The organism is Stenotrophomonas sp. K-6, from assembly GCF_056861555.1.
In genome coordinates this window covers 631706-689130 of record NZ_JBSPUC010000002.1, presented here as the reverse complement: position 1 = coordinate 689130, position 57425 = coordinate 631706, and the positions used below count along the sequence as shown (strand labels likewise).

The following is a 57425-nucleotide window of genomic DNA, read 5'->3' as shown; positions in this document are numbered from 1 at the left end:
GCAGCACGGTCAGCGCGTGCGGGTAGCCGCATTCGGGGGCAACCACGGTGGTCTCGCCACCTGCCGGCAGCTCGCGGCGGATCACGTGGTCGTTGCACACCCAGGCCGCTTCCAGCCCCTTGGCCGTACGGAACACGTAGGGCCCATCCGCATCCACATGCTCGGCCGGCGCAGCCACCTCGCGCGCAGTGGCCAACAGCGGCGTCATCAGCAACGCCGACAGGAACAGCAGCAGGGCAGAGCGGGTCAGGGCGCAGCGGGTCGACATCGGGTGTTCCTGTGACGGACGGCGGTGCCGCGATGCTACGCTGCGGAAACCGCACCGGACATGCGCCATTGGTCAGTCATGCGTGCCGCAACGGGCGTTTCGCGCCCCGGCGTGTCCGCCGGGGGCTGCCATCAGCCGCGTTGCACGGCTTGCCGACCAGGCGGCTCAGGCAGATCGTCGCTGGCCAGGACGACTTGATTTCGACCTCGCTTTTTGGCCTGGTACATCGCCGCATCCGCGCGCGCCATCAGGCGCTCGTAATCGGGATGCCCGTCGTGTGCGGCCACACCGATGCTGGTGGTCAGCGCCAGGCGTTGGCCATTGGCCAGGTGCACCGGGCTCTGTGCGATGTGCTTGCGCAGGTTCTCGGCGATCACCTCGGCCTGGGCGGCGGTGGCCGCAACCAACACCACCACGAATTCCTCTCCACCGTAGCGGAACAGATAGTCACTGCCACGGGTGAGCTGGCCGAGCAGGGCGGCGACGTGCTGCAGGGCGCGGTCGCCGCCGTCGTGACCGTGCGCATCGTTGATCGCCTTGAAATGGTCCAGGTCCAACAGCAGCAACGAGAACGGCGTCTGGGTGGAATTGGCCAGTTCGATTTCCCGACGCAGTACGGTGGGCAGGAAGCGGCGGTTGAGCAGGTTGGTCAGCGCGTCGCTGCCGGCATCAAGTTCGCCGATCCGCTCGAACAACATGCCCATCAAGGTGCGGATCTGTGCCAGCCGCTCGCGGATGCCCTGCAGTGCGCTGAAGCGGGCAGCGAAATCGGCATGCGCCAAGGCCTCCCGCAAGTGTGTGTCCACGGCCGACACCAGTGCGCCGACCTGGCCGGTCTCGCTGCTTTCGCCGAAACTGGGGATGCCCTTGTGGGTGAACCACAGGCCGAACTCGGACTGCGCCAGGCCCGTGAGCTGGGCGTCGGCGTTCTGGCTGGCCATCGCGTAGAGCAGCGCGTTTTCCCAATCCAACAGCAAAGCCCGCTGCCTTTCGCGCTCGGTGCTGACGTTCTGCACCAGCGAGAACAGGCGATACGCGGCATCGGTGCGCGAGGAGCGCTCGCGGGCGTGGGTGTACGCCAGTGTCATCCCTTCCAGCGCGATATCCATCGAGGCACTGAGGCAGTGGATCGCCGCGTACGCGGTGGCACTGTCGTCGGCCTGCGCGATGATGCGATCGAACAAGCGGTGCTTGAGCACTCGCGCACCGCGGGCCACCAGGTCCACCGGAATCCCCACGCGGGCATGCACGTCGCCGATCACGCGCTGTGCGGCGACCAGCGCGTTGATGCTGTCCGGCGTGGCGGTGAGGATCTGCTGGAGCCAGCGCTGCATCGCCGGCTTCAGGCGCAGCCGCACCTGGTCGTGCGAGAGGAAGCGGCTCGCGCGCGGGTCTTCGAGCAGCACGTCGTAGAAGTGGTGGGCCAGTTCGGGCGGGCTGGCCGCCGACAGACCGGCCAGCAGCGCCGCTGCGTCCGCTGGCGTCTGCGCCAGCGTCTGGCCCCAGGCCATCGCCAGCGGCTGGCTGGCCTCATCAAGGTTTGGAACGTTATGCACGATTGTCTTCCCGCCACACAGGCCGTCGACAGGTAGCGGCCGGGCACGGGTGTTATTGAGTTGCAAACTGAACGCTGCGGTAAGTGTAATAGTCTCCGCGCGAGGCGCTGCTTACCCTGCCGCCATTGTCCAGGAGAGCTTTCATGGGTCACGACCACGACCATCTGCCGAGCGAGATCCGCCACGAGAAACCGCTGTGGTGGGCGCTGGGCCTGACCACGACCTTCCTGCTGGTGGAGGTCATCGGCGCGTTCTGGACCAACAGCCTGGCGCTGCTGTCCGACGCCGCGCACATGGCCACCGACACGCTCGCGCTGATGATCGCGCTGGTCGCGGTCCGGCTCAGCCGGCGCCCGCCCGATGCCAAGCGCACCTACGGCTACGCGCGGCTGGAAGCGCTCGGCGCGATGATCAATGGCGGCATGCTGTTCGTGGTGGCCGGCTACATCCTGTGGGAGGCGGTGCAGCGTTTCCGCGCACCACAGGAGATCGCCTCCACCGGCATGCTGGCCATCGCGGTGTTCGGGCTGGTGATCAATCTGATCTCGATGCGGCTGCTGCGCGCCGGCAGCGGCGAGAGCCTCAACGTCAAAGGTGCGTATCTGGAAGTCTGGGCGGACATGCTCGGCTCGGTCGCGGTGATCCTCGGCGCGCTGCTGATCCGCTGGACCGGCTGGAAGCCGATCGATCCGATCCTGGCCGTGTTGATCGGCCTGTGGGTGCTGCCGCGCACGTGGGTACTGATGCGCGAGGCGATCAACGTGCTGTTGGAGGGCGTGCCCAAGGGCATGGATGTCGCTGCGGTACGCGGCACCCTGTGCGCCCACGATGGGGTGGTGGATGTGCACGACCTGCACGTGTGGGCGCTGGCCTCCAGTACGCCGGCACTGACCGCGCACGTGGTGATGGGCACCGGCGTGGATGCGGACCGCCTGCGCCGCGAGCTGGGCACCCGCTTGCACGAGCAGTACGGCATCGACCACGTGACCCTGCAGATCGAGGCGGACCATTGCGGTGATCCCTGCAGTGTTGGCAGCCCGCGCGACCGGCATGACGATGACCATGCCGGGCACGACCACGCCGCCCATGATCATGCCGCCCATGCGCATGGCCGCCACGCGCACGACAGCAGGGACGACCGCCGGGCTGCACCTGACGCGCAGGGCCATCACGGGCATCCGCATCCCTGAGGTCCACCGGCGGCCCCACGGCGGACGGGCAGGGGAGGGTTGCCGCTACAATGCGGGTCTGCCTTGCCATCTGTCGGAGATACTGCAGTGACCCGGAAACTCGTACTGTTGCGCCACGGCCAGAGCCAGTGGAACCTGGACAACCGCTTCACCGGCTGGGTGGACGTGGAACTGACCGAACAAGGCCGCCGCGAGGCCGCCGCCGCCGGCCGCCTGATGCGTGAAGAGGGCCTGCAGTTCGATGTCGCGCATACCTCGGTGCTCAAGCGCGCCATCCACACCCTGCAGGGTGCCCTGGCCGAGCTGGACCAGGACTGGCTGCCGGTCAGCAAGAGCTGGCGCTTGAACGAGCGCCATTACGGCGGCCTGCAGGGCCTGGACAAGGCCGAGACCGCCGCCAAGCACGGCGAGGACCAGGTCAAGATCTGGCGCCGCTCCTACGACATCCCGCCGCCGGCGATGGACATCGAGGACCCGGGCCACCCGATCCACGACCGCCGCTACGCCGGCCTGGACCGCAACGCGCTGCCGGGCACCGAATCGCTGGCCACCACGCTGGACCGCGTGCTGCCGTACTGGTTCGATTCGATCGCCCCGCAGCTCAAGGACGGCAAGACCGTGCTGGTCACCGCTCACGGCAATTCGCTGCGCGCGCTGTACAAGTACCTCAACAACGTCTCGCAGGAAGCCATCCTGGAGCTCAACATCCCGACCGGCATCCCGCTCCTGTTTGAACTCAATGACGACCTGACGGTGCAGTCGTTCCGCTACCTGGGCGACCCGGAAGCGGCACGCAAGGCCGCTGAGGCCGTGGCGAACCAGGGCAAGGCGAAATAACAACGAAAGGCCGGCGCAAGCCGGCCTTTTCTTTACCCGCGCGGGTAGGGCCACCCATGGGGTGGCTACCGCTGCGCGATGGTGTGACCTTTGGCCGGTCCGTCCCGGCCCCTCCCGCGCTACGCTGAGCGATTGCCCGTGATCCGGGTGATGCATCCATCTGTAGCCGGAGAGTCGAATGAAGTTTTCCAAGCTGGTCCCGCTGGGTCTGACCGCCGCCATCGCCGTGTCGCTGGCCTCCTGCGGCAAGACCGATACCGCGCCTGCCGCCACCGCCGATGCCAAGCCGGCGTTTGATCAGTCGCAGATCAAGACCGCGCTGATCTCGCTCAACAACGCCGATCTGGACACCGCCATCGCCGCCTGCACCGACCTCAACGGGTTCGTGAACAGCAAGTGGCTCAAGGCCAACCCGGTCCCGAACGACCAGACCACCTGGGGCAGCTTCGAAATCCTGCGCGAGCGCTCGCTGGAAGTGCAGCACGCGCTGGTCCAGCAGGCCGCCGCCAGCCAGGCCAAGGCCGGCACGGTGGAAGCCAAGATCGGTGACATCTGGAAGACCGGTTCGGACGAGGCAAAGATCGAAGCCGCCGGCATCACCCCGCTGCAGCCGCAGCTGGACAAGATCGCTGCGCTGACCGATACCGCCGCCATCACCCAGTACCTGCGCGACAGCCAGGCGGTGGGCCAGGGCGTGCTGTTCTCGCTGTTCGCCAATGCCGACTACAAGGATTCGGCCAACGTCATCGCCTATGTCGGCCAGGGCGGCCTCGGCCTGCCGGAGAAGGGCTACTACTTCGACGCGTCGCAGGCCAAGATCCGCGATGCGTACGTGGCCTACATCGCCCAGGTGCTGACCCTGTCCGGCGTCGATGCCGAGCAGGCCAAGACCCAGGCCAAGGCGGTGATGGAGTTCGAAACGCGTCTGGCCAAGGCCTCGATGTCGCGCATCGAAATGCGTGACCCGGCCAAGCGTTACAACCCGGTCAGCGCGGCCGACGCGGACAAGCTGACCCCGAACTTCAGCTGGACCGCGCTGTTCGACACCCTGAAGGTGCCGGCCGCGCAGAAGTTCTCGATGGCCCAGCCGGGCTTCTTCGGCGAAGTGGACAAGATGCTGGCCGACGTGCCGGCCGCGACCTGGCAGGCCTACCTGCGCTTCCACACCATCGACGATGCCTCGCCGTACCTGAGCAGCGCCTTCGAAAAGGCCAACTTCGATTTCTACAGCACCACCCTGCGTGGCCAGAAGGAAATGCAGCCGCGCTGGAAGCGCGTGCTGGAGTCGGTCAACGGCGCCATCGGCGAAGGCCTGGGCCAGATGTATGTCGACGCCGTGTTCCCGGCCGACTCCAAGGTGCAGATGCAGCACCTGGTGGAGAACCTCTCGGTGGCGCTGAAGGCGCGCCTGGAGAAGCTGGAATGGATGAGCGAAGACACCCGCAAGAAGGCACTGGAAAAGTGGGCCAGCTTCACCCCGAAGATCGGCTATCCGGACAAGTGGCGTGACTGGTCGGGCCTGGAAACCAACGGCGACAGCTACCTGGGCAACATGCAGGCCGCGCGCACGTTCAACTACCGCTTCATGCTCAACAAGATCGGCAAGCCGGTCGACAAGACCGAGTGGGGCATGACCCCGCAGACCGTCAACGCCTATTACAACGCCACCAAGAACGAGATCGTGTTCCCGGCGGCGATCCTGCAGGCGCCGTTCTTCGACGCCAAGGCCGATCCGGCGCTGAACTACGGCGGCATCGGTGCGGTCATCGGCCACGAAATGATGCACGGCTACGACGACTCGGGCAGCCAGTTCGCGGCCAACGGCAACTTCGACAACTGGTGGACCGACAGCGATCGTGCCGCCTTCACCCAGCGGACCGACCAGCTGGTCGCGCAGTTCGACGGCTATGAGTCGCTGCCGGGCGTGAACGTGAAGGGCAAGCTGACCCTGGGCGAGAACATCGGCGATCTGGGCGGCCTGACCGTGGCGTATGACGCGCTGCAGATGGCGCTGAAGGAAGACCCGAAGGCCAACGTCGAGGTGGACGGCTATACGCAGGATCAGCGCTTCTTCATGAACTGGGCCACCGTGTGGCGCCGCAACTTCAATGAAGGTGAGCTGCGCGTGCGTCTGAACACCGACCCGCACGCCCCGGCCAACTTCCGTGCCAACGGCGCACCGTCGAACATGCCGGCGTACGCGCAGGCGTTCGAGTGCAAGGCGGGCGACGCGATGGTGCGGGCCGATGACAAGCGCGTTGTGATCTGGTGATCGCACGCGGTTGAGTGAGACAAAAAACCCGGCGAACGCCGGGTTTTTTCATGCCCCACCTGGCGTGGGGCTAGCCGGCGGAGGCCATCATCCTAGTGAACAGGCCGAACACCTCCGGATCCACCAGGCCACCCTGCTGCCCGGCAAGGATGCCCATCGCTTTGGCATGCGGCATCGGGCCGCGGTAGGGGCGGGTGGTGGTCATGGCGTCGTAACCATCAACGATGGTGAGCACGCGTGCGCCCAGCGGAATGTCGCTGCCTTTCAGGCCGTCCGGATAACCACTGCCATCGAACGCCTCGTGATGGCTGCGGATCAGCCGCGCCACCTCGGCCGCGTCGCTGCGCCCGGTGGTGGCGAAGATGCGCTCACCGCGCTCGGGGTGGGTACGCATGATCGCGCGCTGCGCGTCATCCAGGCGCGCGGGATACAACAGCACGTTGTCCGGAATGCCGATCTTGCCGATGTCATGGAAGCGGGCGGCCAGCGCCAGATGCGCGCGCTGCGTGTCGTCCAGATCGCACAGGCGCCCCAGCTGATCGCCGAGCAGGCCGACCCGGTCGCAGTGGAAACGGGTGTACTGGTCGCGCATCTGCAGGGACATCGACAGCGCATCGATGGAGCAGACCTGCGAAGGGGCGTCGTCGAACATGGGGCGGTCACGTGGGGTCGGATGGCCGGCCGTCAGTGCCGGGGTCGGGCAGGCCGCCACGTGGCGCCTGCCCATCGAACGATAGCGCCTGGCGGCTTGCGCCAGGCGTGAAATCAGCGCGGGGACAGGGTCAGCAACAAGGCCTTGGCGGCGCTGAAGCGGTCTTCCGGCAGCGGCAACGGGTGCTTGATGCGCAGCTTGTCCGACCCATCCATCGTATACAGCTTGGGCTGCTTCTGGATCAGCTGGATGACCGCCATCGGGTCGATCTCGGGCTTGGCGTTGAACACGATGCGCCCGCCGTTCTCGCCCAGTTCCAGCTTGCGCACGCCCAGCACGTTGGCCTGCAGCTTCAGCTCGGCGATCGCGAACAGGTGCTTGGCCGCATCCGGCAGCAGGCCGAAGCGGTCGATCATCTCCACCTGCAGTTCGCGCAGCTCACCACTGTCACGCGCACTGCTGATGCGCTTGTACAGGGTCAGGCGCGTGTGCACGTCGGGCAGGTAGGCGTCGGGGATCAGGGCGGGCACATGCAACTCGACCTCGGCACCGCGTGCTTCTTCGCCCGCATCCAGATCGGGCAGCTTGCCCAGGCGGATACTGCGCACCGCACGTTCGAGCAGCTCGGTGTACAGGCTGAAGCCGACCTCGGCCATCTGGCCGCTCTGGTCTTCGCCGAGCAGCTCGCCGGCACCGCGGATCTCCAGATCGTGGGTGGCCAGGGTAAAGCCGGCACCGAGTTCGTCCATCGAGGCGATCGCCTCCAGACGCTTCTCGGCATCGGGCGTCATCGCGCGCTTGTCCGGGACCACCAGGTAGGCGTACGCCCGGTGGTGCGAGCGACCCACGCGGCCACGCAGCTGGTGCAGCTGGGCCAGGCCGAAGCGGTCGGCGCGGTTGATGATGATGGTATTGGCGTTGGGGATGTCGATGCCCGATTCGATGATCGTGGTCGACAGCAGCACGTTGAAGCGCTGCTTCTGGAAGTCCAGCATCACGCGCTCCAGCTCGCGCTCGGGCATCTGCCCATGGGCGATACCGACACGGGCTTCGGGCACCAGCTCGGCCAGCTCGCGCTGCATGCGGCCGATGCTTTCCACGTCGTTGTGCAGGAAGTACAGCTGGCCACCACGGGCCAGTTCGCGCTGGAAGGCTTCGCGGAGCAGGGCGTTGTCCCAGGCGGTGATGAACGTCTTGACCGCCAGCCGGTTCGGCGGCGGCGTGGCGATGATCGACAGATCGCGCAGCCCGGCCATGGCCATGTTGAGGGTGCGGGGAATCGGCGTGGCGGTCAGGGTGAGCAGATGCACGTTGGCGCGCATCGCTTTGAGTGCCTCCTTCTGGCGCACACCGAAGCGCTGCTCCTCATCGACCACCACCAACCCCAGGTCCTTGAACTTCACATCCGGCTGCAGCAGGCGATGGGTGCCGATGATGACGTCGATGGTGCCGGCGGCGACCTTCTCCAGTTCGGCCTTGATCTCCTTGGTGGATTTGAAGCGCGACAGCACCTCCACCTTGAGCGGCCAATCGGCGAAGCGATCGCGGAAGTTGCGGTAGTGCTGTTCGGCCAGCAGCGTGGTCGGCACCAGTACGGCGACCTGCTTGCCGGCACTGGCAGCAGCAAAGGCGGCGCGCACGGCGACCTCGGTCTTGCCGAAGCCGACATCACCGCACACCACGCGGTCCATCGGCTGGCTGCTGGCCAGATCGCGCAGGGTCGCGTCGATCGCGGCCAACTGGTCGGGCGTTTCTTCGAACGGGAACCCGGCTGCGAACGGCTCGTACATCGCGCGGTCCACGTGCAGCGCCAAGCCGGCACGGGCACGGCGACGCGCCTGGATTTCCAGCAGTTCGGCGGCGACATCGCGGACCTTTTCGGCCGCCTTGCGCTTGGCTTTGGTCCACTGCTCGCCACCGAGCGAATGCAGTGGCGCGGTTTCCGGCGAGGCGCCCGAGTAGCGGCTGATCAGGTGCAGCTGGGCGACCGGCACATACAGGCGGTCACCCTTGGCGTATTCGATTTCCAGAAACTCGCCGGGCATGCCGCCGGCATCGAGCACGATCAGGCCGCGGTAGCGGCCGACACCGTGGTCTTCGTGCACGATCGGCGAGCCTTCGCTGAGCTCGCCGAGATCGCGGATGATCGCTTCCGGCTCACGCCCGGCCCGGCGGCTGCGGCGCTGTTGACCCGCGCGTTCGGGGAATAGCTGGCGCTCGGTCAGCACGGCGATCGGCGGGCTTTCCAGCGCGAAACCGTCTTCCAGCGGCGCCACGGTGATGCCGAAGCGCACGCTGTCGTCGGCCAGGAAGCCGGGCAGATCGGCGACCACCGGCGGCTTCAGCTCGGCGGCGAGCAGCACTTCAAGCAGGGCTTCGCGGCGGCCGGCAGAATCGGCGGCGATCAACACCCGGCCCGGGTAATGACCGATGAAGGATTTCAGTGCCTCGGCGGCTGGCGCATCGCGCGCGGCCACCGGCAACGGCGGCAGTGGCTGGTCGCCCAGCGGCTGTGCATCGCCGATGCGGTCGTGATCCGGCGGCCAGACTTCAACGCGGGCCAGGCCGTTGAGCGTGCCGCGCAGCTGTTCGGGGCTGGCGTACAGCTCTTCCGGGGCCAGCAGCGGGCGCTCCACATCGTGGCGGCGCTGCTCGTAGCGGTTCTGCGTCTGCGCCCAGAACGCGGCGGCGGCGTCGAACACGTTCGGCGCCAGCACCGGCAAAACGTTCGGCTGCAGATAGTCGAGCAGGGTCGCGGTCTTGTCGAAGAACAGCGGCAGGTAGTACTCGATGCCGGCCGGCGCGATACCGGCCTTGAGATCCTGGTACAGCGCGCTGCGCCGGGTATCCACGTCGAAGCGTTCGCGCAACGTGTTGAGCACGCGCGAAACGCTGAGATCATCCAGCGGCACTTCACGGCCGGGCAGCATGTGCACCGCCTCGACCTTGTCCAGCGAGCGCTGCGATTCCGGATCGAAGGCGCGGATCGAATCGATGTCTTCGTCGAGCAGTTCCACCCGCAGCGGCGTCTCGGCGCCCATCGGGTAGACATCGAGCAGACCGCCACGCACCGCGAAATCACCCGGGTCCATGACCTGCGGCACGTTGCGGTAACCGGCCGATTCCAGGCGGCGTTTTTCCGCATCCAGATCCAGACGCTGGCCGACGGTCAGGTCGAAGCTGCCGCCGATGACGTACTTGAGCGGGGCCAGCTGTTGCAGCAGCGTCTGCACGGGCACTACCACGATGCCGCGCTTCAGCGCGGGCAGGGCGTGCAGCGCGGCCAGGCGCTGGGAAATGATGTCCGGGTGCGGGCTGAAGGCGTCATAGGGCAGGGTTTCCCAATCCGGGAAGGCCACGATCGGCACGTCGCCGGCACTGCCCAGCAGGGTGTGCAGATCCGCTTCGATCTGGTTCGCGCCATGGTTGTCGCGCGCGACCACCAGCAACGGCCCGTCGTGCGACTGTGCCGCGCGGGCGATGTACCACGCCAGCGCTGTCGCCGAAGCGGGAGCGCGCCACCAGGCGCGGAGCTGTCCAGGACGTGGCAGCGGCGGAACGGGATAGGAGGTGCGTGACATGAACCGCCGATTTTAGCAGACCGCAACGTGGCGGCCGCGTCAGCTGGCGGTGTCCGGATGCAGGCTTCCGCCATCTTCGACGGTAGTGCCGGCCGGCACTACCTATTACGGGCAGCCGGCCAGCGGCCGGCGCTACCGATCAGGGCGCGGACAGGCGCCCGGCGTCAGCTGTCGAGTTCGAGCACCATGCGCACCAGGCCCGGCGTACCGTTCGGGTGCGGGATCGGCTGGAAGCCCAGCGAGGCGGCCAGCTGCTTCATCGGCTCGTTTTCTTCGGCGACATCGCCGTACAGACGATCCAGGTACTTGCCGCGCGCCCACTTGACCAGCTTGCGCATCAACTGCCTGCCCAGCCCCTGGCCGACCAGGAAGCGGCTGACCAGGATCGCGTACTCGGCTTCGCGGGTGCCGGGGATGATCGAAGCGCGTGCGACCGCACCCACCACGGCTTCACCGGCGGGCAGCGACTCGGCAGCGACCAGGGTGATTTCGCTCTTGGGATTGGGGTGGGTCAGGCGCTGCGTGGTTTCCGGCGACAGCTCGGTCACCGACTGGAGGAAACGATCGCGGATTTCCTCCGGCCCGAACAGGCTGAAGGCGGCATGCAGCGGCGGGCCGTCTTCGGGCCGAATGGGGCGGATCAGCAGCTCGTGGCCACTGGGTGCCTTGAAGATTTCGTGCCAGGGCGGCATGCGGTTACGGGTAGCCATACCGGTGATTCCTTGGTGGTCTCAGGATTCTCGCATCCCGGGTGCAGCGTTCCGTGAACGGATCACTCACGCCGATCCGGCCCCGGGAGGAGCCGGCCAGGCCGGGGTTCCGGTCTGGCCTGAAGGGGGTCATTCGGCCTGCTTGAGCCACTGCAGGCGGGTCGAGGCGCCTGCCTCACCCAGGTGCTGCTTGAGCGCCGGCATGGCCGGGGCCAGGACCTGGTCGAACTGCCACGGCGGGTTCAACAGCAGCATGCCGCTGCCATTGAGCCGCAGCGGGGAGTCGTCCGGGCGGATCAGCAGCTCGGCGGTCAGCACCGATTTCACCGGCAGGGCACAGGCCTTGCGCAGGAAGTGCAGGATGGTCCGGCGCTGCTTGATCGGGAACCAGATCGCAAAGCTGGCCTGCGGCCAGCGGCCCAGGATCTCCGTCACCGAGGCCAGGATCGCTTGGTATTCGGCGTCCTGCCCCTCGTAGGGCGGGTCGATCAGCACCAGCCCACGGCCGATCTTCACGCCGTTGGCCTTGGGCGGCAGCAGCTTCTTGTTCTGGGCATAGCCATCAGCGTGATACACGGCCACCCGGCTGTCATGGGCGAACAGCGCCTTCAGCGCGGCGGCCTCGGCATCCTGCACCTCGCAGACGGCCATGCGGTCCTGCTCGCGCAGGGTCTGGGCGGTCAGCAGCGGCGAGCCGGGGTAGCTGATCATCGCCCCGACCGGGTTGTCGGCCTGGACCGCCTTGAGATAGCGCTCCACCACCGCGGGCAGCTGCGGCTGGGCCATCAGGCGCATCACGCCGTCTTCGGCCTCCAGCGTCTTGCGGCTTTCCTCGCTGGCCAGCAGGTAGCGGCCGGCGCCGCCGTGGGTGTCCAGCACGAAGAACGGGCTGTCCTTGCGCTTGAAGGTGTCGAGCAGGGCAAGCTGCACGATGTGCTTGAGCACATCGGCATGGTTGCCGGCATGGAAGGCGTGGCGGTAATTCATCGGCGCAGTGTACGGGGCGGCGGGCCCAGCGGCTATGCTGCGCGCATGAGCCACCCCCTGCACAACGTCCTGGTGGTCGAGGACGAAGCCGCCATCGCCGACACCGTTCTGTATGCACTGCGCAGCGAAGGCTATGGCGCCGAGCATTGCCTGCTCGGCGGTGAAGCACTGGCCCGCCTGCGCCTGCACCCCGTCGATGTGGTGGTGCTGGATGTCGGCCTGCCGGACATGAGCGGCTTCGAGGTCTGCCGAACGCTGCGGACCTTCAGTGAGGTGCCGGTGATCTTCCTGACCGCGCGCAATGACGAATTCGACCGCGTACTCGGCCTGGAACTCGGCGCGGATGACTACATGGCCAAGCCGTTCTCGCCGCGCGAGCTGGTGGCGCGGGTACGGGCACGCCTGCGCCGGTCCGCGGCCCCTGCCGACACCGCGGGCTGGCAGCAGTTCGGACGCTTCTCGATCGACCGCGAGGGCAGCCGGATCCGCTTCGGTGACCAGCCGTTGGATCTGACCCGCTACGAATACGCGCTGATGGCGGCCCTGCTGCAGCGCCCCGGTGCGATCCTCAGCCGCGCCCAGTTGATGGACCGCGGCTGGGACAGCGACGCCGACAGCGCCGACCGCACCGTCGATACCCACGTCAAAACCCTGCGCGCCAAGCTGCGTGCCGCCGGTGCCGAGACCGATCCGATCCGCACCCACCGTGGCCTGGGCTACGCACTGGAGGTGTAGGCATGCGGCTGGGCCTGAAAATGTTCCTGGGCTTCTTCCTGATCGTGGGCATTGCCGCGTTCTTCGTGATGCGTATCTTCGTCAACGAAGTGAAGCCGGGGGTGCGCCAGGCGATGGAGTCCACTCTGGTCGATGCGGCCAATGTGCTGGCGGAAATGGCCGCGGCCGATCTCAAGGCCGGGCAGATCCGCGAGGGCCGCTTCGTCGCCGATCTGGCGCGCGCCAAACGCCGCGACCCGAAGGCGATGGTGTGGCGCTTTCCCAAGCGCACGCTGGACTACCAGGTCACCATCACCGATGCCAAGGGCATCGTGGTGTACGACTCGACCGGCCGCGACGTCGGCCGCGACAATTCGCGCTGGAACGATGTCTACCGGACCCTGCGCGGCGAGTACGGCGCGCGCTCCAGCCCGGAGACCCCGGGCGACGACACCCATTCGGTGATGCACGTGGCCGCACCGATCTTCGACCCGGCCGACGGGCGCACGCTGATCGGCGTGCTCAGTCTGGCTCAGCCCAACCGCAGCATCGATCCGTTCATCGCGGCCAGCCAGCGCGCCATCATCAAGCGCGGTGCGTGGCTGATCGGTCTGTCGGCGCTGATCGGCCTGCTGATGACCGCGTGGCTGATGCACGGCGTGAACCGTCTCAACCGCTATGCCAAGGCGGTCAGCGCCGGTGAACCGGTGCCGCCGCCGAAGCCGCGCCGCGATGAAATCGGTGACCTGGGCCAGGCGCTGGAAACCATGCGCCGCAAGCTGGAAGGCAAGGCGTATGTGGAGCAGTACGTACAGTCGCTGACGCATGAAATGAAGAGCCCGCTGGCCGCGATCCGCGGCGCGGCCGAGCTGCTGCAGGAGCCGTTGCCCGATGCCGACCGCGCGCATTTTGCCCGCAGTATCGAAGGCCAGGCGCAGCGCCTCACCGAGACCATCGACAAGCTGCTGGCGCTGGCCGAGGTGGAGCAGTACGGCTGGCTGCAGAAGCATGAGCGGATTGCCTTGATGCCCTTGCTGCAGTCCGCCGCCGACGCGGTGGCCGTGCGTGCGCAGGCCGCCGGGGTCACGATCGCAGTGGAGGCACGGGCCGAGAGCGTGCAGGGCGATGGCTATCTGCTGCGCCAGGCCCTCAACAATCTGCTGGAGAATGCCGTGGCCTTCTCCCCGGCGGGCAGCAGCATCACGCTCGGTGCTGGTGCCGGTGCGGAAGGCGAGGGCATCGCCTTGACCGTGGCCGACCGCGGCAGCGGCGTGCCGGACTACGCGCTCGATCGCGTGTTCGAACGCTTCTATTCCCTGGCACGTCCGGCCACCGGCCAGCGCAGCTCCGGCCTGGGCCTGTCGTTCGTGCAGGAAGTGGCCCGCCTGCATGGCGGCCGTGTGAGCCTGAGCAACCGTGATGACGGCGGTGCGCAGGCGGTGTTGTGGCTGCCGTCGCGGCTGCCCTCGCGGCTGCCCTCGGTACTGCCGCGGCGCTGATCGCCGCCGCACTTCACACTGACTTCAAACTCGGCACAAACTTCGCACACCGGCGCGCGGGAAGCTGGCCCCCTCCCAACCGAGGACGGGTCATGAAATCCCTGAAGATGCTGTTGCGGTTCGCCATTGTGGGCGGGCTGATCCTGTTGCTGCTGATTCCGCTGAGCCTGATCAAGGGCGTGATCCGCGAGCGTGAGGCGTACCGCGACGAGGCCTACCAGCGCGTTGCACAGAGCCGCGCCGGCGCGCAGATACTGACCGGCCCGATCCGCGTGGTGCCGTGGACCGAGACCCGCGAGGTCGAGGTGGTGGATGCGGCCGGCAACAAAAAGAAGGAGAAGCAGGTCGAGCAGGGCCAGTGGCTGCAGATGCCGGCCACGCTCAAGGTAGACGGCGTGATGCAGCCGGACGAGCGCCGCGTCGGTCTGTTCCGTGTGCCGGTCTACAGCTGGAAGGCCACGATCACGGCCGAATTCGCCGATGACGACTACCCGGTGAAGACGGGGCGTACGTATGGCACGCCCTTTCTGACGGTCGGCATCGCCGATGTGCGTGGCCTGGTCGGTTCGCCGAACCTGCGCGTGGATGGCAACGCCGTGACGCTGTTACCCGATGCCGGCGGTGTCAGTGGCATCGGCACGGGCCTGCATGTCGGCTTGCCGGGCCTGGCGGATGAACGGGGTGGCGTGCTCAAGGGCAGCAAGGTCGAGCTGGAGCTGGTGCTGGATGGCACCCGGTCGCTGTCGGTGGTGCCGGTGGGCGATGACAGCCGCATCGCGCTGCGCTCGCCGTGGCCGCATCCGCTGTTCGGCGGCAGCTTCCTGCCCAATGAGCGCAAAGTGGACGCGCAGGGCTTCGACGCCCAGTGGGCGGTGTCCTCGCTGGCCTCGCGTGCCCAGCACCAGCTGCGCAACCGCCCGGACATCGACGCTGAAGCGGTGAGCGTGGAGCTGGTCAATCCGGTCGATGTCTATACCCAGGCCGACCGCGCCAGCAAGTACGGCATCCTCTTCATCCTGCTCACCTTCGTCGGCTTCATCCTGTTCGAGCTGATCAAGCAGCTGCGCATCCACCCGCTGCAGTACCTGATGGTCGGCTTGGCGCTGGCGATCTTCTTCCTGCTGCTGCTCAGCCTCTCCGAGCACATCGCGTTCTGGCAGGCGTATGCACTCTCGGCGCTCGCCTGTATCGGCATCCAGACCGTGTATCTGTCCGGCGTATTGAAGAGCTGGAAACGCGGTCTGGGCTTTGCGCTGATGCTCAGCGCCCTGTATGGCGCGCTGTACGGGCTGCTGATCTCGGAGAACAACGCGTTGCTGATGGGCTCGCTGCTGCTGTTCGGCGTGCTGGCCGCGGTGATGTGGGTGACCCGCCGGGTCGATTGGTACGAACTCGGCGCAAGCCTGAAGTAAGGAGCGACCATGAGCTGGCGTCGTTGTCTTCATGAACGTGTGCGCCGGGCGTTGCCCGCCCGGCTGGAGGTGGCTTCGCTGCTGGACGGCGAGGCGTCGGGATGGCCTTCACCGTTGACCGCACTACCCGGCGTGCAGTCCACCCCGGGATTGGTCCGCTTCGGCCTGGCGCCGGTCACCCGCGATGCGATCACAGCCCACGGGCTGCGCTTTCTGGAACAGGCACGGCAGGCGCGAGGGCGCCTGCCACTGCCGCGATGGTGTGGCGCGTATCGGCCTTGGCGCGAAGGCGCCCAGGCCCTGCGCGAGATCGGTATCGGCGGGCTGCCGCTGGACTGGCCCGTGCATGCCCCGGTCTATGCCAGCGCCTCGGAGGATCGCAGCCGCTGGCTGCTGGTGCTGCCGTCCCGTGGCCAGCTCTGGTACGGCTGGTTGGAATGACCATGACTCTTGGCCCGGGGGCGCGCGGGCCGCCCTCGATAGACTCGGGGATTGTTCGTGGTCTGGCCGCAAGGCGGGGGTAATCGTGTTCAAGTGGGGCATGTTGAGCGTGGCATTGGCATTGAGCGGCGTCGCCGAAGCACAGACGAAGGAAACGGTGGACCTGGACATGGTCAGCCGCATCCGCCAGGAAGCCTTCCACCGGTCGCAGGTGATGGCGACCTTCAGCCATCTGACCGAGCAGATCGGTCCGCGCCTGACCAATTCCCCCGCGATGGGCGAGGCCAACACCTGGACCCGCAGCAAGTTCAACGAGTGGGGCCTGGTCAACGTGCATGACGAGGCCTTCGATGCATTCGGTCGCGGCTGGGAGTTCAGCAACGCCAGCGTGGAACTGCTGAGCCCGCGCGTGGCGCCCCTGTATGCGCTGCCCAAGGCCTGGACCCCGGGCACCAACGGCCCGGTCGAGGGTGAGGTGATCAAGGTCGAGATCAAGAAGCTCGCCGACCTGGATCAGTACAAGGGCAAGCTCGCCGGCAGGATCCTGCTGCTCAACGATGCGCGCGATTACGAACGGGCCACCAAGTCCGATTCGCACCGCCACGATGACGCCGGCCTGGCCGAGCTGCAGGTGTTCGCGGTGCCCAAGGACGTTGCCGATGCCAAGGCCGACCGTGCCAAGAAGGCCAAGGAATACCTGGAGAAACAGGAGCTGACCCGCGCCACCAACGCCTTCTTCTCCGAGCAGGGCGTGCTGGCCACGATCAGCATCAGCGGCTGGGACAACGGCATCATCCGTGTGGGTGGCGGTGGCTCGCGCAAGGCCGGTGAACCGGTCGGCGTGCCCGAGCTGGCGATGATGGCCGAGCACTACAACCAGCTGGTGCGTGCAGTGGACCAGAAACAGGTGGTCAAGCTGCGGGTGAATGTCGAGGCCCGCTTCACCGATACCCAGGACCAGCCCGGCTACAACACGCTGGCCGAGATCCGCGGCAGCGGCAAGGCTGATGAGATCGTGATGCTTGGCGCGCACATGGATTCCTGGCATACCGGCACCGGCGCGGCCGACAACGCGGCCGGCGTGGCGGTGATGATGGAAGCCATGCGCATCCTCAAGGCGGTGGGTGCCAAGCCCAAGCGTACCATCCGCGTGGCGCTGTGGAGTGGCGAGGAGCAGGGGCTGATCGGCTCCCAGGACTACGTGTCCAAGCACTTCGCGCGCTACCCCGAGCCGACCGACCCGACGCAGCTCAAGTTGCCGGCCTCGATGCGTGAACCCACCGGCGCCCTGCAGCGCCAGCGCGATTACGACAAGTTCTCGGCGTACTTCAACATGGACAACGGCTCGGGCCGCTTCCGCGGCATCTACGCGCAGGAGAACCTGGCCGCGGTGCCGATCTTCGAAGCGTGGCTGGCCCCGTTCCACGATGTGGGCGCCACCACCGTGGCCACGCGCAACACCGGCAGCACCGATCACATCGCGTTCGATCGTGTCGGCCTGCCCGGGTTCCAGTTCATCCAGGATCGCCTGGATTACTTCACCAACGTCCACCACAGCAACCTGGACACCTGGGACCACGCCGAGCCGGAGGACCTGAAGCAGGCCGCTGCGATCGTGGCCTCGTTCGTCTACAACGCGGCCATGCGCGAGGAGAAGCTGCCGCGCAAACCGTTGCTGACGCCCTGAGGGACACCGCGTGGCCGCCCGGAAAAGGGCGGTCCGCGCCATGCCGGGCAAGGAGTGCCCGGATTGCGGCCGGGCCGGGGTAAAATTGCCGGGATTCCGTTTCCCGCCCTGAGCCCTCCATGACCTGCCGCACCCGTTTTGCCCCCAGTCCCACCGGCTACCTGCACATTGGTGGCGCCCGCACGGCGCTGTACTGCTGGCTGGAGGCCCGTCACCGTGGCGGCGAATTCGTGCTGCGCATCGAAGACACCGACCGTGAGCGCAGCACCCAGGGCGCGATCGACGCGATCCTGGAGGCGATGGAGTGGCTGGGCCTGGGCTATGACGAAGGTCCGATCTACCAGACCCAGCGCGTGGCCCGCTATCTGGAAGTGGCCGAGCAGCTGGTCGCCGATGGCAAGGCGTACTACGCCTACGAGACCAGGGAAGAACTGGACGCGATGCGCGAGGCCGCCATGGCCAAGCAGGAAAAGCCGCGTTACAACGGCGCCGCGCGTGACCTGGGCCTGCCCTACAAGGACGACCCGAACCGCGTGATCCGTTTCAAGAATCCGCTCGAGGGCACGGTCGTGTTCGACGACCTGATCAAGGGCCGCATCGAGATCGCCAACAGCGAGCTGGACGACATGGTGATCTTCCGCCCGGATGGTTTCCCCACCTACAACTTCGCGGTGGTGGTGGACGATTGGGACATGCGCATCAGCGAGGTCATCCGCGGCGACGACCACATCAACAACACCCCGCGCCAGATCAATCTGTACGAGGGCATCGGCGCCCCCGTGCCGAAGTTCGGCCATATGCCGATGATCCTGGACGAGCAGGGCGCCAAGCTGTCCAAGCGCACCGGTGCGGCCGATGTGATGCAGTACAAGGACGCCGGGTACCTGCCCGACGCGCTGCTGAGCTACCTGGCCCGCCTGGGCTGGTCGCACGGTGACCAGGAACTGTTCAGCCGCCAGGAGCTGATCGATCTGTTCGATGTAACCAACTGCAATTCCAAGGCCGCGCGCCTGGACATGGCCAAGCTGGGTTGGGTCAACCAGCACTTCCTGAAGACCGAACAGCCGGACGACATCGCGCCGCACCTGGTCTACCAGCTGAACAAGCTGGGCCTGGATCTGAACGCTGGTCCGGCGCCGGCGGACGTGGTGGTGGCGCTGCGCGACCGGGTCCAGACGCTGAAGGAAATGGCCGAGAAGGCGGTGGTCTGGTACCAGCCGTTGACCGAATACGACGAGGCCGCGGTGGCCAAGCACTTCAAGCCGGGCGCGGAACTGGCGCTGGGCAAGGCCCGCGAGCTGTTGGGCGCGGCCGGTGAATGGACGGTGGAGAGCGTTTCGGCGGCACTGCATGACGTGGCCACGGCGCTTGAGATCGGCATGGGCAAGGTGGCGCAGCCGCTGCGCGTGGCCATCACCGGCACCCAGGTCAGCCCGGACATCTCGCAGACGGTCTTCCTGGCCGGGCGTGAAGAGGCCTTGAAACGCATCGAGGTCGCACTCACTAAAGTACCGACGGCCTGACCACAGGAGACCGCGCATGTCCGCAAAGACCGCTTGTACCGCTCCGCACCATCACGTTCACGACGCCTCCGACTTCGTGAAGGTGGTCGAACGCGTGTGCTCGGAACGCGGGCTGCGGCTGACGCCGATCCGCGCGAACGTGCTGCGCCTGATCGCCGAGGCCGGCAAGCCGGTCAAGGCCTATGAGTTGCTCGAGTGGGTGCGCAATGGCAAGGGCGTCGGTGCCGACGCCCCGCCGACCGTCTACCGCGCGCTGGATTTCCTGATGGCCAATGGTTTCGTGCACAAGCTGGAGTCGGTGAACGCGTTTGTGGCGTGCCACCACCCGAGCAGTGCGCAGCATTCGGTGCCGTTCCTGATCTGCAACAGCTGCCACAGTGCGGTGGAGCTGGAGGACAAGGAGATTGTCAGCCAGTTGGAGAAGCGGGCGAAGGAACTGGGGTTCCAGCCGCAGGCGCAGACGCTGGAAGTGCATGGCCTGTGCGCGCGCTGTGCGGGGTAGGTACCGACCGTTGGTCGGTACGCTGTTGATGTTGAAAAGCCGCGCATCTGCGCGGCTTTTTCGTTTCTGCCGCGAAAGCAGCCACTCTGTTCCCGACGGTTTCGCACTGGGGTGGGGAAAGGCGTTGGCGTTCTGCGCGCGGGCGCGTTACGGCTTCGCAGCGGCCGGCTCGTGCCCCTCGGCGGCGGTATTCACCTTGACGATCACCGACATGCCGGGGCGCAGGCGCGGGGCCAGCGGCTGATCGGGGTCGATGGAAATGCGGATCGGCAGGCGCTGGACGACCTTGGTGAAGTTGCCGCTGGCGTTGTCCGGGCGCAGGACACTGAACTCGGAGCCGGTCGCCGGGGCGATCTGCTCGATGTGGCCATGCAGCTTCTGGCCATCGAAGGCGTCCACGGAGAAGGTGGCCGGTTGCCCGATGCGCATCTTCCAGGTCTGGCCTTCCTTGAAATTGGCAACCACCCAGAGGGTATCGGGCACCAGGAACAGCAGCTGCGAACCGGCGGTGACGTACTGACCCAGACGGACGGACGCTTCGCTGACCTGACCGTCGCGCGGCGCCTGGATCACGGTGTTGGCGAGATCGATCTTCGCCAGTTCCAGCTGCGCCTGGGCGGTCTCGACGCGGGCTTCCAGGCCTTTGCGCGCGACCTGGGTGGAGGTCAGGGTTTCCTCGGCGATGCGGATCTGGGCCTGCGACTGCAGCACGCTGGCCTGCGCCGATTGCGTGGTCGTGCGGAACTTATCGCGGTCGTTGAGGGCGACCAGTTGCTGGTCGGCGAGTTCTTCGTAGCGCTTGAGTTCGGTACGCGAGCGCGAGAGTTCGGCCTGGCCGGCAGACAGGTTGGCTTGGGCGGCCTGGATCTGCGCGCGGTTCTGCGCCTGGGATTGATCGGAGTTGGCCAGCGCGGCCTTGGCGCTGTCCAGGTCGGCTTCGGCCTGGACGACTTTCTCGCGGTAGATGCGGTCGTCGATGCGCAGTAGTGGATCGCCTTGTTTGACGTGCTGGAAGTCCTTGACCAGGACCTCGGTGACATAACCGTTGACCTGCGGGGCGAGCACGGTGATCTGGCCGCGCACATACGCGTTGTCGGTGGTGACGCGAGAGGTTTCGAACGGCCACAGCGACCACGCGCGCAGGATCAGCGCGATGCCGATCAGGGCGATCACGATCATGATGATCACGGCCCGCAGGCTCGGCTTGAGGTACTTGGGCGCGCCAGACGGAGCGGCCGGTGCCGGTGCAGGGGCGGGCGCAGCGTCGGTCGGCGGTGGTGGGTTGACGTTTTCCGGTGCGGCGTCGTCGTGCGGGGGTTGGGTCGACATGGGCGGGCTCATCGGGGTGCGACGCTGTCAGGCGTCGGCGCGGAAAGGGGAGGTGTCGGTGCGTGGCGTTTGCGCCATTGCTTGAGCACGGCAGTGCGGACCGCCAGCAGCAGCAACCAGCCAAGGAAGATCAGCGCGACGCGGCCACTGAGCGCGAACACGTCGTTGAACGCGCGCACATTGGCTTCGCGACGGGTGATCTGCGCCAGTTGCGCGGTGCCCTGCGCGCTACGCTGCACCGGGTCGGTGATCAGCCTGGCGTAGAGCTGCTGTTGCTGTTTCAGGCGTTGGGCGACCACGTTGTCCGCCGGATCCAGCTGGCTCACCAGCGCGCCGGAGTAGACCTGCTCGCGGTGCAGTTGATAGGTGCCCAGCACGGCCGAGCCAGCCAGGCCGCCCAGGGTCTGGGTGATGGAGAGCGTGACCAGGAAGGTGATCATGTGGTCCACGCCCTGCTTCAAGGCCTGGGTGATGCCGAGCATGATCAGCGGCCCCATGAACATGCCGGCGCCGACGGACGCCAGGAACTGGCTGGCGAAGAAGTCGTGCGGACGATCCAGGCTGGTACGGCTCTGGTCGAGCAGGGCCGCGCTGCCCAGCAGCAGGATGGCCATCAACAACTGCGGAATCAGCCGCTTCGGGCCGAAGGTGAGCGAGCTGGCGGCCATGCCGGTGATCACCCCGGCCAGGATCACGGCGAACAACGGCCGCATCTGGTCCGGGCCCATCCCCAGCGTGCGCATCAGGCCGACTACGCCGTAGGACTGCTCGGTGGTCAGGAAGCGGATCAGGAACGCACCGATGATGAAATGGATCACCGGCAGGCTGGCCAGCCACCGCGTCTGCAGCAACGGGTTGCGGCGGTAATGCTCGATGATGAAGGCGGTGGTGGCCAGTGCGATGGAGGCGACCAGCGCCCAGCCCAGCCACGGCGTGTCCAGCCACCAGCGCGTGTAGCCCTGCGCAAGCACGACCACCAGCAGGCCGACGGCCGGGGCCAGCAGCACGAAGGTGAGGAAGTCGAGCGGTTCGAACGCCTTGATCTGCGCACCGGGCGGCAGCTTGAGCACCACCACGGCAGCGAACGCACACAGCGCCAGGCCGGCTTCGAACAGATACAGGTTGTGCCACTTGCCGGTGTCGACAAGACCGGGTGAGACCAGCCAGGCGATCGGTACCGCAAGCTGTGAGATGCCCACGCCGATCACCAGCAGGTTGCCGGTGTATTTGCGCGGCAGCGACTGCAGCATGTACAGCGTGCCCAGCGTGGTGCAGGCCGCACCGGCGAAGCCGCTGGCCGCACGCATCAGCACGGTCGTTTCATAGGTGCCCACGAACAGATGCAACACCGCCAGTGCGGCATACAGGCCCAGGCCGATCTCGGCGAACAGGCGGATGCCGTATTGCTGGCGGAACTTGAAGGCGAGCAGATTGGCGGTGACGTTGACCATGGCATACGCGGCCACCAGCCAGCTGCCCTGCGCAGGGGTGAGCCCGAGCTGGCCCTGCAGGAACGGCAGGTTGGCGCTGACCAGGGCATTGCCCAGGCCGCCAGTGATCCCGACCAGCAGCGCCACCAGTGCATACGCAATGCGGCGGTGCGGCGGATGCCACGGCATCGAAGCCGAGCCCGGGAGGGTCGGTTTTTCGTGCTCCTCCCAGTCCGGAACCGGCTTGAGGTACTGCGGCATCATCCCTCCCCGTCGGCAGGCCCCCGCAATCCGCCACGCAGCAATTGCAGGGCGCGCGTGGCCAACCGGGCGCGTTCGTCACGCGTCTTGCCACGCAGCGCGGCTCCCAGCATGCCTGAGATGAGTGAAATGTCCGTCGTTTCCAGATCGGGGCGGCACAGACCGGCGGCGACCGCGCGGGCGATTGGTTCGCGCAGCAGTTCGAAGATCGTTTCGCGCGCGGCCCGGATCGGGATCTGATCCGGATCCACCGCGCGCCAGTAGTCCGACAGCGCGGGCGACTGGACGATGCGGTTGGCCATGCCTTCGAGCACTTCGAACAGTGCGTCGTCCCGGTCACCCAGCGTCTGCACCTGCCGCGCGATGCGGTTGACGGTGCGCTGGAGCAGCGCCTCGACCAGTGCGGTGCGGTCAGGGAAGTTGCGGTACAGCGTGGCACGGCCCACCTGTGCGCGCTCGACCACCAGGTCCAGCGGGGCGGTAACACCGTGCTGGCCGAAGACCGCATCGGCAGCGTCGAGAATCTGGGCGCGGCGGGCGGCCGCGTCGGCACGTTGGGTAGGCATGCGCCATCATCGGACAGAACTGTCCGGGGCGGAAGAGGGTATGTCGCCTGTCACGCGCGTAGGTTGGCGCGCGCTTGGCAATGTGGACGGCAGGTGAGGTAACCGCGGGGCGACGTCGCCGCGCACGCGGGTGACCAGGAACGCGATGTGCGGGCCGCAGGTGAAAAAAGACCAGGTGCAGGTACCAGTCGCTGCGGTCGCGCAGGGCGATGCGCAGTTGTGCAAAGACGCAAAAAAAGGGGGGCCTTTCGGCCCCCCTCGGGTAATGCAACCACCCCGTCAATCGATCAGAAGTAGGCGCGGATGCCAAAGGCGACGCCACGGCCCGGCAGCGGGGAGTAATCCCGCAGCAGGGAGGTGTGCGGGCGGACTTCACGGTTGGTCAGATTGTTGCCGTCCAGGAAGACCTCATAGCTGTTGCTGTCGGTACGGTCCCAGCGGTAAGCAAAGTGGGCATCCACCAGGGTGTAGCCGTTGCTCGGCGCCTCGTTCTGGGCGACGTCCTTCTGGCTGCTGTAGCGCACGGCACCCACCGAGGCGCGCCAGCCATCCCTGGACCAGCGCAGGTCCGCGCCGACACGGCCCGGGGCGATGCGCGGGAGGTAGCCGGTGTTGGCCAGATCCACGGTGTAGTTGTGGTTGTGATCACCGTGCGGGACGGCGATGTCGACGCTGCGGCTGCCACTGCCATCCAGTTCGGCTTTGACGTAATCGCCGAACACACGCAGATCCCAATCGCCGGCGTTGCCTTCGAAGAGATGGAACAGGGCTTCGGCTTCGGCACCCTTGAACGTGGCGTCCTGCTGGGTCCACAGGCGGACCGGCAGCGATTCGACCACGCCGGTGTCGGCCAGGTAGATGAAGTCCTTGAACTTGGTCTGGTAGATCGAGGCGGAGAAGTCGACGCGGTCGCTGTGGGTGTGGATGCCCAGTTCAACGCGCTGGCCACGCTCGGTCTTCAGGTTGGCATCACCGATTTCCAGCGAGCGCGTGGCGATGTGCGCACCGGCGGCGTAAAGCTCTTCGTTGGTCGGTGCGCGCTCGGAACTGTCGATGCCGAAGCGCAGGTCGACGGCGTCGTTGAGCGTCCAGATGCCGGCGGCGGAGAGGTTGGTGGCGTCGAACCTGCGGGCGCGGTAATCGCCGGTCGGGTCCAGCTTGACCTGGTCATGGCGGCCACCGAGTTCCAGCTTGAACGGACCGAACTGTTTTTCCTGCAGCACGAACAGGCCGATGTTCTTCGTCGCGGTATCCGGCACGAACGCTTCCTCGCCCTTGGCACCGAAGTCGCTGTTGCCGAACTGCAGGCCGAAGGCGCCGTCCCAGCCGCCGATCTGCTCCTGCACGGCTTCCAGGCGGCCTTCGATGCCACGGTTGGTGAAGCGCGTGGCCGGCGTGCCGGCTTCGAGTTCGGTGTGCTCGTAATCGGTGTAGGCGGTACGCAGGCTGATGTTCTTCAGGAACGAGGTCGGCTGGTAGATGCCGCCCTTGGCTTCGAAGCGGTTCTGCACCATGTCGATGCGGACGTCGTGCTCGTCGCCCTCTTCCTCGTCGCCATGGTCGTGATCGTGGTCATGATCATGGTCGTCGTCGGCATGCACGTGCGCGCCGTTGGGAATGCCGTAGTTGGTGCGGTAGGTGCTGGCGGACACACCGAAGTAGCCGTCATCGCCCAGCCAGGTGGCACCGACGCCGCCGGCGCGGGTGCGGACCGAACTGTTGTCCAGACGGCCGCGGCGCGGTTCGTCGGTGTCGCCTTCCTCATGGTCGTGGCCGCTGTGATCTTCCAGGCCATCGATCACCGCGTAGCCGGGAATGCGGTAGTCATCGCCGTTGCGGACCAGGCCGTCCACATGCAGCACGACGTTGCCGCTGACACCGTCCAGGCGGAACATGCCGCTGCGCTCGTCATTGACCGAATTGCCACGCAGTTCGGCGCGGCCGCTGAGCGGACGGTCCGGCAGTTCGCGGGCGATGCGGCCGTCGACCACGTTGACCGCGCCGCCGATCGCGCCGCTGCCGAACAGCAGGGTGGCCGGGCCCTTCAGGACCTCGATCTGGTCGGCCAGGAACGGCTCGATGCTGGTGGCATGGTCGGCGCTGACGGTAGAGGCATCCATGTTGCCCATGCCGTTGGACAGCACTGCCACGCGCGGGCCTTCCTGGCCGCGGATGATCGGGCGGCCGACGCCGGGGCCGAAGAAGGTGCTCTGCACGCCGGGCAGCTTGGCCACCGTGTCGCCGAGGGTGCCGGCCTTCTGCTCGTCCAGGCGCTCACCGGCCAGCACATCCACCGGGCGCGCCAGCGATTCAGCATCGCCCTGCAGCGGCGAGGCGGTGACCTTCACGGTGGACAGTTCGGTCAGGTGACCATCACGGTGGCTGCTTGGGGCGTCCGCCGCCATGGCCAGGGAGGGCAGCATCGCGGCGGCAAGGGCCAGTGACAGGGCGTGGGGTTTGAGCAGGAGGGAGCTGGAGCGCATAGGGCAAGGGCCTTCGGTCAATTGTTACAATATATCAATGGTAGGGCGCGCGAATCCCGTAGCGGAACGGGGGAGGGCAAGTCAGGGGGAGGCAGGGGAGCGCGTCAGGATTGATGTTATATTATTCCATAACGCTTCGCCGACCCTGCTGGAAGTCATGCCCCTGTTCGCTCGTGTTCGCCATCTGCTGGATCGTTTCGGTGCCACCGGCTCGCTGCTGTGTGCCGTGCACTGCGCTGTGCTCCCGGTGCTGCTGGCCGCCGCCCCATCGCTGGGCCTGTCGGTCTGGATGAGTGATGGCGTGGAGCTTGCGCTGGTGAGCTTCGTCACTCTGCTGGGGCTGTTCAGCCTGGTCTGGGGCTGGCGCCGTCATGGCGCCCTGCGCGCGCTGGGCTTCCTGATTCCGGGCCTGACCGCGTTGTGGGCGGGGCTGTTGTACGGCCCGCTGCACCACTCGGCGGTCCCGCATGCAGTGGTGATGACCTTGGGCGGTGTGCTGGTGGGCGTGGCCCATCTGGTGAATCTGCGGCTGAACCACGGCCACGTCCATGACGCCAGCTGTGCTCATTGAGAGCGCGCATGGTAGGCTTTCCGATCGTGCGCGGGGGCGCCTGAGAGGGCGGCCCCGCCGAACCCGTGTCAGTACGGGGTAATCAGATTTCGCAGCATTCAGACTAAGGAGTTACGACATGGGTAAGGGTGACCGCAAGACCGCCAAGGGCAAGCGCTTCAATGCCAGCTACGGCAATTCGCGTTCGCACGTCGTGAGCAAGGCGGCCGTGGGCGCAGCTGCGCCGGTTGCCAAGAAGACCGTGACGAAGGCGCCGGCCAAGAAGGCCGTTGCCAAGAAAGCGGTGGCCAAGGCCGGCTGATCCAGCCAGGCGGGTCATGAAAAACGCGGCGCTTGCGCCGCGTTTTTTTTCGTCCGCGTTCCGGCCGAAACCGCTGCGCGCTCAGCGCAGCGCAGGGAGCAGTCGCTCGGCGTCGCCATCGTTGGGCGCAGTTGGAATCCCCAGCAGGCGGGTCAGCAGCGGGTAGACATCCACGTTGTCGAACGCAGGAACGGTCTGCCCCTGTTTGAACGCCGGGCCACGTGCCACGAACACCGCGCGCATGGACGGCAGCGCATTGTCATACCCGTGGGAGCCGCGATCGCCCGGCCCGCGTTTGGCGATGCGCTCGCGGGTCAGGGCATCCCAGCCTTCGTGCATCTGGCAGACGATCGGCGGAATGCGCGGGTTGCTGCCGTACTTCCAGCGCGCCGGCAGGGTCTGGCGGGTCCAGCAGTCGTACTGGGCATGCGCGCCCAGCAGTATCTGCTCGGCCTGCGCCTGCTTGCCCGGCAACGGGGCGAACCCGATCGACTGGCCGACCGAGATCTCCTCGGCAATGGCGGGATCGATCATGTCTTCGGTCGCCACCACCTGGCCGGCCGACACGCCGGCCATGCCGTGGTCGGAGACCAGGATCACGTTGGTGGCCTCGGCCAGGCCACGTGCCTGCAGACCGTCCAGCAGACGACCGACCGCGCCGTCGGCCAGTGTCACCGCGGCGGCGTACTCGTGCGATTCCGGGCCGTGATTGTGGCCGGCCTTGTCGACCTGCTCCATGTACAGCGTCACCAGTCGCGGCGCCTGCGGGCCGTGCTGGTCCAGCCAGCCCAGTACCTGATCCACGCGATCGGGCAGGGTCACGGTCTCATCGTAGCCATGGATCTGGCTGGGGCGGATGCCCTGGATCGCCGCCTCACTGCCCGGCCAGGACCACACGGCCGTGCGCACGCCAGCCTTTTCCGCACCCACCCAGATCGGCTCACCGCCCCACCAGCGTGAATCGGCCACCGATTCGCGCACATGCAACTGGAATCTGCCCAGTGCGTCCTCGTGCATGCTGTTGTGGATGATGCCGTGGTGGTCCGGCCGCAGGCCGGTCACGATCGTGTAGTGGTTGGGGAACGTCAGCGAGGGATAGGACGGCGTCATCCATTGCGCCCGCACCCCCTCGTCAATGAGCCGGCGGATGTTCGGTGTGATGCCGCGGTCGAGCATGTCCGCCCGCAGGCCGTCGATGGAAATCAGCAGCAGCTTCTGCTGCTGCGCCGGGACGCTCCGGGCTACGGTCGCAGCAGACGCGACAGGCGGGGAAGACGGTGCGGTGGCGCAGGCGGCCAGCGAAAGAGCGGCGGCAAGCGCCAGCGGAAGGCGGACGGAAATCATCGCGACATGATAGTGCGTGGCGGTGACGCGTCGAAGACAACCCATGGCATACGCCCCTCGACACCGCCCGGGCCCTGCGCATGACCGACTAGGCGAACAGCGAATCTCGCCGTGCTTCCAGCTGCAGCAGGGCCGCCTTGGTCTGCAGTCCGCCGCCGAAGCCGGTGAGCGCACCACTGCTGCCGATCACGCGGTGGCAGGGCAGCACGATCGGCAACGGATTGCGGCCATTGGCGGCACCGACCGCCCGGCTGGCCGTCGGATGGTCGATATGCCGCGCCAGCTCGACATAGCTCCAGGTCTGGCCGAACGGAATGTCGGCCAAGGCCTTCCACACGCGCAGCTGGAATGGCGTGCCGTGCGGCGCGAGTGGGAGATCGAAGCGCACGCGCTCACCGTGCAGGTACTCCAGCAGTTGCGCGCGTGCTCCGCGCAACGCATGTGCATCGCGCTGCCAGTGCTCGCGCCCCTTCGCGTCGTAACGGTTGGTCTCGAACAGGATGTGGTGGATGCCCTGGCTGTCACCGGCCACGGTGAGCGCGCCGATCGGGCTGTCGAAGGTGTCGTAGAGCAGGGTCATGAGGTTACTCCCGAAGACGGTGTGGCCAGATGCCACAGATGCAGGACGGCGTACGCCCGCCAGGGGCGCCACGGCTGTGAGCGGGCCTCGGTGGCGCGTTCGCTCAGTCGCGTATCACCACCGAGCACCTGCTGCAGCACCAGATCGCCGGCCGGGAACGCATCGGGCAGCGCCAGTGCACGCAGTGCCATGTAATGCGCGGTCCATGGGCCGATACCGGGCAAAGCGACGCAGCGCGCCACGAAACCAGCCAGCGACTGGCCGGCACGGAAATCGAGCCGGCCATCCACCACGGCCTGCGCGACGGCACGCACGGTGGCCGCGCGGGTGCGCGGCAGCCCGATGGTTTCCAGCGGTGCCTCGGCCAGTACCTCCGGGGAGGGGAACTGGCGGTCCAGTCCTGCCGGCATGCCCTTGAGGGTGGCGCCAAAGCGGTCCACCACCCGGCGCGCCAGCGTGGCGGCGGCCGCCACGCTGACCTGTTGGCCCAGCACGGCGCGCACGGCCACTTCAAATCCGTCCCAGCCGCCGGGCACGCGCAGCCCTGGGCGTTGCGCGATGCCCGCAGCGAGCAGCGACTCCTGCGCCAGCGTCGCGTGCACCATGCGCAGGTCCGCATCGAGATCGAAGATGCGCCGCACGCGGCGCACGATGCCGGGAATCGCGCGCGGATCGACCTGGCCCAGCTGCAGCAGCAGCTCCGGGCGCCGTGGATCGGCGGTCACGCGTAGCAGCGAGGGGCGCTCGGCCGGCCCGATCACGCGCTGGTAGCTGTCCGCGTCGATCTGTTCGATGCCGGGAATCGCACGGCGGCGCAGGAAGCCGAGCATCGCGGTGAAATCCAGCGGCGGCCGGTAGCCCAGGCGCAGGGTCAGCGTGCCCTCGGTCAGCGCGCCGCGCTGGCGGCGGATCGCGGTCGGAGGCATGCCACAGCCGTCCAGAAAGGCCGCGTTGAAACGGCGCAGGCTGTTGTAGCCGGAGGCCATGGCGACATCGGTGACGGGCAAAGCGGTTTCGGTGAGCAGTTGCTTGGCCAACAACAGCCGGCGGGTGGCGTGGATCTGCGCCGGTGCCGCACCGAGCCGGGCCACGAACAGGCGCTGCAGTTGGCGGGCGCTCAGGCCGACATGCGTGGCCAGATCAGCCACCGGCTGGTCCTGCAGATAGCCATCGTGGATCAGGGCGAGCGCGCGCTGCAGCGTTTCATTATTGAGTGCGTCCTGCGCCTCGGGGGCCAACTCGGGGCGGCAGCGCAGACAGGGACGAAAACCCGCGGCCGCGGCGGCGGCTGCGGTGGGGTAGTAGGTCACGTTGGAGGGTTTCGGTGCCGGTGCCGGGCAGACCGGTCGGCAGTAGATGCCGGTACTGCGCACGGCAGTGAAGAAGACCCCGTCAAAGCGCGCGTCGCGGGCGAGGCGGGCGCTTTCGCAGGCGGCGTGGTCCAAGGGCAGGGCGGTCTCCATGGGGGCCAGTCTATGCCCGGCAAGCGGGCCTGGCTCGCCATTTTCGGACGCCAATGCCAACCCTGGGTCGCCCGGTTCAGGACAGGTTGCCGCGCCGCGCCGGTCGCGCACTAGACTGTGCATCTGCGCTGCTTTTGCCGCGTATTCCCCCTCGCAAGGATTCCGGGTTGTCCATGTTGCTCAAGTCGTGGTGGTTGCCGTTGTTGTGTCTGGGTCTGGCCGGTTGCAGCCAGCTGGAAAACCCGGGCAATGTCACTGCCGCCGACAAGGCCGTGCGGGCACAGACCGCCGATGGCGACCACATGGTCTCGATCAACGCCGCCGATGCGCCGCCACCGCCGCCGCCTGCGCCCAAGCGCGGTGATATGAACTGGCCCGAAGCAGCCCTGGAAAACGGCAAGGCATGGATCAGCTGCGATACCGACTATGCCGGTGATGCAGGTGATGGCGCACCGTTGGCGGCGCTGGATCGGACCAGCATCGATGCCGCGCTGCAGCCCTGTGCCGAACGTGGCCTGCTGCGCGTGCGTTATGTAGGCAAGATCAATCCGGGGTTCTCCGAACTGGTCGCGCGGCTGGCCGTGGTCGCCGATGCGCAGCGCATTTCGCGCCGCATCCTGGATCTGGATTCCAGTGGTGGCCAGGTCGAAGCCGCCATCGTGGCGGGGGATCGCATCGGCGAATCCAACTGGACGATCTGGGTACGCGAAGGCTCGGTCTGCCACAGCGCCTGCGTGTTCGTGCTCGCTGCCGGCGACAACCGCTTGGTGTCGGGCAAGGTCGGCATCCACCGCATGATGCGGATCAGCTCCAAGGCGACCTCGCGCGCCGAGCTCAACCGCGAGCTCCACGAGGTCTACGACAACGTCAAGGATTACCTGCAGCGCAACGGCGTGGCGGTGGGCGTGGCGGATCTGATGATGACGGTGCCCAACCGCAGCCTGCGCCTGCTCACGGCCGAGGAGCTGCGTCAGTTTGGGCTGGATGGCACCAACGCGGTGCAGGACGATCTGGAGCGGATCAAGCAGATGCGTAAATGTGGCGATGCGTTCGTGCGCCGCAAGGATGCCTTCCTGGTCGCATTCGATCAGGAGTGCAAGCGCGAAGGCAGTGAACTGGAGGCCGTCAACAGCTGTGGCCAGGCGCTGAAGCAACGCTTCGGTTTTCCGGATGAAACCTGCCCGGACGAAAGCCCGCTGTCGGAGATCGATGTCTCCACGCTGCTGCCGGACACGACGGCACCGGGTCGGCCGGAGACGGTGGAGCAGACCCTCGGCGATGCCCATCCCGCACCGGTCGAGGCGGCCGAGCGCAACTGACGGAGGACTCACGCCCTTCCCGTAGACTGGAGCGCAGTTCCTTCCAGCCAACGGTGTCCTGATGCGTGTTCCGCTGCTGCTGTTGTCCGCTCTGCTGCCATTCGCCGCGCTGGCCCAGACGCCTCCGCCGCCGGCCACGCCTGCGCCGGCCCCGGCGCGCCCCGCGCCTGCGGCGGCGCCCGCCACCGCTCCTGCGGCACGCCCGGCACTGAGCCCGGCGCAGCAGGCGCAGGTACAGAAGCAGGATGCGGAGATGAGCGCTGCCGCACTGCAGGTCGCCCATCTGATCGATGCCAACCGCGCGGGCGAGGCCTGGAGAGGCGCCTCCGCCGTGGCGAAGAAATCGGTGACCGAACAGGCCTTCGTCAGTCAGCTCACGGCCGATCGCCAGCGCCTCGGTGCATTGGCGTCGCGTGGCCAGCCGGTGGTGACCCGGGTGAAGTACGCCGCCGGCGCAACCGTGCCCGAGGGCCTGTACATCAACGTCAGCTTCCCCACGCGCTTTGCCAACAGTGCCCAGCCGGTGCGCGAACTGGTCTCCTTCCGGTTTGATGAAGACCGCATCTGGCGACTGGCCGGTTACAGCGTGCGTGCCGCCACCCCCTGATTGCCGGAGTCTTCGCTGATGAGTATCGAAATCCAGATGCTGGTGTGGTCGATGTTGCTGGGCCTCGTGCATGTGTTCGCGCCATCCACCCTGATCACCCGCGAACGCGGGGTGGGCTGGAATGCGTCGGCGCGCGATCAGCCGATGCCGCCGCCGGGCCCGTTGGCCGGGCGCCTGCAGCGTGCGCAGAGCAACTTCATGGAAACCTTCCCGTTCTTCGCCGCGGCGGTGCTGGCGGTGGTGCTGACCCAGCGCCAGGACGGGATGACCGCGTTGGCCGTGCAGCTGTACTTCTGGGCACGTCTGATCTATCTGCCGCTGTACGCCGCGGGCGTGCCTTACGTGCGCAGCCTGGTCTGGCTGGTCTCCCTGCTCGGGATCGTCATGCTGCTGTGGGCATTGCTGTGAACCGGCGCTGGCGCGCCTGATCCAGATCAAGGACGGTGCCGGCGCTGCGGCGTTAAGCTGCAGCGGACACGCAACGGCAGGATGGAATCATGCAGTCAGTGGATGTGGTGGTGGTAGGTGCCGGCCCAACCGGGCTGTGCTTCGCACGCGCGCTGGCCGATACCGGCCTGAGCGTCGCCCTGATCGAGCAGCAGCCGCGTGCGGCACTGGCCGAGGCGGCGTTTGACGGTCGAGAGATCGCGCTCACCCATGCCTCCCGCCAGATCCTGGAATCGCTGGGCCTGTGGGCGCAGCTGGATCCGGCCGAGATTTCCCCGCTGCGCGATGCCAAGGTGATGGACGGCGGCTCGCCGTTCGCGCTGACCTTCGCCGCGCACCAGCGCACCGGTGACGACCTGGGCTGGCTGGTGCCCAACCATCTTATCCGACGCGCTGCCTGGCAGAGCGTGCAGGGCCAGGCCGGGCTGGAAATCCTGGACCAGGCCAGCGTGACCGCCGTGGCCCCCGGTCCCACCCACAGCACCGTTACCCTGGCCGATGGCCGCCAGTTGGGTGCGCGCCTGGTGGTCGCGGCCGACAGCCGCTTCTCCTCCACCCGCCGCCTGCTCGGGATCGGCGCGCAGCTGCGCGACTTCGGCAAATCCATGCTGGTCTGCCGGATGCAGATCGAAGTGCCGCATCAGCACACCGCCTGGGAGTGGTTCGGCTACGGCCGCACCATGGCCCTGTTACCGCTCAATGGCGACCAGGCTTCGGCGGTGATCACCCTGCCGCCGCGGCAGATCGCGGCCTTGATGGCCCAGGACGACACGGACTTCGGCCGCAGCATCAGCGCCTTCTTCGAGCATCGGCTGGGCGCCATGCGGCCGGTGGCCACCCCGGTGGCGTACCCCTTGGTGGGGGTGTATGCCGACGCGTTCGCTGGCGATCGCTGCGCGTTGATCGGCGATGCGGCCGTCGGCATGCATCCCGTCACCGCACACGGCTTCAATCTGGGGCTGCAGAGCCAGCATCGACTGGCCGGGATGCTGCGCCAGGCGGCGGGGCAGGGGCGGGATATCGCCGCACCGGCCGACCTGGCCGCTTACCAGCGCGGGCACCGGTTGGCCTCGCGCCCGCTTTACGAGGCCACCAATGCGATCGCCTCGCTGTACACCGATGACCGCCTGCCGGCGCGGCTGCTGCGCCGGGCCGGCCTGCGGTTGGCGCACGGGGTGGCCCCGTTCCGCCAGTTGATCACGGCCCATCTGACCCAGCGCGATACACTGCGCTGAGCACTGCCGGAGCGGTCAGGGCGCGTCGCTGTCGGCGATCACGTGGATGATCGTATCGGCGAACTGCACCTGCTGCCCCGCGCGGATCTTGCAGGCTTTGCGCAGCTCGACCTCGCCGTCGACCAGGACCTGGCCGTCGCCGATCACGGTCTTGGCTTCGCCCCCGCTGGTGACCAGGTCGGCCAGCTTGAGCAGCTGCTTGAGCTCGACGTAGTCGCGGTCCAGTTCAAATTCGAGGGTCTGCATGGAGCGGGGTATCCTGGGAAGAGGCGCAGCGGTTGGGCCGGGCCGGAAAAGGGCGCGTATTGTGCGCCAGCAGGCGGCGTAACGGGATCCATCCTGGAATCTGTATACGTTGTTCAGGAACGATGCGGTATCATCGCCCCCTGAGTGAGTGAATTCTCCTCCGACCGAGCAGCGCCAGGGCACGCGATAAGAAAGGGCGCCCAAAGCGCGGACCATCCCCCTTTTTTATCTCACTGCCGCGTAAAACGGCGGTGTTTCGGAGTTCCCCATGTCCCAAGATTCCACCACGCCGCTGCTGTTCGCAGATCTCGGCCTGTCCGACGCTGTCATGCAGGCCGTCGCGACCGTCGGTTATGAAACGCCGTCGCCCATCCAGGCCGCCACCATTCCGGCCATGCTGGAAGGCCGTGACGTGCTGGGCCAGGCCCAGACCGGTACCGGCAAGACCGCCGCCTTCGCACTGCCGGTGCTGTCCAACCTCGATTTCAACCAGACCAAGCCGCAGGTGCTGGTGCTGGCGCCGACCCGCGAGCTGGCCATCCAGGTCGCCGAGGCGTTCCAGACCTATTCCTCCGGCATTCCCGGCTTCCGCGTGCTGCCGGTGTACGGCGGCCAGCCGTACGGCCAGCAGCTGCAGGCCCTGCGCCGTGGCGTGCACGTCATCGTCGGCACCCCGGGCCGCGTGATCGATCACCTCGAGCGCGGCACCCTGGACCTGTCCGAGCTGAAGACCCTGGTGCTCGACGAAGCCGATGAAATGCTCCGCATGGGCTTCATCGACGACGTCGAAGCCGTGCTGAAGAAGCTGCCGGAGACCCGTCAGGTCGCCCTGTTCTCGGCCACCATGCCGTCGCAGATCCGCCGCATCGCGCAGACCTACCTGAAGAACCCGGCCGAAGTCACCATCGTCAGCAAGACGACGACCTCGGCCAACATCCGCCAGCGTTACTGGTGGGTGAGCGGCATGCACAAGCTGGACGCGCTGACCCGCATCCTGGAAGTGGAACCGTTCGATGCGATGATCATCTTCTCGCGCACCAAGGCCGCCACTGAAGAGCTGGCCGAGAAGCTGCAGGCACGCGGCCTGGCCGCGGCCGCCATCAACGGTGACATGCAGCAGGCCCAGCGCGAGCGCACCATCGGCATGCTCAAGGAAGGCAAGCTGGACATCCTCGTCGCGACCGACGTGGCTGCCCGTGGTCTGGACGTGGAGCGCATCAGCCACGTGCTGAACTACGACATCCCGTACGACACCGAAAGCTACGTGCACCGCATCGGCCGTACCGGCCGTGCCGGCCGCACCGGTGACGCGATCCTGTTCGCCACCCCGCGCGAGAAGGGCATGCTGCGGGCGATCGAGCGCGCCACCCGCCAGCCGATCGAAGAAATGCAGCTGCCGAGCGTGGACGCGGTCAACGACACCCGCATCACCAAGTTCATGACCCGCATCAGCGACGCCCTCGATGCCGGTGGCACAGAGTTCTACCGCGACCTGCTGCAGAAGCTGGAAGGCGAGAAGAACGTGCCGGCGATCGAGATCGCCGCCGCGCTGGCCAAGCTCCTGCAGGGCGATTCGCCGTTCCTGCTCACCCCGCCGGTCCGTGGTGCCCGTGAAGAGCGTGCCCCGCATCAGCGCAATGAGCGCAGCAACGACCGTGGCGAGCGCCCGGCCCGTTTCGAGCCGCGCTTCGAGCGTGGCCCGCGCCGTGAAGACGACCGCGGCCCGCGTCCGCCGCGTCCGGAAGGCGACTTCGGCAACAGCGAGGGCGGCTTCGAGCGTGCCCCGCGCCGCGACATCGCCCCGCGCGGTGCCGCTGAGCCCGGCATGGAAACCTTCCGCATTGAAGTGGGCCATGTCCATGGGGTGAAGCCGGGCAACATCGTCGGCGCGATCGCCAACGAAGCCGGCCTGGAAAGCCGTTTCATCGGCCGCATCGATATCCATGACGACTTCTCGGTGCTGGACCTGCCTGCCGAAATGCCGCAGGACCTGCTGACCCACCTCAAGAAGGTGTGGGTGTCCGGCCAGCAGCTTCAGATGCGCAAGGTCGAGCCGGGTGAAGACCTGACCCCGTCGCCGCGTCCGGCGTTCAAGCCGAAGTTTGGCGGCAAGCCGCGTGGTCCGGGCGGCCCGCGCAGCGGCCCGGGCGGCAACGACCGTCCGCCGCGTCGTGACGGCTTCAAGCCGCGCGGCCCGCGCAACTTCTGATCGCCCCCGGGTGATTGCCTCAACGCCAGCCTTCGGGCTGGCGTTGTCGTTTCTGGCAGGGCATCCTGCCACCGGGGCGGCTTCGCGCCGTCTCAACATGGCGCGTTCTAGCCTGTGGATTGGACCGGGTCCACATGGAATGAGTTTCCACATACGCAGCCCCAGGGGGGATCGGCGATGGTTGGAAGTCGCAGGGATGTAGGCGTCACCGCAGTTCCGTATTCCACGCGGGGCCTGACCCTGCGGTTCGTGTTGTTGACCGGCATGGCAATCAGCCTGGTCGGCATTTCCGCGCTGATCCAGGAACTGCAGGCCGCGTCCACGGCCTGGATCATGGGCCAGAGCCACTGGTCACGCGGCCAACAACAGGCCACGCACGCGCTCTCGCGTTACATCACCTCCGGCGAGTCCGACGATCTGGCCGCCACACGGCAGGCGCTGCGGGTGCCCTTGGGTGATCTTTCCGCGCGACGCGCCCTTGAGCAGGCCGACCCGGACATCGCCGCGGCGCGCCAGGGCTTCATCGAGGGCGGCAACGCACGCGGTGATATCAACCGGCTGATCCTGTCCTATCGCTATCTGCGTGATCAGCCGTATTTCCGAGACGCGGTCCGCCTGTGGCGCGGTACCGATGACGATCTGCTGGCGTTGGTGGCCATCGCCGATCGTGTGCAGGCCGGGCATCTCGCCGGCAGCCTGACGCCCGATGTCCAGCAGGCACTGCAGCGCCGGGTGCAGGCACTGGATGTCGACATGCAGAACCAGGCCCGCGCGTTCTCGGGTGCGTTGCTGCATACTGCGGCGATGGTCCGGATGACGACGTTCATCGTCGGCGGCTTGTCGGTGCTGGCCATCACCCTGATCGCCGTGCTGCTGGCGCGGCGCGTGCGCAACGACCTCACGGAAAAAGAAGGACGGTTCCGCGCAGCGTTCTACCAGGCCACGGTAGGCATGCTCAAACTGGACGAGGAAGGCGGGATCGTCGAGGCCAACCAGGCGATGGCCGATATCCTCGACCATCGCCGTGAGGCGCTGCTCAGTCTGTCGCTGGCCGATATCCTGGTGGACGGCGAACTGGTGCTGGACGAGCACGGCCGGATCGACTGGCCGCGGCAGCTGCGCCCCGGTGAGCTGCGCTTCCTGCGTGCCGACGGCAGCCTGATGTGGGGGCGCTGGAGCGGTACAGTGGTGCGCACGCGGGCACGGGCGCCGGCGGTGTTCGCGCTGGTCGAGGATGTGTCGCAGAACCATGCGCTGGCGCGCGAGGTGGAACACCACGCCAGCCACGATCCGCTCACCGGGCTGATCAACCGCCGTGAAATCGAGCGGCTGCTGGAACAGGCGCTGGTGACGGTGCGGGCAGAGGGAGGCACGCACTCGCTGTGCTACATCGACCTGGATTACTTCAAGCTGGTCAACGATGGTCTCGGCCACGCGGCGGGTGACCAGTTGCTGCGCAGCTTCGCCGACTACCTGGTGGGCGCGGTGCGCGATGGCGACTGGGTCGGGCGCCTGGGTGGGGACGAGTTCGCTCTGTTCCTGGCCAATGCCACCCAGGACGAGGCCAAGCAGGTGCTGCAGCGGGTGGTCCGCACCCTCGGCCAGGTCGCCTTCCAGCACGGCGAGGGGGCACCCAAGGTGAGCTGCAGCATCGGCGTGGTCGAGGTTACCGCGGAAGCGCCGGATGTGAACTGGCTCATGAGTGCCGCCGACAGCGCCTGCTATGCCGCCAAGGAGGCCGGCCGCAATCGCGTGCATTGCTACAACGAGAGCCGCATGGCGCTGGACGAGCGCCGGCGTGAGGCGGAGCGGTTGGCCAATGTCTCCAGCGCGATCGCCGAGAACCGCATGCTGCTGTACGCCCAGCGCATCGAACGGGTCGGCGATCCGGACTTCCTGCATTACGAAGTGCTGGTGCGCATGCGCAGCCCGGAAGGCGTACTGCAGGGGCCTGGGGAATTCATGGGCGCGGTCGAGCGCTACGGCATGGGCATGTCCTTGGACCGGCACGTGCTGTCGCTGTTGTTCCGGCATCTGCAGGTGTGCCCTGCGCACGTGCAGCAGCTGGGCCTGTGCAACGTCAACGTGTCCGCGCAGTCGATCGCCGAGCCCAGTTTCCTGGCCTTCGTCACCGATCTGCTGGAGCGCAACCGTGGCCTGGCCCGCAAGCTGTGCTTTGAGATCACCGAGACCGCAGCGGTCAGCAACATCGAGCAGGCGCGCACCTTCATCGATGCGGTGAAGGCGCGCGGCTGCCGGATGGCGCTGGACGATTTCGGGTCGGGGCTGTCTTCGTTCGGCTACCTTCGCCAGTTGCCGGCCGACATGCTCAAGATCGATGGCGTGTTCGTTCGCGATATGAACCTGGATCCGGTCAACCGCGCCGCGGTGCGCGCGATCACCGAGGTCGGGCGCGAACTGCACATGATGGTGGTCGCCGAGTGGGTGGAATCGGCGGTGGTGGCCGATCAACTGGCGCAGATGGGGGTGGAAGGTCTGCAAGGGTACGCGATCGAGCGGCCGATTCCGTTGGAACGCATGACCCAGCCCGCTCTGCGGGCGGCCCGTGCCGGTGTGTCATCGGATGCATGGCGCAGCACGCCATGATGCGATAATCGTGGCCGACGGCGGCGGGCGGGGTGTCCACTGACGACCAAGGGCGGGCGGGGCACAGGTGTGAGCAACGGGGGCGGGTTTTCAAGCGGGGTGGTGCTGCTGATGCTGCTGCTGTGGCTGTTGCCATGGAGCGCGAAGGCCGCATCGCCGACCGTGGGGCAGGATTTTCTGTTGCTCGGCGGGGCCACCGATGAGGTGACGCCCCAGCGTGCCTGTGCGCCGGATGTCCTGGCCCGCCACCAGGAGGTCCTGTCGATTCCGTCGCCGCTGCAGGGCTGGTCGGGGAAACCGCAGGCCGTGGATGTGTTCGGCGTGCTCACCGGCGAGGTCCGCATCAGTCATGGCGACCGCGAAATCTGCGGCAGCATGCACGACGCCCGCACGCGCGATTCCCGGTTCCGCGCCGGTGTCGGGCTGGTGGTGGTACCCGAGGCCGGCAACCACGAGCCGATCGTGGTCTCCTGGACCCGACCGCTCAAGCCGCGCTGGGTCCCGACCATCGAGTTGGGTGCGCCCAGCCCGGTGCAGCAGAACGACACGGCACGGCTGCTGATGCGCGCGGCCTGCATCGCGGTGGCGATCGCGCTGGCACTGTCGGCATTGATGGGCTGGTTCACCACCCGCGACCGCTCGTTCCTGGTGTATGTCGGCGCATGCGTGGTGTTCGTGCTGTGGCAGGCGGTGCTGGGGGGCTTGAGCGGCTATCCCGAGCCGTGGCTGCCCGTGCACGAGCACGCCTCGTGGTGGCTGGTCGCGCTGAGCGCGTTCAGCGAAGCGCTGCTGCTGCCCATCCTGTGGCGCCTCAACGGTGGGGACCGTCGCTGGCCGCGCTCCCGCCCGGCCCAGCATGCGGTGCTGTGGGGACTGGTAGCGATGGGGCTGACCGTGCCTTTGTGGGGGCCGGACGGTCTGGCCGTGGTGTCCGAACTGCTGGAATGGGTCTTCATGGCCGGCTGCGTGCTGTGCCTCGGCGCGGGTGTGTGGGGTCTGTCGCGGCGCGATGCGTATGCGCTTCGGGGTCTACTGGCGCTGGTACCGTGGTGGATCATGATCGTGGCCGATGCGTTCAACGCACAATGGCTGGTGGCGTACCGGATCGAGGCGTTGCAGCTGTCCACCACCTGGTTCCTGATGATGGCGGCCTACGCGCTCAATCTGCGCCTGGGCCGCCTGCGCCGTCAGCGCGATGAAATGCGCCAGTTGGCCGACACCGACGTGCTGACCGGCCTGCCCAATCGTCGCGCAGGCCTGCGCCTGCTCGCGGAGTACCTGGAGCAGGCGCGCCGTGAGCCGATGCCGTTGGCGATCGGCTTTCTGGACATCGATCTGTTCAAGGACATCAACGACCAGTTCGGGCATGAGATGGGCGATCAGGTGCTGGTGGCCGTGGCCCGCGCCCTGCGCGGGGCCGTACGCAACCAGGACAACGTGATCCGGATGGGCGGGGAGGAGTTCCTGGTGCTGCTGCCTGGGGCTGGCCACGCCGCCGCGGTTGCCCGGCTGGAGACCGTCCGCCAACAGGTCGCCACCGTCGCCAAGGGCCTTGGCATTCACGGGCTGCGGGTGTCGGCCAGCATCGGCCTGGCGGTGCTCAAGCCCGGTACGGATGACCTGGCCGGTCTGTTGCGCCGGGCCGACCACGCCATGTACTGCGCCAAGCGCAACGGGCGCAACCAGATCCATGACGGGGAACGCACCACCACGGCCGGCGATCCGTTGCCGGCCTGAAACGGCGGCGCGTGCGAAATCCGCAGCGGGACGCGGCTTTTGCCCGATAATGGGCGCATGACAATCCGACTCAACAAGCACATCGCCGATACCGGCTTCTGTTCCCGGCGCGAAGCCGACCGCCTGATCGGCGAGCGCCGCGTCACCGTCAATGGGCACCCCGCCGGTACCGGTGCGGTGGTTGGCGAGCAGGACGTGGTACTGGTCGATGGCCAGCCGCTGCGCGCCCGCGAGGCGAAGAAGGCCGGCGGCCGCAAACACGTCTATATCGCGCTGAACAAGCCGGTGGGGATCACCTGCACCACCGAAAGCTCGGTCAAGGGCAACATCGTGGAGTTTGTCGGCCACGAACAGCGGATCTTCCCGATCGGCCGCCTGGACAAGGATTCCGAAGGCCTGATCCTGCTGACCAGCAACGGCAACATCGTCAACCAGATTCTGCGTGCCGAGAATGGCCACCAGAAGGAGTACATGGTGGCGGTGAACAAGGCGGTCACCGATGAGTTCCTGCGCGGCATGGCGCGGGGCGTGCGCATCCGCGACGAAGTCACGCTGCCGTGCCGGACCAGCAAGCTGGCCAAGTTCGGCTTCCGGATCACCCTGCAGCAGGGTCTGAACCGGCAGATCCGACTGATGGCCGCCGCGTTTGGGTTCCGCGTCACCCAGCTGCGCCGGGTGCGCATCGACAACATCAAGCTGGGCGCGCTCAAGCCCGGCCAGTGGCGCAACCTGACCGACGCCGAGCTCAAGGGCCTGCTGCCCAAGCAGCTGGACTGGTAACGCCGCGCTCGGGATAGACTGCGCGGGTACTGTCGATGCCCGCCGCGATGATCAAGCCTTCCAAGCCGGACAATGAAGCGCAGCGCCTGTTGGCGCTGCAGCGCTACCAGATTCTTGACACCCCCCAGGAACGTTCGTTCGACGACCTGGTGACGATCGCCACCGCCCTGTGCGGGACCCGGATGGGGGCAGTGACCCTGGTCGACCAGGACCGCCAGTGGTTCAAGGCGCGCCAGCACCTGGACGCCTGTGAGACCCATCGCGACATTTCCTTCTGTGCCCACGCCATCCTGACCCCGGACCAGGTCATGGTGGTCGAAGATGCCCGCAGTGATCCGCGTTTTTCAGACAACCCGGTGGTGGTGGACGACCCGCACGTGCGCTTCTACGCCGGCGCGCCGCTGCTCAGTGTAGAAGGCCTGCCGCTGGGCACGCTGTGCGTCTTCGATGCGGCGCCGGGGCATCTGGACAGCAGCCAGCTGCTGGCGCTCACCGCGCTGTCCCGGCAGGTTTCGCTGGTGATGGAACTGCGCCGCTACGCGCATGAAATCCAGCAGCACATGACCGACCGGGCCTGGTACGAACAGCGGCTGGCCGAATACAACGAACTGCTGGAGCAGCAGAACGCGGACCTGGCCGAACAGAGCCGGACCGATCCGCTGACCGGCCTGCCCAACCGCCGCGCGATGAGTGCGGCGCTGGAGGCGGCGGTGCGCGATGCCGATGGCCAACCGCGCTCGACCGCGGTGGCGTTGCTGGACATCGATCACTTCAAGACCGTCAACGATCTGTACGGGCATTCCACCGGTGACCATGTGCTGTCCGAACTGGCCAGGTTGCTGCGCGCGCATTTCGCCGGGCACGGCCTGGCCGCGCGCTATGGTGGCGAGGAGTTCGTGGTGCTGATGCCTGACACGCCGTTGGCCACCGCCGAACTGCAGTGCGATTTCCTGCGTATGGCGGTGACCGATCTGCCGTTGGGCCTGCCGCTGACGATCAGCATCGGGGTGGCCGCACACCGCCACGGGGACGCGATCGAACAGACCCTGGCCCGCGCCGATGCGGCGCTCTACCGGGCCAAGGGCGAGGGCCGCAACCGGGTGATCCGCGCCGACTGAGCGGCGTGGACCGTGTCGGCCCGCTCAATCCGCGATGTTGCGCGCTTCTGAGGTGGCCAGGATTTCCGGATGCTGGACCTTCCTGCGGCGGTTGAGCAGCGGGTGCAGGAACACCGCGCCGACGATGATCGCCACACCCGCATAGAACAGCGGGGTCAGCTCCCGCTGCTCGCTGAGCAGCACCATCGCCAGCAGGATCGCGTACACCGGCTCCAGATTGGTCACCAGCTGCGAGGTGTAGGCGCTGATATGGCGCAGCGCGACCAGCGCCAGCGCGAACGGCAGCAGCGTGCACAGCCCCGCCAAGGCCAGCAGCAACAGGCCATCGTGCAGGTCCGGGATCACCCACAGGTCGCTGGCCAGGGCCGGCAGCAGGAACGGCAGCACCGGTGCCAGCAGGGTCAGGGTGAGGGTGCCTGCACCCAGTTCCAGCGCGGTCACGGTGAGCGGGTCGGCATGGCTGACCAGGCGCTTGTTGAGCGAGCCGAAGATCGCCACCAGCAGCGCCGACAACGCGCCGATGAGCACGCCCAGGCGCATGCCGTCGGGCACGCCTCCCACCACCAGCGCGACGCCGGGCAGGACCAGGATGCCGAAGGCCAGTTCGCGGAACTGGAAGGGACGCTTGGCCACCCACGGTTCGATCACGGCGGTGAACACCGGCGCCAGCGCGATGCAGGTGGCGGCCACCGAGGCATTGGCGAGCTTCACCGCACCGTAAAAGGTGAGCCAATGCAGGGCGACCAGCGCGCCGACACCGCAGTAGCCGGCCACCAGACGCGGCGACAGCTGGCGCAGACCACGCCACACGCGCGGGACCAGCGCCAGCATGGCCACCACCAGCAGCATGCGCCACCACACCAGGGGCAGGGCGGGCAGGGTGATCAGCTTGCCGAGGATGGCAGTGACGCCCCACAGCAACACACAGAAATGGATTTGCAGCAGGGCTCTGCGGGTGTCGGTCATCGGCATCTGCCTATTGTGCGGCAAGCCGCGCCCGTAGCGATGCCCTCCACGCGATCCTCTGCAGGGCCGTGGCATCCTGCGCCGATGAAACGCCATCACATCGATACGCTTGCTTCCGTCCTGTCACCGGCGTTGCGCGGCTGGGCCGGTCTGACCGCCGCGGTCGCGGTAGTGTCGCTGCTGCTGCAGTACGCTCTGTTGCTGCGCACGCCGGGCCAAGGGGTGGCGGACGCGACGCTGCGCTATCTGGGCTACTTCACCATCCTCAGCAACATCGGGGTGGCGGTGGTCTGCCTTGCGCTGGCCTGCGGCCGCCGGACAGGGCTGGCCGGTCCGGTACCGCGCGCGGCGGTGGCGTTGTTCATCGGCATTACCGGGCTGATCTACGTGACGCTTCTAGCCCCGCTGTGGGACCCGCAGGGCGCGCAGTGGTGGGCCGATACCGGACTGCACTACGCGGTGCCGGTGATGTACCTGGTCGGCTGGCTGGCCGGACCGCATGGCGGCCTGCACCGGCGCGGGCTGCTCGCCGCCCTGGCGTTTCCGACGGTCTACCTGGGCTGGGCACTGCTGGTCGGTCGGCTCAGCGGTCAGTATCCGTATCCGTTCCTGGATCTGAGGGCGCTGGGCACGGCGCTGGTCCTGCGCAACGTGCTGGGCGTAGCCGTGGTGTTCGTGGTGGGCGGTGCGCTGCTGTGGTGGCTGGACAGCGCGCTGGCCGCCCGGCGCCGGCGCCGCTGAGGACTTACCCGTCGCCGAGCTGCATCAGTTGGTCGCGCAGGGCCATCGCCGCGCCGGGATTGCGCTGTTTGGCCGCACCGATGAACACCACATAGACCTCGCGAGATGGACCTGCGGGAGCCTCGGCAGCGAGGTGGGGCAGGTCCGGGGTGTCTTCGCCGCGGGCCCACCGCGCAGCGCGCAGCGACCACTGCTGGATCGCCCGTGCCGGGTAACCGGCACGCAGGTTCGCGCGTGAGTGCATCACTCGCGCGTAGATGAACTCGGCGGTGGGGTCGGCGAAACTGGGGTACTCCTCCGAGCCACTGAACACCAGCGCGGCACCATGGGCGCGGGCGGCGGTCAGCAGTTCAGGCGTCCAGGCCGCGGGGTTGCGCACCTCCAGTGCGTGCTGAAGACGATGGCCATCGACCTTGCGTGGCAGCATACCGAGGAACCGGTCAAATTCGGCCGCACCGGCGGGATGGCTGTCACCGAACTGCCAGATCAACGGGCCCAGCCTGTCTTCCAGTGCGCTGATGCCGTTGATGAAGCGCTCGGCCCGTTCCCCAACGGTCGTCAGGTCGTGGGTCTGGGTGATCGTGCGCGGTGCTTTGGCCGAAAAGCGGAAACCCTCGGGGGTCTGGGCGCGCCATTGCGCATAGATGGCCGGCTTCTGCGCGCGGTAGAAGGTGCTGTTGATTTCGATGCAGCCCAGCTGTTGGCTGGCATACGCCAGTTCCTCGCGTTGCGGCAGTCCGGCCGGATAGAAGGTACCGCCGCGCCACGCCGGAAAGACCCAGCCGCCGATCCCCGTGCGGATGGAGCCGGCCGCAGCGCTCATGCGCCGTCCGCGTGGTCGACCCATGGGTCGTAGCTGCCGAACCACCACAGGTAGCCTTCCAGATCCCGGCAGGCATAGCCGCGGCCACCATAAGGCTGGTCGGCGATGTCCATGACGATCTGCGCGCCGGCGGCAACGGCGCGCGCATGATGCGCATCCGGATCGGCCACGATCACGCACGCGCTCTGGGTCTGGCGGCCACCGACCTCGTCCGGCTGGACGCTGTAGCGGCCCATTGGCTGCCGTTGTCGACAGAGCCCAGCATGATCATGCCGTGGCCGTAGACGAGCTGCGCGTGGTGGACGGTATCGCCATCGGCGTACACCGCGTGTTTCTCGAAGCCGAACGCGCGCTGCAGCCAGGCAATGGCGGCGTGTGCATCGCGGTAGCGCAGGCAGGGAATGATGGTGGCGGTGGTCTCGGCGGGCGCGGTCATGGCGGGCCTCCTTCTGGCACAGGCGAGCCTGATCCGGCCCGCGTTACCATCGTGCGAAACCGGGGCGTTGGCACTCTAGACGCACCCGCCACACGCAACCGGAGACACTGCTTGAACACATCCTGGATCGGAGGCGCCGTGCTGCTGGCATGCGCACCCTTGGCATCAGCGGCCGTGCCGGCCGAACTGCAGCGGCTGGACGCCACCATCGAACGCGCCCGCAGCGCGTTCGACATTCCCGGCATCGCCGTGGCGGTGGTCAAGGATGGCCAGGTAGTGATGGAACGCGGCTACGGGGTGCGCGAGCTGGGCAAGCCGGACCCGGTCCAGGCCGATACGCTGTTCGCGATCGCCTCCAACACCAAGGCGTTCACCGCTACCTCGCTGAACCTGCTGGCCGAACAGGGCAAGCTGAAGATGGACGATCGCGTGATCGATCATCTGCCCGGTTTCCGCATGTCCGATCCGTATGTGACCGGCGAAATGCGCATCCGCGATCTGCTGTCGCACCGCAGCGGCCTGAGCCTGGGGGCGGGCGACCTGTTGTTCTGGCCGACCACCTCCTACAGCAACAAAGAGGTGGTGCAGCGGCTGGGCAAGGTGCCGTTGAAGGCCGGTTTCCGCGATCGGTACGCCTACGACAACATTCTCTACGCGGTCGCCCAGCAGGTGATCGAACAGGTGTCCGGGCAGACCTATGCGGACTTCCTGCAGCAGCACATCTTCACCCCGGTGGGCATGCGCGGCACCCGCTACAACGCCGATCACCTCCAGCCAGGCGACAACGCCGCGGTCGGGCACGCCAAGTACGATTTCAGCCAGCTGCGCACGGTCGCGCCGCTGACCTGGTCCAACAATGCCGGCGCTGGCGGCATCTATTCCAGCGTGCACGACATGGCGCGCTGGATGAACGTGCAGCTGGCCCAGGGAAAACTGGACAATGGGCAGCCGCTGTTCACCGCCAAGACCCAGCAGGCGATGTGGCAGATGATCACCCCGCAGGTGGTGCCCGAGCCGAGCGTGCCGCAGCTGGCTTCCGCCCGTCCGAACTTTGCCGGCTATGGCGAAGGCTGGAGCCTGAGTGACTACCGCGGCGAGAAACTCGTCTGGCATACCGGCGGCTGGCCGGGCATGGTCTCGCGCGTGACCCTGGTGCCTGCGCAGAAGCTGGGCATTGTGGTGTTGACCAACCAGGAAGTGGGCGCGGCGTTCAACGCGATCACCATGGAGGCGCTGGACGCCTATCTGAAGGCGCCGGCCACGGACTGGGTCGCCGCGTATGCAGCCGCCGTTGCCAAGTCGCAGGAAAAGGCGGACGAGGGCTGGGCGAAGCACCAGGCCGCGCGCGATGCGAAGTCCAGACCGTCGCTGCCGCTGGCGCGCTATGCCGGGGGCTATCGCGACGCCTGGTACGGCGATGTGTTCGTGGAGCAGCAGGGCGGCAAACTGCGCTTGCGCTTTGGCAGGACCGCGCAGTTGATCGGCACGCTGGAGCATTGGCAACACGATACCTTCCTGGTGCGCTGGGACGACCGCTCGCTCAACGCCGATGCCTTCGTGAATTTCAGCCTCGATCCGGATGGCAAGGTCCGCGAGGTGCGCATGCAGGCCGTGTCGTCGCTGACCGATTTCAGCTTTGATTTCCAGGACCTGCTGCTGACCCCGATCGCACCGGAGGCCAAGGGCTGAACCCCGTCGCCGGCGTGTGATGGAGGTGAGAGTAAAAGGACAGGCCGCGGTGGGATAATCGCGGCCTGTTTTGTTTTTGGTGCACTGCGATGTTCCGCTGGTTCGAATCGCTGATTCCGGTTTTCCCGCCGATCGACGCGCGCATGCCACCGCGCAAGGTGGTGCCGTTCTATATCCACTATCTGCGCCCGGTATGGCCGGTGCTGCTGGCCACGTTGATCGCCGGCCTGCTGCTGGCGCTGGTCGAAGTGGCGATGTTCGATTTCCTTGGCCGCATCGTGGACATGGTCGCCGAGCAGCCCGGCAGCGATTTCTTTGCCCGGCATGCCAACACATTGATGTGGATGGCCGGCATCACCCTGATCGCGCGGCCGCTGCTGGTGTCGTTGCACAGCCTGCTGGTCAACCAGGCGATCGTACCCGGGCTGAGCAACCGCTCGCGCTGGTTGATGCACAACTATGTCGTGCGGCAGAGCCTGAGCTTCTTCCAGAACGATTTCGCCGGCAGCATGGCCAACCGGGTCATGCAGACCGGCACCTCGCTGCGCGAGTCTGCCGTGCAGATGGTCGATTCGCTCTGGTACATCATTGTCTACACCGGTACCGCGCTGTATCTGTTCGCGCAGGCCGACTGGCGACTGATGATTCCGCTGGGGCTGTGGATGGCCGGCTACGCGGTGATCATGTGGTACTTCGTGCCGCGGGCCAAAGAGCGCGCATGGATCGCCTCCGAAGCACGCTCCAAAGCGATGGGCCGCATCGTGGATGGGTACACCAACGTGCCCACGCTCAAGCTCTTTGCCCATGGCGGGCGCGAGCAGGCTTACGTGGCCGAGGCGATCGACGAACTGGCCATCAAGCACCGCGGCCAGACCCGGGTCACCACCGGGCTGGAAGTGACCATCGCCATCGTCAACGGCTTCCTGATCGTGGGCACCTGCGGCCTGGCGCTGTGGCTGTGGAACGGCGGCCACATCACCGTCGGTGCGATCACGCTGGCCACCGGTCTGGTGATCCGCATCCACAACATGTCCGGCTGGATCATGTGGACCATCAACGGCATCTTCGAAGATATCGGCACGGTACAGGACGGCATCACCACCATCTCCCAGCCCCTGACCGTGCAGGATCGCGCCGATGCCGTGCCGTTGGTGGTGAGACAGGGCGGTGTGCATTTCGATCACATCCATTTCCATTACGGTAAACGCGGTGGCGTGATCGCCGGGTTGGACCTGCAGGTGAAGCCCGGTGAGAAGATCGGTCTGGTCGGCCCCTCCGGTGCCGGCAAGTCGACCCTGGTCAACGTGCTGCTGCGCCTGTACGACCTGGAAAGCGGGCATATCCGCATCGACGGGCAGGACATCGCCGGGGTCACCCAGGAAAGCCTGCGCGGGCAGATCGGCGTGGTCACCCAGGACACCTCGCTGCTGCACCGTTCGATCCGCGACAACCTGCTGTACGGCCGCCCCGATGCCACGGAACAACAGTTGCACGCTGCGGTCGCCAAGGCGCGCGCGTCGGCCTTCATCGATACGCTGGTCGATGGGGAAGGGCGCCGGGGTTACGACGCGCATGTCGGCGAGCGTGGGGTGAAGCTGTCCGGTGGCCAGCGCCAGCGCATCGCGATCGCGCGGGTGCTGCTCAAGGACGCCCCGATCCTGGTGCTGGACGAAGCAACATCGGCACTGGATTCGGAAGTGGAAGCGGCGATCCAGGACAACCTGGATGAATTGATGACCGGCAAGACGGTGATCGCGATCGCGCACCGCCTGTCCACCATCGCGCGTATGGACCGGCTGGTGGTGATGGATCAGGGCCGCATCGTGGAAACCGGCACGCACGCCGAGCTGATCGCGGCGGGCGGGTTGTATGCGCGATTGTGGGCGCGGCAGACCGGGGGCTTCGTGGCGGCCGACGCGTAACGCCGGCGGGGTGGGCAAAAAAGAAACGGCCCGGGTCACCCCGGGCCGTTTGCCTGTCTGACGAGGAACCAGGCGGTACTTACTCGATCGGCTGATCCAGCATCAGCTGGCGCGCGAAGCGCACCGGCGGGGCGCCGTAGGACAGCATCTGATCGTGGTACGCCTTCAGGTTGAACTTCGCGCCCTGCTTGTCCTGCACGGCCTTGCGGGTATCGAAGTGTTCCTGCGCACCCACGAAGTAGGTCGGCAGCTGCGCGGAGGTCAGCTGCGCACGCACCCACTTGCCCGAGGCTTCGCTTTCCTGCTGGAAGGCATCGTGGGTCATCAGGTGCATCGCCTGCTCACGCGTCCAGTTGTCCACGTGCACGCCCTGATCCAGGATCGCGTTGGAGATGGTGCGCAGGTAGAACTTCAGCTGCACCAGGTGGAACAGCGGGTCGTTGTCCAGGTAACCCTGTTCCTGCATCATCCGCTCGGTGTAGACCGCCCAGCCTTCGGCGAACAGGCCCGAACGCAGCACCGCGCGCAGCGTGGAGGGGAACTTGCCCGAGTGCCAGCCTTCCAGGTAATGGCCCGGGGTGCCCTCGTGGATGCTCAGCAGGTGGATCATGCGGCTGTTGTATTCGCGCAGGAACGAATCGACCTGCTTGTCGGTCCAGTCGTCCGGGATCGGCGAGACCGCGTAGAAGGTCTTCAGGTTCTTGTCGAGCGGGCCCGGCGAGTCGCAGTAGGCCACGGCCACGCCACGCTGGAATTCCGGCATCAGGATGATGTCGACCGGCGAATCGGGCAGGGTCATCAGGTCATGCGTGCGCACGAATTCGGTGGACTGCTCCAGCGCGGCCTTGGCGTCTTCAACGACCTTGTCGCGTGCCGGCTTGTCCGCGTAGGCCAGCTCCAGCGCGGCTTCGATCGCGGCCTGCTGCTGCTCATCGCTCGGGTTGGCCGGCAGCGCCGGCGCACCCGGCTTGTCCTTGAGTACAGTCTGCGCGATGCCATACATGTCCTGGCGCACGCGCGTAAGTTCAGCACGCGCGCGCTCGCCGATCTCGGCGCGCGACAGCGATGAGTTCAAGGCGAACTTCAGCTTCTGGTCGTACAGCGCCGCACCGATGCGGAAGTCCCCCTTGGCGTTCGGCACCAGGGTCTTGTCCAGCCAGGTCTGCTGTTCGTCGACGGCCTTCTTCAGGCCGTCGATCGCAGCCTGCAGGCGCTTGCCGTCTTCGGCCGGCAGCTCACCGATGTGCGGGGTGATGAAGGTATCGACGATGCTCAGGATGCCGCGGTTCTGCTTGGCCACGGTTTCGGCGTGGATCTTCGGCACGCGGGCCGGGTCCAGGTTCTCGCGCGCCTGAGCGAAGATCTGCGGCAGCTTCTCCATGCGCGCGGTGGCCGACTTCAGGCGGTCGGGCAGCGGGGCGAACTCACGCGCCATCAAGCCGTACAGCGCGCTGCCGGCCATGCCGTTGTACATCTGCGGGTCCCACTTGGGCGACTGCAGCACTTCGGCGGTCCACACTTCGGACTGCAGCTGGTTGCGCAGGATCGCCGCGTCCACCTGGTTCTCGCGCGAGAGCTTGCTGACGTCGATCTTGTCCAGATCGCCCAGCAGTGCCTTGTATGCGGTCAGCATCTTCTGCTGGCCGGCCGCGCTCAGGTCGTCGATCTCGCTGTCGTAGCGGTGATCGCCAATCTGTGTGGCGCTGATCGGGGACAGCTGCATCCAGGTGTCCAGGGCGCGCTTGGACAGGTCGGCGAAGGCCGTATCGACCGCAGCGTCACCGGCCGGGGTGGCCGCTTCGGTGCCGGTGGTGGGCGTCGGGGAGTCGGCCTGCTGGCAGCCACCAAGGGCGGCGATCAGGGCGAGGGCAAGCAGATGCTGGCGCATCGGTGTTCCTGTACTGGGGACAATCCCCGAGCATAGGGCCGATGGCCCCCGTTGTCCCCGTGCCATTGGATTACCATGCGCCGTGAAGATCATCGCCTTGGATGGAGTTGCACTGTGACTGGATGGAACGGACGGGCCCGCGCCGGGCTGGCAGGGATGCTGTTGTTGGGTCTGGTGGCCTGTGGCCGCAGCGGCGAGGACTACGCGGCCGATACGGCCGCCGGGGCCGTGGCCTCACCGGAGGGCGCGTTCCTGGCCTATGAGCACGACCTGCGCATCCAGCTCGACGCAAAGCGCATCAGTGAGCGGGTGAAGGCCGTGTCCGAGGCCTGCCAGAGCAACCGGTTCGGGGATTGTGCCGTGCTGCAGGTGGGCGAGGAAGGCGGTGAAACCCGCTCCGGCTCGATCCGCGTGCGCATCGCGCCCAAGGGGGTGGAACCGATCATCGCGCTGGCCGGTGAAGGCGGCGATGTGGCCTCGCGCAACACCCATGCCGAAGATCTGGCCCAGCAGGTGGCCGACACCGCGCTGACCCAGACCCGGTTGCAGAAAGAGCACGCACAACTGCAGGCCTATCAGCAGCGCAGCGACATGAAGGTCGCCGATCTGCTGGCGGTTTCGCAGCGCATGGCAGAGATCGAGGCCGGGCTGGAGCAGGCCAACAAGGAGGCCGCGCAGCAGCGCCGGCGGATCGATACCCAGCTGGTGACGATGCACTTCGAAGGGCCAGCCGGGCAGCGCAGCCGCAGCGAGATCGGCAAGGCGTTCAGCGAGTTCGGCTCGATCTTCACCACCAGTATCGCCTTCGTGATCCGCGCGATCGCTGCCTTGGTGCCGGTCGGCGTGGTGGTCTGGGCGGTCGGTGCCGTGGTCGTGGCGCTGTGGGTGGGGCGCCGTCGCACGGGGCGCAAGGCCGCGACGGCTGCACGCTGATGGAGCGGTCGTGCCGCGCCTGAAAGCGCGGCACGACGGTTGACTCAGCCTTCGTCCTGCTCGTATTCCACGAACACATCCAGTTCCAGCGCCAGTTCCTGCACGGCATCACGCACGCGCTGGGCGCCGAGTGCGTTGCCTACTTCCACTTCCAGTTCGTGGGTGCCCGGGCCGATGTCATCGGACAGGCCGGCCGAGCTGGAATCGTCGTCGTCCATGTGCGGCATCAGGTCGTCGGTTTCCTCCACGTGTTCGATCCCCTCGATGCTCTGCAGCAGGTCGGTGATGGCACGTGCATCGTCTTCGGTGCCGGTGATTCGCAGTCGCAACAGGGCCATGGGCGGGTCCTCGGGGAAAGGGACTCCAGCCTAGCCAGCGTGCGGAAAAGATCGGGTGAGGATGCGTGCTGGATCGTGGCGTCCGGTTCAGTCGTGCGCGCGGTCTGCAGGCGGCAGGCCCAGCAGCTCGTCAGGCAGGGCCGGCAGCGGGGTGCGCTCATCCAGTGCTTCGCGCTTGAGCCAATCCATGAACGCCTGCGCGGTCGGGCTGAGCGGGCGGTGCTCGGCATGCACCACGTAGTAGGCGTAGCGCGCCTTGAGCACGGGACCGGGCAGACGCACCAGCTCGTAGCGCTGCAGATAGGGCTGTGCGATGTGCTTGCGCGCCAGCACTGCGCCGATGCCGTAGACCGCAGCGCGCATCGCATCGGTGCTGTCGCTGAAAGTGTGCAGTGAGGGCAGGTCCAGGCCGCGCACGCCAGCGGCGCGGAACCAGTCGCGCCAACCCTGCGGTGACATGTCGCTGAGCAGTGGCAGCGAAGCGATCTGCGCCGGGTCGCGCAGCGCCGATACCCCTGGCAGCGCCGGCGAGGCGACCGGGCAGAGTTCATCGTCCATCAGGTGATGCGCGGTCATGCCCGGCCACTGGCCGAGGCCATAACGGATGCCCAGTTCCGGCCCCGTCTCGTCGAAGCGGACCAGCTCGGTACTGGTCTGCAGCTCGATACGCATGCGCGGATGCTGTTGGGTGAAGCGCGGCAACCGCGGGATCAGCCAGCAATACGACAGCGAGCGGATGGTGGTGACGCGCAGCGGCACGATGTCCGCCTGGGGATGCAGGTTGCCAGCCACTGCATTGAGGTCACTGAGCGCGGCCGCCGCCGCATCGGCCAGCTGGCGTCCTTCGGCGGTCAGCCGCACGCCGCGCGCATGGCGCTGGAACAGCACGGTTCCGAGCAGCTGTTCCAGCCGGCGCACATGGTGGCTGACCGCACTGGCGGTGAGGTGCAGCTCCTGGGCGGCGTGGGCAAAGTTCTGGTGGCGCGCGGCAACCGCGAACACCCCCAGCGCTGGCAACAGGGCAGGGCGAAGGATCATGGTCGAGACCCAAATCAGATTTGTGGCTTGCACGGATACTACGCGCTTGTGGGCGCGTGACGGCAGGCGGATGCTGTCGCCCTTCTCCCCCGGATTCACGCGCATGTTGCCGTCTCTTACCGCTTGCCTTGCGTGTCAGCCTTTCGCCGGAGGGCAGCCGTGAGCGGGGCGCCGCTGGCCGCAGGCACGGTCGAGCGCGATTGGCGCACCCCGCTGGAACTGACCGTGCTCGGTGCGATCTGGGGCTGCTCGTTCCTGTTCATGCGGGTGGCCGTGCCCGCCTTCGGGTCATATGCGCTGGTGGAGGTGCGGCTGCTGCTCGGCGCGCTCGTGCTGCTGCCGTTCCTGTGGCAGGCGCGCGCACAGTTCCCGGCCCGACGCTGGCTGTGGCTGGCGCCGATCGGCCTGATCAATTCCGCCATCCCGTTCGTGCTGTTCGCCTGGGCTGCGCAACGCGCCCCGGCGGCGATCGGTGCGATCTGCAATGCGATGACCGTGCTGTTCGCCGCACTGATCGCCTTCCTGTTCTTCGGCGAAAAGATCGGCATGCGCCGCGCGATCGCCCTGCTGGTCGGCTTCGCCGGCGTCGTGGTGCTGGCCACGGCCAAAGTGTCCGGTCTGAGCATCGGTGCGGCGGTGATCGCCGGTGCCCTGGCCGCGCTGTTGTATGGCCTGGGCGTCAATCTGGTGAAGCGCCACATGACGGGCCTGCCACCGGCGGCGTCGGCCGGTGCCACGCTCGGCTGCGCGGCGATCCTGCTGCTGCCGATGGCGCTGACCCATTGGCCGACCGCCCCGATCCCGATGCTGTCCTGGGCCTGCGCGATCGCGCTGGGCGTGGTCTGCACCGGCCTGGCGTTTTTGATGTTCTACCGTTTGATCGCCCGCATCGGTCCGGCGCGCGCTTCGACCGTGACGTATCTGGTGCCGATGTTCGGTGCGCTGTTTGCCTGGTTGTTCCTGGGCGAACCGGTGACGGGAGCGATGGTGGTGGCGGGCGTGCTGATTCTTGGCAGCGTGGCCGTGTCGCAGAAGGGATAGAGGTCGCTTCTGCGCAGGCGATCAGCCGGCCAGCGGCCGGCACTACCCGGACGTGCATGTCCAACACCATGCACGTTCAACGCGCCGCTGGCTCGGCCTTACCGCACCGGCACCGGGATGTTGCACAGGTCGATGTGGCCGGCCGGGCGCTTGTAGAAATCATCCACGCGGTTACGGCGCGCTTCGGTCGCATCGGCAAAGGTCCTGGAGTCCGTGCGCAGCACCTGCAGCCTGGGTCGTTCCGCAGCCGGTACATCGCTGGCACGCTGGATCGACTGGATCGCCGTGCGCTGCGCTGGATCGGCGTAGAAGCCCATCGGTGCCGGGCCACGCGGCAGCGCGCTGAGCAGTTCCATGCCCTGCAGCACGCGGCCGACCACGGTGATATTACGGTCCAGCTGACGGGGGGACTGCCCGGTCACGACATACAGCTCGGCGCCGACGCTGCTGTCTTCCTCGTTGTTGCGGCCGGCGCCCAGTGCACCGTAGCAATGCGCCAGCCAGGTCTTGCCGTCCTTGCGATCCTGGCCCACCGGGAAGCCGTCGACGAAACCGGTCTGGTCGGCCCAGCCGTCACGATCGGGCAGCAGGCTGACCGTGAGCCCCTTGCTGTCGCGCTGGAACTCGGCCGGGAGTTTGCGCTTGGCACTGCCAAGGGCTTTTGCCTTGGCTGCGTCATCCGCATCGGCATCGCCGAACTGCACCACGAAGTTGTCCTGCGCGCGGTAGATGCTCTCGCCATCCCAGAAATGCTCGTGGGCCAGGGTCTGGATGTTGGCGACATGCTGCGGCGCGAACGCCGGGGCCAACTCGATGATGACGCGACCGGCGGGCAGGTTCATGTACAGCAGGTTGGCCGGGTCGGGCGTGCGCCAGTCGCTGTCCGGGGAGGCGTCGAGGATCTGCTGCGGGCTGCGATAAGGCGTGGCCGCGCTGGCCAGGGTGGGGAGCAGGCAGGCCAGGGCGAGAGTGAGCACGGCGAAGCGATGATTTTGCATGGTGTCCCCGAAGATGGTGGCGTCCCGATAATGCGCGAGCGGCGCACTGCGTGTCATGTCACGGTGCGGGTTACCTCGTCACTCCGCGTGAGCGGCGAAGTAATCGTCCAAGGCTTTGCCGGCGCACTGACCCCGCTGCCGCGGACCCGGTTGGGCTTCGCAGGCAGCCAGCGCGGGGTGGATCGCGACGTAATCCACCACCACGTCTTCGGCCGGCCGCGTCGAGGCGCGATAGCAGATCATCGCGCGGTAGACCGTGTATACCGCCGCATCCACGGGGGGCAGGTCGCTGAAGACCTCGTCGACCGTTTCGCGCGCCATCGCGGCGTGCCATGACGGGTCCGTCTTGATCGGCTCCGCACGGGCCAGCACGCTCTCCCGGCTATCGCCGCGCTGGCGCGCGTCCAAGGCCAGCAGCGCGACGCTGATCGACTCATGCGAGCCATCGACGAAGTTGCATCCCTTCATGGCGTGGGCGGGGCCGGCGGCAGCGGCCAACAGGGCAAGCGACAGGATGGCAGTGGGAGTCTTCATGACGTCATGTGCGTTCCGTGGGGAGAGCGATTCTGACAGATCGCCCCGCACCGGGGCCTTCGGATCGGAAAGCATCCCAACCGGCACGGTGACTAACGACACATCCGCTATAGCGAACTTCGGACTAGTGTGGACTCCACGCTAGCGGAGACCGCCATGAGCGACCACGAGGTCCACCTCAAGAAGTTCCAGAAAGAGCTCAGCTCCGGCACGGTATCCCTGGCCTTGCTGGCAGTGTTGGCCAAGGCCGGTGAGCCGCTGTATGGCTACCTGATCGCCAAGGAGCTGGAGCGGGTCGGGGAGGGGGTGCTGAGTGGCAAGCAGAGCGCGCTGTACCCGGTGCTGCGCAACCTGGAAGGGGCCGGGTTGCTGGAAAGCCATGTTGAGCCATCGGTGGCCGGCCCACCGCGTCGCTATTACCGCATCAATGACACGGGGCACGAGGTGCTCAGGCAATGGACCGCCGCGTGGCGCGCCACCCGTGATTCCGTCGATTCCGTCCTGGAAGGGGTAACCGCATGAACATCGAATCCGTGGCCGATCGGGCCTTGCCGACCACCATTCCCGCGTATCTGGCACAGCTGCGCGCGGCGCTGCACGACGCCGATCCGGCGATGGTGCAGGACGCCCTGTACGACGCCGAGGAGTATCTGCGCTCGGAGCTGGCCGCCCAGCCGGGGCGCAGCGAGGCGGAAGTGATCGCCGATGTGGCCGGCAGCTATGGTGCGCCGGAAGAAGTGGCCGAAATCTACCGCGAAACGGAAATCACCGTGAACCGCGCGCTGCGCACGCCAAGCGCGGGTGCGGCGCCGATCCGGCGTGCAGCGGCCACCAGCCCCGGCATCGCCTCGGTACCACCGCCGCAAGCGCCGCCCAAGCCACGCTCGGCCTTGGCCCGCTTCTTCGGCGTCGCCCTGGAGGCACGCACCTATGGCGCGCTGTTCTACATGCTGCTCTCGCTGGCCACCGGTATCTTCTTCTTTACCTGGGTGGTCACCGGCCTGTCGCTGTCGCTGGGGCTGATGGTGTTGATCATCGGCATCCCGGTGGCGGTGTTGTTCTTCGGTTCGGTACGCGGGTTGTCGCTGCTGGAAGGGCGATTGGTGGAAGCCCTGCTGGGCGAGCGCATGCCACGCCGGCCGACGTACTCCGACCGCAGCCGCAGCTGGCTGCAGCGCATCGGCGACATGTTCACCGATGGCCGTACCTGGCTGACTCTGCTGTACTTCGTGCTGATGCTGCCGCTGGGCATCGTCTATTTCACGATCGCCACCACGCTGTTGTCGACCTCGATCGGCTTCATCTGGGCGCCCGTGGCGGCGCTGTTCTCCAGTGACTACGTGGGCATCCACATCGACGGCATCCAGATGCTGCCGATCTGGGTCACACCGCTGCTGGCGATCATCGGCGTGCTGCTGCTGTTTGCGACGCTGCACCTGGCCCGCGGCATCGGTCACCTGCACGGGATGATGGCCAAGCACCTGCTGGTGCGGCTGTAACGTTCGGCCACAGGTCGGAACCCGAGGATCCGGTAGTGGGGGGGGGGGGGGGGGGGGGGGGGGGGGGGGGGAGAAACCCCGCCCGCCCCCCGCCGGCCCCCCCCCCCCCCAACGC

Annotated in this window: 49 protein-coding genes and 1 pseudogene (1 of these 50 cut by a window edge); 28 read left to right on the top strand and 22 right to left on the bottom strand. The window is 67.1% G+C overall.

The genetic code is table 11. The annotated features are described in order from the left end of the window. A protein-coding gene (locus tag AC13F7_RS08525) for a metallophosphoesterase (RefSeq protein ID WP_482999847.1) crosses the window boundary here: on the bottom strand, positions 1–268 show its 5' portion. 866 nt of this gene lie to the left of the window's left edge; the window shows 268 of its 1134 coding nt (coding positions 1–268); the start codon lies at positions 266–268; its stop codon lies off the left edge, out of view. A 131-nt stretch (positions 269–399) separates the two neighbouring features. After that, a complete protein-coding gene (locus tag AC13F7_RS08520; protein WP_483000135.1) occupies positions 400–1779 on the bottom strand; it encodes a diguanylate cyclase in 1380 nt (459 codons plus the stop codon). A gap of 188 nt (positions 1780–1967) precedes the next feature. On the opposite strand from AC13F7_RS08520, the gene AC13F7_RS08515 reads away from it, so the two are divergent. From AC13F7_RS08515 to AC13F7_RS08505, 3 genes are all read left to right on the top strand, one after another. Then, positions 1968–3014 (top strand): cation diffusion facilitator family transporter, encoded by a 1047-nt coding sequence (locus tag AC13F7_RS08515; RefSeq protein WP_482999846.1) that lies wholly within the window; start codon positions 1968–1970, stop codon positions 3012–3014. 87 nt (positions 3015–3101) lie between these two features. Beyond that, positions 3102–3851 (top strand): 2,3-diphosphoglycerate-dependent phosphoglycerate mutase, encoded by a 750-nt coding sequence (gene gpmA, locus AC13F7_RS08510; protein ID WP_070426899.1) that lies wholly within the window; start codon positions 3102–3104, stop codon positions 3849–3851. Positions 3852–4029: 178 nt separating this feature from the next. After that, positions 4030–6123: a M13 family metallopeptidase gene (locus AC13F7_RS08505; protein ID WP_481468433.1), complete on the top strand. Its 2094-nt coding sequence runs from the start codon at positions 4030–4032 to the stop codon at positions 6121–6123. Positions 6124–6193: 70 nt separating this feature from the next. Here AC13F7_RS08505 and AC13F7_RS08500 read toward each other — a convergent pair whose 3' ends face one another. The 4 genes from AC13F7_RS08500 to AC13F7_RS08485 all read right to left on the bottom strand — a co-directional run bounded on the left by AC13F7_RS08500 (position 6194) and on the right by AC13F7_RS08485 (position 12053). Continuing rightward, positions 6194–6775, bottom strand: a complete 582-nt coding sequence (locus AC13F7_RS08500) for an HD-GYP domain-containing protein (RefSeq protein WP_123728710.1) — start codon at positions 6773–6775, stop codon at positions 6194–6196. Between the two features lie 113 nt (positions 6776–6888). Continuing rightward, entirely contained in the window at positions 6889–10356 is a 3468-nt protein-coding gene (gene mfd / locus AC13F7_RS08495; protein ID WP_482999845.1) for a transcription-repair coupling factor, read from the bottom strand. Between the two features lie 164 nt (positions 10357–10520). Continuing rightward, entirely contained in the window at positions 10521–11066 is a 546-nt protein-coding gene (locus AC13F7_RS08490; protein ID WP_019184458.1) for a GNAT family N-acetyltransferase, read from the bottom strand. A gap of 129 nt (positions 11067–11195) precedes the next feature. After that, positions 11196–12053 (bottom strand): 23S rRNA (adenine(2030)-N(6))-methyltransferase RlmJ, encoded by an 858-nt coding sequence (locus tag AC13F7_RS08485; RefSeq protein WP_088435146.1) that lies wholly within the window; start codon positions 12051–12053, stop codon positions 11196–11198. A gap of 45 nt (positions 12054–12098) precedes the next feature. On the opposite strand from AC13F7_RS08485, the gene creB reads away from it, so the two are divergent. The 7 genes from creB (at position 12099) to AC13F7_RS08450 (ending at position 19831) form a co-directional block, all read left to right on the top strand. Continuing rightward, positions 12099–12788 (top strand): two-component system response regulator CreB, encoded by a 690-nt coding sequence (gene creB, locus AC13F7_RS08480; protein ID WP_482999844.1) that lies wholly within the window; start codon positions 12099–12101, stop codon positions 12786–12788. Positions 12789–12790: 2 nt separating this feature from the next. Further along, positions 12791–14266, top strand: coding sequence for a two-component system sensor histidine kinase CreC (gene creC, locus AC13F7_RS08475; protein WP_482999843.1), 1476 nt, complete (start codon positions 12791–12793; stop codon positions 14264–14266). 92 nt (positions 14267–14358) lie between these two features. Then, positions 14359–15678 carry a cell envelope integrity protein CreD gene (gene creD / locus AC13F7_RS08470; RefSeq protein ID WP_482999842.1) on the top strand — a complete coding sequence of 440 codons (1320 nt, stop codon included), beginning with the start codon at positions 14359–14361 and terminating at the stop codon, positions 15676–15678. A gap of 9 nt (positions 15679–15687) precedes the next feature. After that, complete coding sequence (locus AC13F7_RS08465; RefSeq protein ID WP_482999841.1) at positions 15688–16119, top strand: hypothetical protein; 432 nt, start codon at positions 15688–15690, stop codon at positions 16117–16119. 100 nt (positions 16120–16219) lie between these two features. Then, the gene (locus tag AC13F7_RS08460) at positions 16220–17806 is read left to right on the top strand and encodes a M28 family metallopeptidase (RefSeq protein ID WP_483000133.1); all 1587 of its coding nucleotides are present in this window, start codon (positions 16220–16222) and stop codon (positions 17804–17806) included. Positions 17807–17925: 119 nt separating this feature from the next. Then, positions 17926–19329 (top strand): glutamate--tRNA ligase, encoded by a 1404-nt coding sequence (gltX, locus tag AC13F7_RS08455; RefSeq protein WP_482999840.1) that lies wholly within the window; start codon positions 17926–17928, stop codon positions 19327–19329. Positions 19330–19345: 16 nt separating this feature from the next. Next, positions 19346–19831 carry a Fur family transcriptional regulator gene (locus tag AC13F7_RS08450; protein ID WP_019184450.1) on the top strand — a complete coding sequence of 162 codons (486 nt, stop codon included), beginning with the start codon at positions 19346–19348 and terminating at the stop codon, positions 19829–19831. A gap of 147 nt (positions 19832–19978) precedes the next feature. Here the strand turns inward: AC13F7_RS08450 and AC13F7_RS08445 are convergent, their stop codons facing one another. The 4 genes from AC13F7_RS08445 to AC13F7_RS08430 form a co-directional block, all read right to left on the bottom strand. Then, the gene (locus AC13F7_RS08445; RefSeq protein WP_482999839.1) at positions 19979–21160 is read right to left on the bottom strand and encodes an HlyD family secretion protein; all 1182 of its coding nucleotides are present in this window, start codon (positions 21158–21160) and stop codon (positions 19979–19981) included. Positions 21161–21168: 8 nt separating this feature from the next. Beyond that, on the bottom strand, positions 21169–22854 hold the full coding sequence (locus AC13F7_RS08440; protein WP_482999838.1) for an MFS transporter: 1686 nt from the start codon (positions 22852–22854) through the stop codon (positions 21169–21171). Next, entirely contained in the window at positions 22851–23417 is a 567-nt protein-coding gene (locus AC13F7_RS08435) for a TetR/AcrR family transcriptional regulator (RefSeq protein WP_481468451.1), read from the bottom strand. The genes AC13F7_RS08440 and AC13F7_RS08435 overlap by 4 nt, the downstream gene beginning before the upstream one ends. Positions 23418–23704: 287 nt before the next feature. Beyond that, positions 23705–25900 (bottom strand): TonB-dependent receptor, encoded by a 2196-nt coding sequence (locus tag AC13F7_RS08430; RefSeq protein ID WP_482999837.1) that lies wholly within the window; start codon positions 25898–25900, stop codon positions 23705–23707. A 157-nt stretch (positions 25901–26057) separates the two neighbouring features. Between AC13F7_RS08430 and AC13F7_RS08425 the strand changes: the two genes are divergently transcribed. Together AC13F7_RS08425 and AC13F7_RS08420 are read left to right on the top strand one after the other, a co-directional pair. Continuing rightward, on the top strand, positions 26058–26471 hold the full coding sequence (locus AC13F7_RS08425) for a MerC domain-containing protein (RefSeq protein ID WP_121041406.1): 414 nt from the start codon (positions 26058–26060) through the stop codon (positions 26469–26471). A 118-nt stretch (positions 26472–26589) separates the two neighbouring features. Continuing rightward, on the top strand, positions 26590–26772 hold the full coding sequence (locus tag AC13F7_RS08420; RefSeq protein ID WP_019184443.1) for a 30S ribosomal protein THX: 183 nt from the start codon (positions 26590–26592) through the stop codon (positions 26770–26772). An 81-nt stretch (positions 26773–26853) separates the two neighbouring features. Here AC13F7_RS08420 and AC13F7_RS08415 read toward each other — a convergent pair whose 3' ends face one another. From AC13F7_RS08415 to AC13F7_RS08405, 3 genes are all read right to left on the bottom strand, one after another. Continuing rightward, complete coding sequence (locus AC13F7_RS08415) at positions 26854–28116, bottom strand: alkaline phosphatase family protein (RefSeq protein WP_482999836.1); 1263 nt, start codon at positions 28114–28116, stop codon at positions 26854–26856. A gap of 88 nt (positions 28117–28204) precedes the next feature. Next, positions 28205–28696, bottom strand: a complete 492-nt coding sequence (locus tag AC13F7_RS08410; protein ID WP_482999835.1) for a methylated-DNA--[protein]-cysteine S-methyltransferase — start codon at positions 28694–28696, stop codon at positions 28205–28207. Further along, positions 28693–30159, bottom strand: a complete 1467-nt coding sequence (locus AC13F7_RS08405) for an AlkA N-terminal domain-containing protein (RefSeq protein ID WP_482999834.1) — start codon at positions 30157–30159, stop codon at positions 28693–28695. Before AC13F7_RS08405 ends, AC13F7_RS08410 begins: the two co-directional genes overlap by 4 nt. A 176-nt stretch (positions 30160–30335) precedes the next feature. Here AC13F7_RS08405 and AC13F7_RS08400 point away from each other — a divergent pair, with 176 nt between their 5' ends. The 4 genes from AC13F7_RS08400 (at position 30336) to ubiM (ending at position 33767) form a co-directional block, all read left to right on the top strand. Further along, positions 30336–31478, top strand: a complete 1143-nt coding sequence (locus AC13F7_RS08400; protein WP_481468590.1) for a COG3904 family protein — start codon at positions 30336–30338, stop codon at positions 31476–31478. A 61-nt stretch (positions 31479–31539) separates the two neighbouring features. Further along, on the top strand, positions 31540–32085 hold the full coding sequence (locus tag AC13F7_RS08395; protein WP_482999833.1) for a DUF4019 domain-containing protein: 546 nt from the start codon (positions 31540–31542) through the stop codon (positions 32083–32085). Positions 32086–32103: 18 nt separating this feature from the next. Then, positions 32104–32493 carry an MAPEG family protein gene (locus AC13F7_RS08390; protein ID WP_482999832.1) on the top strand — a complete coding sequence of 130 codons (390 nt, stop codon included), beginning with the start codon at positions 32104–32106 and terminating at the stop codon, positions 32491–32493. Between the two features lie 89 nt (positions 32494–32582). Continuing rightward, on the top strand, positions 32583–33767 hold the full coding sequence (gene ubiM / locus AC13F7_RS08385; protein ID WP_482999831.1) for a 5-demethoxyubiquinol-8 5-hydroxylase UbiM: 1185 nt from the start codon (positions 32583–32585) through the stop codon (positions 33765–33767). Positions 33768–33782: 15 nt separating this feature from the next. Here the strand turns inward: ubiM and AC13F7_RS08380 are convergent, their stop codons facing one another. After that, the gene (locus tag AC13F7_RS08380; protein WP_482999830.1) at positions 33783–34013 is read right to left on the bottom strand and encodes an RNA-binding S4 domain-containing protein; all 231 of its coding nucleotides are present in this window, start codon (positions 34011–34013) and stop codon (positions 33783–33785) included. A 268-nt stretch (positions 34014–34281) separates the two neighbouring features. Between AC13F7_RS08380 and AC13F7_RS08375 the strand changes: the two genes are divergently transcribed. The 5 genes from AC13F7_RS08375 (at position 34282) to AC13F7_RS08355 (ending at position 42464) form a co-directional block, all read left to right on the top strand. Continuing rightward, positions 34282–36222 carry a DEAD/DEAH box helicase gene (locus AC13F7_RS08375; protein ID WP_482999829.1) on the top strand — a complete coding sequence of 647 codons (1941 nt, stop codon included), beginning with the start codon at positions 34282–34284 and terminating at the stop codon, positions 36220–36222. A gap of 177 nt (positions 36223–36399) precedes the next feature. After that, complete coding sequence (locus AC13F7_RS08370; protein ID WP_482999828.1) at positions 36400–38829, top strand: putative bifunctional diguanylate cyclase/phosphodiesterase; 2430 nt, start codon at positions 36400–36402, stop codon at positions 38827–38829. Positions 38830–38940: 111 nt separating this feature from the next. After that, positions 38941–40566 carry a sensor domain-containing diguanylate cyclase gene (locus AC13F7_RS08365; protein ID WP_483000130.1) on the top strand — a complete coding sequence of 542 codons (1626 nt, stop codon included), beginning with the start codon at positions 38941–38943 and terminating at the stop codon, positions 40564–40566. Positions 40567–40623: 57 nt separating this feature from the next. Further along, complete coding sequence (locus AC13F7_RS08360; RefSeq protein ID WP_123728735.1) at positions 40624–41346, top strand: pseudouridine synthase; 723 nt, start codon at positions 40624–40626, stop codon at positions 41344–41346. A 47-nt stretch (positions 41347–41393) separates the two neighbouring features. Beyond that, positions 41394–42464, top strand: a complete 1071-nt coding sequence (locus tag AC13F7_RS08355; RefSeq protein ID WP_482999827.1) for a sensor domain-containing diguanylate cyclase — start codon at positions 41394–41396, stop codon at positions 42462–42464. A gap of 24 nt (positions 42465–42488) precedes the next feature. On the opposite strand, the gene AC13F7_RS08350 is transcribed toward AC13F7_RS08355, so the two are convergent. Next, positions 42489–43436 carry a DMT family transporter gene (locus AC13F7_RS08350; RefSeq protein ID WP_482999826.1) on the bottom strand — a complete coding sequence of 316 codons (948 nt, stop codon included), beginning with the start codon at positions 43434–43436 and terminating at the stop codon, positions 42489–42491. Positions 43437–43514: 78 nt separating this feature from the next. On the opposite strand from AC13F7_RS08350, the gene AC13F7_RS08345 reads away from it, so the two are divergent. Beyond that, complete coding sequence (locus AC13F7_RS08345) at positions 43515–44171, top strand: Pr6Pr family membrane protein (RefSeq protein WP_482999825.1); 657 nt, start codon at positions 43515–43517, stop codon at positions 44169–44171. A 4-nt stretch (positions 44172–44175) separates the two neighbouring features. Here AC13F7_RS08345 and AC13F7_RS08340 read toward each other — a convergent pair whose 3' ends face one another. Together AC13F7_RS08340 and AC13F7_RS08335 are read right to left on the bottom strand one after the other, a co-directional pair. Then, on the bottom strand, positions 44176–44994 hold the full coding sequence (locus tag AC13F7_RS08340; protein ID WP_482999824.1) for a DUF72 domain-containing protein: 819 nt from the start codon (positions 44992–44994) through the stop codon (positions 44176–44178). Next, positions 44991–45430, bottom strand: a pseudogene (locus tag AC13F7_RS08335) (VOC family protein). Before AC13F7_RS08335 ends, AC13F7_RS08340 begins: the two are co-directional and overlap by 4 nt. Before the next feature lie 111 nt (positions 45431–45541). Between AC13F7_RS08335 and AC13F7_RS08330 the strand changes: the two are divergent. Next, a complete protein-coding gene (locus AC13F7_RS08330) occupies positions 45542–47119 on the top strand; it encodes a serine hydrolase (protein ID WP_482999823.1) in 1578 nt (525 codons plus the stop codon). Positions 47120–47208: 89 nt separating this feature from the next. Then, positions 47209–49041 carry a multidrug efflux ABC transporter SmrA gene (smrA, locus tag AC13F7_RS08325; protein ID WP_482999822.1) on the top strand — a complete coding sequence of 611 codons (1833 nt, stop codon included), beginning with the start codon at positions 47209–47211 and terminating at the stop codon, positions 49039–49041. Between the two features lie 79 nt (positions 49042–49120). On the opposite strand, the gene AC13F7_RS08320 is transcribed toward smrA, so the two are convergent. Beyond that, entirely contained in the window at positions 49121–50929 is a 1809-nt protein-coding gene (locus AC13F7_RS08320) for a DUF885 domain-containing protein (protein ID WP_482999821.1), read from the bottom strand. Positions 50930–51085: 156 nt separating this feature from the next. Between AC13F7_RS08320 and AC13F7_RS08315 the strand changes: the two genes are divergently transcribed. After that, entirely contained in the window at positions 51086–51862 is a 777-nt protein-coding gene (locus AC13F7_RS08315; RefSeq protein ID WP_482999820.1) for a DUF4349 domain-containing protein, read from the top strand. A gap of 44 nt (positions 51863–51906) precedes the next feature. Here AC13F7_RS08315 and AC13F7_RS08310 read toward each other — a convergent pair whose 3' ends face one another. Next, complete coding sequence (locus AC13F7_RS08310; RefSeq protein WP_019184421.1) at positions 51907–52200, bottom strand: hypothetical protein; 294 nt, start codon at positions 52198–52200, stop codon at positions 51907–51909. Between the two features lie 87 nt (positions 52201–52287). After that, on the bottom strand, positions 52288–53238 hold the full coding sequence (locus AC13F7_RS08305; RefSeq protein ID WP_482999819.1) for a LysR substrate-binding domain-containing protein: 951 nt from the start codon (positions 53236–53238) through the stop codon (positions 52288–52290). Positions 53239–53397: 159 nt separating this feature from the next. On the opposite strand from AC13F7_RS08305, the gene AC13F7_RS08300 reads away from it, so the two are divergent. After that, positions 53398–54279 carry a DMT family transporter gene (locus AC13F7_RS08300; RefSeq protein WP_482999818.1) on the top strand — a complete coding sequence of 294 codons (882 nt, stop codon included), beginning with the start codon at positions 53398–53400 and terminating at the stop codon, positions 54277–54279. A gap of 98 nt (positions 54280–54377) precedes the next feature. Here AC13F7_RS08300 and AC13F7_RS08295 read toward each other — a convergent pair whose 3' ends face one another. Continuing rightward, a complete protein-coding gene (locus AC13F7_RS08295; RefSeq protein WP_482999817.1) occupies positions 54378–55277 on the bottom strand; it encodes a peptidylprolyl isomerase in 900 nt (299 codons plus the stop codon). 78 nt (positions 55278–55355) lie between these two features. After that, positions 55356–55811 (bottom strand): hypothetical protein, encoded by a 456-nt coding sequence (locus AC13F7_RS08290; RefSeq protein ID WP_482999816.1) that lies wholly within the window; start codon positions 55809–55811, stop codon positions 55356–55358. A gap of 156 nt (positions 55812–55967) precedes the next feature. Here AC13F7_RS08290 and AC13F7_RS08285 point away from each other — a divergent pair, with 156 nt between their 5' ends. Together AC13F7_RS08285 and AC13F7_RS08280 are read left to right on the top strand one after the other, a co-directional pair. Next, the gene (locus AC13F7_RS08285; RefSeq protein ID WP_123728747.1) at positions 55968–56333 is read left to right on the top strand and encodes a PadR family transcriptional regulator; all 366 of its coding nucleotides are present in this window, start codon (positions 55968–55970) and stop codon (positions 56331–56333) included. Next, positions 56330–57310 carry a sensor domain-containing protein gene (locus AC13F7_RS08280; protein WP_482999815.1) on the top strand — a complete coding sequence of 327 codons (981 nt, stop codon included), beginning with the start codon at positions 56330–56332 and terminating at the stop codon, positions 57308–57310. Before AC13F7_RS08285 ends, AC13F7_RS08280 begins: the two co-directional genes overlap by 4 nt. Positions 57311–57425 lie beyond the last annotated feature (115 nt).

Coding starts and splice junctions, on each gene's coding strand:
- AC13F7_RS08515 (WP_482999846.1), top strand. CDS start 1,968: ATGGGTCACGACCACGACCATCTGCCGAGCGAGATCCGCCACGAGAAA.
- mfd (WP_482999845.1), bottom strand. CDS start 10,356: ATGTCACGCACCTCCTATCCCGTTCCGCCGCTGCCACGTCCTGGACAG.
- AC13F7_RS08355 (WP_482999827.1), top strand. CDS start 41,394: ATGATCAAGCCTTCCAAGCCGGACAATGAAGCGCAGCGCCTGTTGGCG.
- AC13F7_RS08305 (WP_482999819.1), bottom strand. CDS start 53,238: ATGATCCTTCGCCCTGCCCTGTTGCCAGCGCTGGGGGTGTTCGCGGTT.
- AC13F7_RS08445 (WP_482999839.1), bottom strand. CDS start 21,160: ATGTCGACCCAACCCCCGCACGACGACGCCGCACCGGAAAACGTCAAC.
- AC13F7_RS08315 (WP_482999820.1), top strand. CDS start 51,086: ATGCTGTTGTTGGGTCTGGTGGCCTGTGGCCGCAGCGGCGAGGACTAC.
- AC13F7_RS08290 (WP_482999816.1), bottom strand. CDS start 55,811: ATGAAGACTCCCACTGCCATCCTGTCGCTTGCCCTGTTGGCCGCTGCC.
- AC13F7_RS08380 (WP_482999830.1), bottom strand. CDS start 34,013: ATGCAGACCCTCGAATTTGAACTGGACCGCGACTACGTCGAGCTCAAG.
- AC13F7_RS08285 (WP_123728747.1), top strand. CDS start 55,968: ATGAGCGACCACGAGGTCCACCTCAAGAAGTTCCAGAAAGAGCTCAGC.
- AC13F7_RS08350 (WP_482999826.1), bottom strand. CDS start 43,436: ATGCCGATGACCGACACCCGCAGAGCCCTGCTGCAAATCCATTTCTGT.
- AC13F7_RS08490 (WP_019184458.1), bottom strand. CDS start 11,066: ATGGCTACCCGTAACCGCATGCCGCCCTGGCACGAAATCTTCAAGGCA.
- AC13F7_RS08465 (WP_482999841.1), top strand. CDS start 15,688: ATGAGCTGGCGTCGTTGTCTTCATGAACGTGTGCGCCGGGCGTTGCCC.
- AC13F7_RS08375 (WP_482999829.1), top strand. CDS start 34,282: ATGTCCCAAGATTCCACCACGCCGCTGCTGTTCGCAGATCTCGGCCTG.
- AC13F7_RS08420 (WP_019184443.1), top strand. CDS start 26,590: ATGGGTAAGGGTGACCGCAAGACCGCCAAGGGCAAGCGCTTCAATGCC.
- AC13F7_RS08500 (WP_123728710.1), bottom strand. CDS start 6,775: ATGTTCGACGACGCCCCTTCGCAGGTCTGCTCCATCGATGCGCTGTCG.
- creB (WP_482999844.1), top strand. CDS start 12,099: ATGAGCCACCCCCTGCACAACGTCCTGGTGGTCGAGGACGAAGCCGCC.
- AC13F7_RS08410 (WP_482999835.1), bottom strand. CDS start 28,696: ATGACCCTGCTCTACGACACCTTCGACAGCCCGATCGGCGCGCTCACC.
- AC13F7_RS08280 (WP_482999815.1), top strand. CDS start 56,330: ATGAACATCGAATCCGTGGCCGATCGGGCCTTGCCGACCACCATTCCC.
- smrA (WP_482999822.1), top strand. CDS start 47,209: ATGTTCCGCTGGTTCGAATCGCTGATTCCGGTTTTCCCGCCGATCGAC.
- AC13F7_RS08405 (WP_482999834.1), bottom strand. CDS start 30,159: ATGGAGACCGCCCTGCCCTTGGACCACGCCGCCTGCGAAAGCGCCCGC.
- AC13F7_RS08345 (WP_482999825.1), top strand. CDS start 43,515: ATGAAACGCCATCACATCGATACGCTTGCTTCCGTCCTGTCACCGGCG.
- AC13F7_RS08365 (WP_483000130.1), top strand. CDS start 38,941: ATGCTGCTGCTGTGGCTGTTGCCATGGAGCGCGAAGGCCGCATCGCCG.
- AC13F7_RS08450 (WP_019184450.1), top strand. CDS start 19,346: ATGTCCGCAAAGACCGCTTGTACCGCTCCGCACCATCACGTTCACGAC.
- AC13F7_RS08460 (WP_483000133.1), top strand. CDS start 16,220: ATGTTGAGCGTGGCATTGGCATTGAGCGGCGTCGCCGAAGCACAGACG.
- AC13F7_RS08415 (WP_482999836.1), bottom strand. CDS start 28,116: ATGATTTCCGTCCGCCTTCCGCTGGCGCTTGCCGCCGCTCTTTCGCTG.
- AC13F7_RS08390 (WP_482999832.1), top strand. CDS start 32,104: ATGAGTATCGAAATCCAGATGCTGGTGTGGTCGATGTTGCTGGGCCTC.
- AC13F7_RS08485 (WP_088435146.1), bottom strand. CDS start 12,053: ATGAATTACCGCCACGCCTTCCATGCCGGCAACCATGCCGATGTGCTC.
- AC13F7_RS08520 (WP_483000135.1), bottom strand. CDS start 1,779: ATGGCCTGGGGCCAGACGCTGGCGCAGACGCCAGCGGACGCAGCGGCG.
- AC13F7_RS08430 (WP_482999837.1), bottom strand. CDS start 25,900: ATGCGCTCCAGCTCCCTCCTGCTCAAACCCCACGCCCTGTCACTGGCC.
- AC13F7_RS08360 (WP_123728735.1), top strand. CDS start 40,624: ATGACAATCCGACTCAACAAGCACATCGCCGATACCGGCTTCTGTTCC.
- AC13F7_RS08440 (WP_482999838.1), bottom strand. CDS start 22,854: ATGATGCCGCAGTACCTCAAGCCGGTTCCGGACTGGGAGGAGCACGAA.
- AC13F7_RS08310 (WP_019184421.1), bottom strand. CDS start 52,200: ATGGCCCTGTTGCGACTGCGAATCACCGGCACCGAAGACGATGCACGT.
- AC13F7_RS08395 (WP_482999833.1), top strand. CDS start 31,540: ATGCGTGTTCCGCTGCTGCTGTTGTCCGCTCTGCTGCCATTCGCCGCG.
- creC (WP_482999843.1), top strand. CDS start 12,791: ATGCGGCTGGGCCTGAAAATGTTCCTGGGCTTCTTCCTGATCGTGGGC.
- AC13F7_RS08435 (WP_481468451.1), bottom strand. CDS start 23,417: ATGCCTACCCAACGTGCCGACGCGGCCGCCCGCCGCGCCCAGATTCTC.
- creD (WP_482999842.1), top strand. CDS start 14,359: ATGAAATCCCTGAAGATGCTGTTGCGGTTCGCCATTGTGGGCGGGCTG.
- ubiM (WP_482999831.1), top strand. CDS start 32,583: ATGCAGTCAGTGGATGTGGTGGTGGTAGGTGCCGGCCCAACCGGGCTG.
- AC13F7_RS08370 (WP_482999828.1), top strand. CDS start 36,400: ATGGTTGGAAGTCGCAGGGATGTAGGCGTCACCGCAGTTCCGTATTCC.
- AC13F7_RS08340 (WP_482999824.1), bottom strand. CDS start 44,994: ATGAGCGCTGCGGCCGGCTCCATCCGCACGGGGATCGGCGGCTGGGTC.
- gltX (WP_482999840.1), top strand. CDS start 17,926: ATGACCTGCCGCACCCGTTTTGCCCCCAGTCCCACCGGCTACCTGCAC.
- AC13F7_RS08320 (WP_482999821.1), bottom strand. CDS start 50,929: ATGCGCCAGCATCTGCTTGCCCTCGCCCTGATCGCCGCCCTTGGTGGC.
- AC13F7_RS08505 (WP_481468433.1), top strand. CDS start 4,030: ATGAAGTTTTCCAAGCTGGTCCCGCTGGGTCTGACCGCCGCCATCGCC.
- AC13F7_RS08295 (WP_482999817.1), bottom strand. CDS start 55,277: ATGCAAAATCATCGCTTCGCCGTGCTCACTCTCGCCCTGGCCTGCCTG.
- AC13F7_RS08425 (WP_121041406.1), top strand. CDS start 26,058: ATGCCCCTGTTCGCTCGTGTTCGCCATCTGCTGGATCGTTTCGGTGCC.